This window comes from Kitasatospora sp. NPDC057738 (genome assembly GCF_042798815.1).
GTDB classification, from domain to species: Bacteria; Actinomycetota; Actinomycetes; order Streptomycetales; family Streptomycetaceae; genus Kitasatospora; species Kitasatospora lactacystinica.
Window position 1 is genome coordinate 1 of sequence record NZ_JBHVJT010000013.1, and the last position, 43694, is coordinate 43694.

Annotated in this window: 39 protein-coding genes; 7 read left to right on the forward strand and 32 right to left on the reverse strand. The window is 73.9% G+C overall.

Going from position 1 to position 43694, the window contains the following annotated elements; genetic code table 11:
* Positions 1-179: 179 nt before the first annotated feature.
* Positions 180-1049: a hypothetical protein gene (locus ACFVGO_RS09380; protein ID WP_380631258.1), complete on the forward strand. Its 870-nt coding sequence runs from the start codon at positions 180-182 to the stop codon at positions 1047-1049.
* Between the two features lie 239 nt (positions 1050-1288).
* Here ACFVGO_RS09380 and ACFVGO_RS09385 read toward each other — a convergent pair whose 3' ends face one another.
* Positions 1289-2101 (reverse strand): RNA methyltransferase, encoded by an 813-nt coding sequence (locus ACFVGO_RS09385; protein ID WP_359906008.1) that lies wholly within the window; start codon positions 2099-2101, stop codon positions 1289-1291.
* Positions 2102-2190: 89 nt separating this feature from the next.
* Here ACFVGO_RS09385 and ACFVGO_RS09390 point away from each other — a divergent pair, with 89 nt between their 5' ends.
* Complete coding sequence (locus tag ACFVGO_RS09390) at positions 2191-4932, forward strand: SpoIIE family protein phosphatase (protein WP_359906005.1); 2742 nt, start codon at positions 2191-2193, stop codon at positions 4930-4932.
* 135 nt (positions 4933-5067) lie between these two features.
* On the opposite strand, the gene cobA is transcribed toward ACFVGO_RS09390, so the two are convergent.
* From cobA to ACFVGO_RS09470, 16 genes are all read right to left on the reverse strand, one after another.
* Positions 5068-6315 (reverse strand): uroporphyrinogen-III C-methyltransferase, encoded by a 1248-nt coding sequence (gene cobA, locus ACFVGO_RS09395; RefSeq protein ID WP_359906002.1) that lies wholly within the window; start codon positions 6313-6315, stop codon positions 5068-5070.
* Positions 6316-6416: 101 nt separating this feature from the next.
* Positions 6417-10373: a nicotinate-nucleotide--dimethylbenzimidazole phosphoribosyltransferase gene (gene cobT, locus ACFVGO_RS09400; protein ID WP_380631259.1), complete on the reverse strand. Its 3957-nt coding sequence runs from the start codon at positions 10371-10373 to the stop codon at positions 6417-6419.
* Positions 10374-10856: 483 nt separating this feature from the next.
* Positions 10857-12113: a precorrin-6y C5,15-methyltransferase (decarboxylating) subunit CbiE gene (gene cbiE / locus ACFVGO_RS09405; RefSeq protein WP_380631260.1), complete on the reverse strand. Its 1257-nt coding sequence runs from the start codon at positions 12111-12113 to the stop codon at positions 10857-10859.
* A gap of 136 nt (positions 12114-12249) precedes the next feature.
* Positions 12250-12915 carry a GNAT family N-acetyltransferase gene (locus ACFVGO_RS09410; protein ID WP_359905994.1) on the reverse strand — a complete coding sequence of 222 codons (666 nt, stop codon included), beginning with the start codon at positions 12913-12915 and terminating at the stop codon, positions 12250-12252.
* A gap of 198 nt (positions 12916-13113) precedes the next feature.
* A complete protein-coding gene (locus ACFVGO_RS09415) occupies positions 13114-13941 on the reverse strand; it encodes a MetQ/NlpA family ABC transporter substrate-binding protein (RefSeq protein WP_359905991.1) in 828 nt (275 codons plus the stop codon).
* 57 nt (positions 13942-13998) lie between these two features.
* Positions 13999-14727, reverse strand: a complete 729-nt coding sequence (locus ACFVGO_RS09420) for a methionine ABC transporter permease (protein WP_359905988.1) — start codon at positions 14725-14727, stop codon at positions 13999-14001.
* Positions 14724-15749, reverse strand: a complete 1026-nt coding sequence (locus tag ACFVGO_RS09425) for an ATP-binding cassette domain-containing protein (protein ID WP_359905985.1) — start codon at positions 15747-15749, stop codon at positions 14724-14726. The genes ACFVGO_RS09420 and ACFVGO_RS09425 overlap by 4 nt, the downstream gene beginning before the upstream one ends.
* A 553-nt stretch (positions 15750-16302) precedes the next feature.
* Positions 16303-16803: a GNAT family N-acetyltransferase gene (locus tag ACFVGO_RS09430; protein WP_359905982.1), complete on the reverse strand. Its 501-nt coding sequence runs from the start codon at positions 16801-16803 to the stop codon at positions 16303-16305.
* Between the two features lie 215 nt (positions 16804-17018).
* On the reverse strand, positions 17019-17276 hold the full coding sequence (locus ACFVGO_RS09435) for a hypothetical protein (protein ID WP_359905979.1): 258 nt from the start codon (positions 17274-17276) through the stop codon (positions 17019-17021).
* Between the two features lie 190 nt (positions 17277-17466).
* On the reverse strand, positions 17467-18891 hold the full coding sequence (argH, locus tag ACFVGO_RS09440) for an argininosuccinate lyase (protein ID WP_380631261.1): 1425 nt from the start codon (positions 18889-18891) through the stop codon (positions 17467-17469).
* A gap of 125 nt (positions 18892-19016) precedes the next feature.
* Positions 19017-19565: an arginine repressor gene (locus ACFVGO_RS09445; protein WP_359905973.1), complete on the reverse strand. Its 549-nt coding sequence runs from the start codon at positions 19563-19565 to the stop codon at positions 19017-19019.
* A gap of 23 nt (positions 19566-19588) precedes the next feature.
* Positions 19589-20821 (reverse strand): acetylornithine transaminase, encoded by a 1233-nt coding sequence (locus ACFVGO_RS09450; RefSeq protein ID WP_359905970.1) that lies wholly within the window; start codon positions 20819-20821, stop codon positions 19589-19591.
* Positions 20818-21693 (reverse strand): acetylglutamate kinase, encoded by an 876-nt coding sequence (argB, locus tag ACFVGO_RS09455; protein ID WP_359906023.1) that lies wholly within the window; start codon positions 21691-21693, stop codon positions 20818-20820. Before argB ends, ACFVGO_RS09450 begins: the two co-directional genes overlap by 4 nt.
* A gap of 173 nt (positions 21694-21866) precedes the next feature.
* Positions 21867-23039 (reverse strand): bifunctional glutamate N-acetyltransferase/amino-acid acetyltransferase ArgJ, encoded by a 1173-nt coding sequence (argJ, locus tag ACFVGO_RS09460; protein WP_359905967.1) that lies wholly within the window; start codon positions 23037-23039, stop codon positions 21867-21869.
* Positions 23036-24064 carry an N-acetyl-gamma-glutamyl-phosphate reductase gene (gene argC, locus ACFVGO_RS09465; protein ID WP_380631262.1) on the reverse strand — a complete coding sequence of 343 codons (1029 nt, stop codon included), beginning with the start codon at positions 24062-24064 and terminating at the stop codon, positions 23036-23038. The genes argJ and argC overlap by 4 nt, the downstream gene beginning before the upstream one ends.
* A gap of 93 nt (positions 24065-24157) precedes the next feature.
* A complete protein-coding gene (locus ACFVGO_RS09470; RefSeq protein WP_359906020.1) occupies positions 24158-25324 on the reverse strand; it encodes a methyltransferase in 1167 nt (388 codons plus the stop codon).
* A gap of 126 nt (positions 25325-25450) precedes the next feature.
* On the opposite strand from ACFVGO_RS09470, the gene ACFVGO_RS09475 reads away from it, so the two are divergent.
* Together ACFVGO_RS09475 and ACFVGO_RS09480 are read left to right on the forward strand one after the other, a co-directional pair.
* Complete coding sequence (locus ACFVGO_RS09475; RefSeq protein ID WP_380631263.1) at positions 25451-25861, forward strand: VOC family protein; 411 nt, start codon at positions 25451-25453, stop codon at positions 25859-25861.
* A 30-nt stretch (positions 25862-25891) separates the two neighbouring features.
* Positions 25892-26266 carry a S4 domain-containing protein gene (locus ACFVGO_RS09480; protein ID WP_359905959.1) on the forward strand — a complete coding sequence of 125 codons (375 nt, stop codon included), beginning with the start codon at positions 25892-25894 and terminating at the stop codon, positions 26264-26266.
* Between the two features lie 96 nt (positions 26267-26362).
* On the opposite strand, the gene ACFVGO_RS09485 is transcribed toward ACFVGO_RS09480, so the two are convergent.
* The 3 genes from ACFVGO_RS09485 to ACFVGO_RS09495 form a co-directional block, all read right to left on the reverse strand.
* Entirely contained in the window at positions 26363-26869 is a 507-nt protein-coding gene (locus ACFVGO_RS09485) for an FBP domain-containing protein (RefSeq protein WP_359905956.1), read from the reverse strand.
* A 45-nt stretch (positions 26870-26914) separates the two neighbouring features.
* The gene (locus ACFVGO_RS09490) at positions 26915-27469 is read right to left on the reverse strand and encodes an HD domain-containing protein (RefSeq protein ID WP_359905953.1); all 555 of its coding nucleotides are present in this window, start codon (positions 27467-27469) and stop codon (positions 26915-26917) included.
* A gap of 114 nt (positions 27470-27583) precedes the next feature.
* Entirely contained in the window at positions 27584-28468 is an 885-nt protein-coding gene (locus ACFVGO_RS09495) for an SAM-dependent methyltransferase (protein ID WP_380549376.1), read from the reverse strand.
* A 212-nt stretch (positions 28469-28680) separates the two neighbouring features.
* Between ACFVGO_RS09495 and ACFVGO_RS09500 the strand changes: the two genes are divergently transcribed.
* Positions 28681-29595, forward strand: a complete 915-nt coding sequence (locus ACFVGO_RS09500) for a polysaccharide deacetylase family protein (protein WP_359905947.1) — start codon at positions 28681-28683, stop codon at positions 29593-29595.
* 9 nt (positions 29596-29604) lie between these two features.
* On the opposite strand, the gene ACFVGO_RS09505 is transcribed toward ACFVGO_RS09500, so the two are convergent.
* Entirely contained in the window at positions 29605-30423 is an 819-nt protein-coding gene (locus ACFVGO_RS09505) for an SDR family NAD(P)-dependent oxidoreductase (protein ID WP_380352720.1), read from the reverse strand.
* Between the two features lie 306 nt (positions 30424-30729).
* Here ACFVGO_RS09505 and ACFVGO_RS09510 point away from each other — a divergent pair, with 306 nt between their 5' ends.
* The gene (locus ACFVGO_RS09510) at positions 30730-31599 is read left to right on the forward strand and encodes a 3-hydroxybutyryl-CoA dehydrogenase (RefSeq protein ID WP_359905942.1); all 870 of its coding nucleotides are present in this window, start codon (positions 30730-30732) and stop codon (positions 31597-31599) included.
* 73 nt (positions 31600-31672) lie between these two features.
* Here ACFVGO_RS09510 and ACFVGO_RS09515 read toward each other — a convergent pair whose 3' ends face one another.
* The 11 genes from ACFVGO_RS09515 to infC all read right to left on the reverse strand — a co-directional run bounded on the left by ACFVGO_RS09515 (position 31673) and on the right by infC (position 42702).
* Positions 31673-32515, reverse strand: a complete 843-nt coding sequence (locus tag ACFVGO_RS09515) for a chitosanase (protein ID WP_359905939.1) — start codon at positions 32513-32515, stop codon at positions 31673-31675.
* Between the two features lie 118 nt (positions 32516-32633).
* Entirely contained in the window at positions 32634-33599 is a 966-nt protein-coding gene (locus ACFVGO_RS09520; RefSeq protein ID WP_359905936.1) for a hypothetical protein, read from the reverse strand.
* Positions 33596-34522 (reverse strand): ATP-binding cassette domain-containing protein, encoded by a 927-nt coding sequence (locus ACFVGO_RS09525; RefSeq protein ID WP_380631264.1) that lies wholly within the window; start codon positions 34520-34522, stop codon positions 33596-33598. Before ACFVGO_RS09525 ends, ACFVGO_RS09520 begins: the two co-directional genes overlap by 4 nt.
* On the reverse strand, positions 34522-34962 hold the full coding sequence (locus ACFVGO_RS09530) for a GntR family transcriptional regulator (RefSeq protein WP_359905930.1): 441 nt from the start codon (positions 34960-34962) through the stop codon (positions 34522-34524). Before ACFVGO_RS09530 ends, ACFVGO_RS09525 begins: the two co-directional genes overlap by 1 nt.
* Before the next feature lie 125 nt (positions 34963-35087).
* Entirely contained in the window at positions 35088-37589 is a 2502-nt protein-coding gene (gene pheT, locus ACFVGO_RS09535; protein ID WP_380631265.1) for a phenylalanine--tRNA ligase subunit beta, read from the reverse strand.
* Positions 37589-38710: a phenylalanine--tRNA ligase subunit alpha gene (gene pheS / locus ACFVGO_RS09540; RefSeq protein ID WP_188299334.1), complete on the reverse strand. Its 1122-nt coding sequence runs from the start codon at positions 38708-38710 to the stop codon at positions 37589-37591. Before pheS ends, pheT begins: the two co-directional genes overlap by 1 nt.
* A gap of 204 nt (positions 38711-38914) precedes the next feature.
* A complete protein-coding gene (locus ACFVGO_RS09545; protein WP_359905924.1) occupies positions 38915-40018 on the reverse strand; it encodes an ATP-binding protein in 1104 nt (367 codons plus the stop codon).
* Positions 40019-40133: 115 nt separating this feature from the next.
* Positions 40134-41000 carry an RNA methyltransferase gene (locus ACFVGO_RS09550; RefSeq protein WP_359905921.1) on the reverse strand — a complete coding sequence of 289 codons (867 nt, stop codon included), beginning with the start codon at positions 40998-41000 and terminating at the stop codon, positions 40134-40136.
* Positions 41001-41098: 98 nt separating this feature from the next.
* Entirely contained in the window at positions 41099-41494 is a 396-nt protein-coding gene (gene rplT, locus ACFVGO_RS09555) for a 50S ribosomal protein L20 (protein WP_030055649.1), read from the reverse strand.
* A 109-nt stretch (positions 41495-41603) separates the two neighbouring features.
* Positions 41604-41798, reverse strand: a complete 195-nt coding sequence (gene rpmI / locus ACFVGO_RS09560) for a 50S ribosomal protein L35 (RefSeq protein WP_030055648.1) — start codon at positions 41796-41798, stop codon at positions 41604-41606.
* 142 nt (positions 41799-41940) lie between these two features.
* The gene (infC, locus tag ACFVGO_RS09565; protein WP_359906017.1) at positions 41941-42702 is read right to left on the reverse strand and encodes a translation initiation factor IF-3; all 762 of its coding nucleotides are present in this window, start codon (positions 42700-42702) and stop codon (positions 41941-41943) included.
* A gap of 475 nt (positions 42703-43177) precedes the next feature.
* On the opposite strand from infC, the gene ACFVGO_RS09570 reads away from it, so the two are divergent.
* A complete protein-coding gene (locus ACFVGO_RS09570) occupies positions 43178-43594 on the forward strand; it encodes a DUF1844 domain-containing protein (protein WP_380352725.1) in 417 nt (138 codons plus the stop codon).
* Positions 43595-43694: the final 100 nt, after the last annotated feature.

Here is a 43694-nt window from a genome sequence, read left to right on the forward strand (position 1 = left end):
CACCGGCCCAGCAGGAGAAGGGCCGGCAGAGCGTGCATGCCCCCGGACGCCCGCCCGAGCCACCCGCCGCGGCACGGGCCCGGGCTGCGGCGGGACGCCCCGGCGCGCAGGCCGCCGGGGCCGCCGGACGGCGACCCCAGGGACCGGCCGCGCCCGCACCGCGGCCCGAAGCCACACCGGTGACCCGCCCGCTGCGGGCGCGTCCGGACCGTCCGCAGACCCCGCCCCCGGGCCGCCCCGGCCCCCACGACCGGGCACGCCCCCGGGACCGCCAGCACACCCCCGCCCCCGGCGGGCGGCCCGGCACCGCCCGGCAGCGGCTGCTCCGGCAGCGGCTGGTGGTCTTCGTCACCGTGACCATCGGGGTGGCGCTGGCCATCGCGGCGGCGCAGGGCTGCGAGAACCGGGACAACCGGAGCGTGCGGCCACCGAGCGCGGTGGTGGTGAATACGGGCTCCGGCGGCGAACAGGCGGTGCCGGGGACCTCGGCCGACGTCGTGCCGCAGTCCTCGACCGCGCCACAGGCCTCGACCGCGCCGCTCCCGGCGGCGGCGCGCGGTGGCGCGGACAGCGGGCTGACAGCCCCGCAGGCGCCCGTGCCACCGGTGGACTGGCCCAACCGCGGCTACCCCGACGGGGCCGGCGGACCGGCCGTCGCCCTGCAGAACGGGCACTCGGTCGGGCCCGGGCCGCAGGTCACGCTGAGCGCGGTGCTACCGGCCCGGTACAAGGGCCTGCCGGCCGCGGTGGTCGTCCTGCGGCGGGCGGAGGGTTCGACCCAGGTCGACCTCGTCCAGCTCTACACCTTCACCGGGGAAACCCCGGTCGCCACCACCTCCCGCACCTCGGTGGCGGACCCGCAGGCGGCGGCCACCTGGCGACTGGACGGCAGCACGGTCGTCCGCGAGGAACGCTCGGCCGTCACCGGCGCCGTCGCCTCCACCCGCTACACCGTCCGCCCCGACGGCACCCTCGACGAATCCTGGCCCGGCGCCACCACCCCACCCCCCGCCGCCGCCCCGGCCCCACCCACCTCCCCCACCGGCTGAAGCCACCCGGGCCCCGTCCGCACCACGACGGCCGACGCGAGAAGTCGGGCGGGCCGACTTCTCATGCGGCTCGGCCCCGGAAGACGCTGCGGGCGAGCGCCTGGAATGCGGTCTCGGCAAAACCGGCACGCGCGAGAAGTCGATCCAGCCGACTTCTCGTGCAGGGCCCCCGGAGGCCGCTGCGGGCGGGGGGGCGGTGGGGGCTCCGGTGAACCGGGCGTGCGTGGGGAGTCGGGCGGTCAGGGGGTGGGGGTGGTGACGGCGTAGAAGGCCACGGCTGCGGCGGCGCCGACGTTGAGGGAGTCGATGCCGTGGGCCATGGGGATGCGGACGGGGTGGTGGGCGGCGGCGATGGCACGGGGGGTGAGGCCGTCGCCCTCGGCGCCGAGCATCAGGGCGGCCTTGGGGAGGCCGTGCGGGGTGAGGGTGTGGAGGTCGACCGCGGCCTCGGCGGGGGTGAGGGCGAGCAGGGTGAAGCCTGCCTCGCGGACGGTGTCGAGGGCGGCGGGCCAGGGGTCCAGGCGCGCGTACGGGACCGCGAAGACGGCGCCCATGGAGACCTTGACCGCGCGCCGGTAGAGCGGGTCGGCGCAGTCGGGCGAGAGCAGGACGGCGTCCATGCCGAGGGCGGCGGCGCTGCGGAAGATGGCGCCGAGGTTGGTGTGGTCGACGAGGCCCTCCAGCACGGCGACCCGGCGGGCCCCGGCGAGCACCTCGGCGGCGTCGGGGAGGGGCTTGCGCTCCATCGAGGCGAGGGCGCCGCGGTGCACGTGGTAGCCGGTGACGGCTTCGGCGAGCGCGGGCTCGACCACGTGGACGGGGGCGTCGGCCTCGGCGATGACGTCGCCCATCACCTCCAGCCACTTGGAGGTGAGCAGCATCGACCGCATCCGGTAGCCGGCGGCCAGGGCGCGGCGGATGACCTTCTCCCCCTCGGCGATGAAGAGGCCCTCGGCGGGTTCGCGGCGGCGGCGCAGTTCGACGTCGGTCAGGCCGGTGTAGTCGGCGAGGCGGGGGTCGGCCGGGTCGGTGATGGTGCGGGGTTCGGACACCCTGCGATCTTGCCAAGCCCGGGCGGGGAAGGCCAAACGGCGGAGGGAGCGGGGTGGTCCCCGGCTGGCCGTAGTGCAAATATGACCGTATGGCCCGAAATCCGGGCCGATCCTGGGCTCCGTCGGCCTCTGGCGCCACTGGCTCCGCCGGCTCCCCCGGTGGGCGCCCACACGGTCGGCCACAGCTGCCGCACGCGAAGCGGCGGTGGCCGGTCTGGCACCGGTCGGTGGCGGGGCAGGTCTTCGCACTCCAGGTGCTGGTCGTGCTGCTGCTCGTGGTGGCGGCCGCGGTGGCACTGGTGGTGCAGTCGCGCAACGACGCCACGCACGAGGCCCGCAACCGTTCGGTGGCGGTGGCGCAGACCTTCGCCAACTCCCCGGGCATCGTCGCCGCGCTGCGCTCCCCCGATCCGACGGCCCTCCTGCAGCCGAGCGCGGAAGCCGCACGGGTCGCCTCGGGCGTGGACTTCATCGTCGTGCTGAACGACCAGGGCATCCGCTACACCCACCCGAACCCGGCCCGGATCGGCCAGAAGTTCGTCGGCGTCTACGAGCCCGCCCTGCACGGGCAGGTGGTGACGCAGCAGGTCTCGGGCACGCTCGGCCGCCTGGTGCAGGCGGTGGTCCCGGTGTACGCGCCGGACGGCTCGGTGGTCGGGGCGGTCTCGGCGGGCGTCACGTTGAAGAACATCAGCAGCGCCAGCCAGCGGCAGCTGCCGGTGGTGCTGGGCGCGGCGGCGGCCGCGGTGGGGCTCGCCACGCTGGGGACGGCGCTGATCAGCCGGCGGCTGCGGCGCCAGACGCACGGGCTGGGCCCGGTCGAGATGACCAGGATGTACGAGCACCACGCGGCGGTGCTGCACGCGGTGCGCGAGGGCGTGATGATCATCGGCGGGGACGGGCGGCTGCTGCTCTGCAACGACGAGGCGCGCCGGCTGCTGGACCTGCCGCCGGACGCCGAGGGCCGCCCGGTGACCGGGCTGGGCCTGGAGCAGGCGCCGCTGGAGCTGCTGACCGCCGAGCGCCAGGTGACCGACGAGGTGGTGCTGGCCGGGGAGCGGCTGCTGGCGGTGAACGTCCGGCTGATCGACCGGCCGGGCGGCCTGCCCGGATGCGTCGCCACGCTGCGCGACTCCACCGAGCTGGCGGCGCTGTCCGGCCGGGCCGAGCGCGCGCAGCGGCGGCTGCGGCTGCTGTACGACGCCGGGGTGACGGTGGGCAGCACCCTGGACGTGACGCGGACGGCGGAGGAGCTGGCACAGGTCACGGTGCCGCGGTTCGCGGACTTCGTCACGGTGGACCTGGCGGACCAGGTGCTGACCGGCGAGGAGCCGCCGCCGGGCCCGTCGCTGGGGCGGATGCGCCGCGCCGCGGTGGCGGGCGTACGGGACGACGCGCCGTTCTACCCGGTCGGCACGGTGCTGGACGTGGTGCCCGAGACCCCGCTGGCCGGGGCGCTGCACAGTGGTGAGCCGGGCATCGAACCGCACCTGGCGGAGGTGGACGAGTGGCGGGACCAGGACCCGGAGCGGTCGGCGCAGGTACTGGCGTACGGGGTGCACTCGCTGGTGCGGGTGCCGCTGCGGGCGCGCGGGGTGCTGCTGGGGGTGGCCCGGTTCTGGCGGGCGCAGCGGGCCGAGCCGTTCGAGGCGGACGACCTGGCGCTGGCGGTGGAGCTGGTCGCGCACGCGGCGGTGTGCATCGACAACGCCCGCCGCTACACCCGGGAGCACACCATGGCGGTGACGCTCCAGCACAGCCTGCTGCCGCGCAACCTGCCGGAGCAGACGGCGCTGGACGTGGCGCACCGCTACCTGCCGGCGCAGGCCGGGGTGGGCGGGGACTGGTTCGACGTGATTCCGCTGCCGGGTGCGCGGGTGGCGCTGGTGGTCGGGGACGTGGTGGGGCACGGGCTGCACGCGGCGGCGACGATGGGCCGGCTGCGCACGGCGATCCACAACTTCTCGACCCTGGACCTGCCGCCGGACGAGCTGCTGGGGCACCTGGACGAGCTGGTGAACCGGATCGACCAGGACGAGGCGGCGGGCGGCGGGCGCGCGGAGCTGGCCGGGGCGACCTGTCTGTACGCGATCTACGACCCGGTGTCGCGGCGCTGCACGCTGGCCACCGCCGGTCATCCGCCGCCGGCCGTGGTGGACCCGCAGGGCCGGGTGGTGTTCCCGGAGCTGCCGACCGGGCCGCCGCTGGGGCTGGCGGTGCTGCCGTTCGAGACCGCCGAGCTGGAGCTCGCCGAGGGCAGTCGCCTGGTGCTGTACACGGACGGGCTGGTGGAGGACCGGGAGCGGGACATCGACGAGGGGCTGGAGCTGCTGCGGGCGGCGCTGACCGGGCCGCCGCGCACGCCCGAGCAGACCTGCGCGGACGTGCTCGGGGCGATGCTGCCGGCGCACCCGCAGGACGACATCGCCCTGCTGGTGGCCCGGACCAGGGTGCTGGCCCCGGACCACGTGGCGCAGTGGGAGGTGCCCTCCGACCCGGCGGCGGTGCGCGAGGTCCGGGCCGCGGTGGCGGAGCGGCTGACGGCGTGGGGGCTGGAGGAGGCCGCGTTCGTCACCGAGCTGATCCTGAGCGAGCTGGTGACCAACGCGATCCGGTACGGCTCCGGGCCGATCCGGGTGCGGCTGCTGCGGGACCGTTCGCTGATCTGCGAGGTGTCGGACGGCAGCAGCACCTCGCCGCACCTGCGGTACGCGGCGACCGAGGACGAGGGCGGGCGCGGGCTGTTCCTGGTCGCGCAGTTCGCGGACCGCTGGGGGACGCGCTACACGGCGACCGGGAAGGTCATCTGGACGGAGCAGCCGCTGGAGTAGCCGCGGAACGGCCGCGGAACGGGAGGTCGGACCGGCCGACTTCCCGCTCCGGCGCGTTGGCCGCAGCGCGTTCGCCCCCGCGGCCGCTGCGGCGCGTTCGCCCCGGCGGGTCGACGCCGGCGGGTCCGCGCCGGCCTACGGCTGGAAGGCCGCGGCCAGCACGTTGACGACGTCGCCGATGACGATGACCGCCGGGGGCTTGACGCCCTCGGCCTCGACCACCGCGGCGACGGTGCCGAGGGTGGCGTCCACCCGGCGCTGGGCCGCGGTGGTGCCCTCCTGGACGACGGCGACCGGGGTGTCCGCCGGCCGGCCGTACTCGACCAGCCGGGCGGCGATCGCGCCGATCTTGTCCACGGCCATCAGCAGCACCAGGGTGCCGCTCATCCTCGCGGCGGCCTCCCAGTTGGTGAGCGAGCGCTCGTCGTCCGGGCCGACGTGGCCGGAGATCACGGTGAACTCGTGGGTCATGCCGCGGTGGGTGACCGGGACGCCGGCCGCCGCGGGGACGCTGATCGAGCTGGAGATCCCGGGCACCACGGTGACCGGAAGCCCGGCCTCCGCGCAGGCCAGCAGTTCCTCGCCGCCGCGGCCGAAGACGTACGGGTCGCCGCCCTTGAGCCGGACCACGAACTTGCCGGCCTTGGCGTGCTCGACCAGCGTGCGGTTGATCGCCTCCTGGGCCATGAAGCGGCCGTACGGGATCTTGGAGGCGTCGATCACCTCGACGTGCTCGGGCAGTTCGGCGAGCAGCTCGCGCGGGGCGAGGCGGTCGGTGACGACCACGTCGGCGTCGGCGAGCAGCCGGCGGCCCCGCACGGTGATCAGGTCCGGGTCGCCGGGACCGCCGCCGACCAGGGCCACGCCGGCGCCGTGCGCGCGGTACTGGCGGGCGGCCAGCGAGCCGTCCCGCAGGCCGTCGACGATGGCGTCGCGCAGGGCGGCGGAGTGGCGCGGGTCGCCGGTGAGGACCGCGACGGTGGCGCCCGCGTCGCGGCCGCTGGCCGGGGTCCAGGCGGTGGCCGCGGCGGCGTCGTCGCTGCGGGAGCAGAACACCCGCTCGCGCTCGGCCTCGGCGCTGACCGCCGCGTTGACGGCCGGGTCGTCGGTGGCGACCAGGGCGTACCAGGTGCCGGCCAGATCGCCGTCCCGGTACGGGCGGGCGTGCCAGGTGAGCTCGCCGGCGTCGGCCATCGCCTGGACGGCCGGGGTGGTGGCCGGCGATATGAGGTGCAGGTCGGCACCGGAGGCGATCAGGGCCGGCAGCCGCCGCTGGGCGACCTGGCCGCCGCCGACCACGACGACGCGGCGGCCGGCCAGCAGCAGGCCCACCGGGTAGGGGGTACGGCCCTCGGTGCTCGGGTGCGGGGTGGGCGCGCTCATCGGCGGTGCTCCTGATCGGGGGTGAGGGTTGGGGAAGGTACGGCACCGCTCCGCGGTCCGGCGCGCCCTCGGGCCGGTCCGCGGAGCGGTGACGGGGTGCGTCAGGCCTTCTCGGTGACCCCGGCGGAGTCGAAGGTGGCTACATCGTGCATCGCCCGGGCCGCGCTCTGCACCAGCGGCAGGGCCAGCAGGGCACCGGTGCCCTCGCCGAGCCGCAGGTCCAGGTCGATCAGCGGGCGCAGGCCGAGCTTCGCCAGCGCGGCCTGGTGGCCGGGCTCGGCGGAGCGGTGCCCGGCGATGCAGGCGGCCAGCACCTCGGGGGCGATGGCCTTGGCGGCCAGCGCGGCCGAGCCGGCGATGACGCCGTCCAGGACCACCGGGGTGCGCAGCGAGGCGGCGCCCAGCAGGAAGCCGGCCAGGGCGGCGTGCTCCAGGCCGCCGACGGCGGCGAGGACGCCGACCGGGTCGCTCGGGTCGGGCCGGTGCAGGGCCAGCGCGGCGCGGATGACCTCGATCTTGCGGGCGTGGGTCTCGTCGTCGATGCCGGTGCCGCGGCCGGTGACCTCGGCCGGGTCGAGGCCGGTGAACACCGAGATCAGGGCCGCCGAGGCGGTGGTGTTGGCGATCCCCATGTCGCCGGTGACCAGTGCCTTGTTGCCCGCCGCGACCAGGTCGCGGGCGGTCTCGATGCCGACCTCGATGGCCTTGAGGGCCTCCTCGCGGGTCATCGCCGGGCCCTGGGTCATGTCGGCGGTGCCGGGGCGGACCTTGCGCGGCAGCAGGCCGGTGGCGCGGCCCTGCTGGACGGCGTCCGGCAGCTCGGCGGCGACGCCGACGTCGACCACGCAGACCTCGGTGCCGATCTGCTTGGCGAAGGAGTTGATCACCGCTCCCCCGGCCAGGAAGTTGGCGACCATCTGGGCGGTCACCTCCTGCGGCCAGGGGCTGACGCCCTGGGCGTGCACACCGTGGTCGCCAGCGAAGATCGCCACGCAGGCGGGCTCCGGGATCGGCGGCGGGCACTTGCGGGACAGCCCGCACAGCTGGGCGGAGATGATCTCCAGCATGCCGAGCGAACCGGCCGGCTTGGTCATCCGCTTCTGACGGTCCCAGGCCTCGCCGAGCGCCTTGGCGTCCAGCGGCCGGATGCCGCGCAGGGTCTCGGCGAGCAGGCTCTGCGGCTCCTCGCCGGGCAGCGCGCGGTTGCCGTACTGCTCCTCGTGGACGACCCAGGACAGCGGGCGCTTCTTGGCCCAGCCCTGCTGCTCCAGCTCGGGCTCGTCCGGGAACTCGTCGACGAAGCCGACGCACAGGTAGGCGACGACCTCCAGGTGCTCGGGCAGGCCGAGTTCGCGGACCAGCTGCTCGTCGTCGAAGAAGCTCACCCAGCCGACGCCCAGGCCCTCGGCGCGGGCGGCCAGCCAGAGGTTCTCGACGGCCAGGGCGGCCGAGTACGGGGCCATCTGCGGCTGGGTGTGCCGGCCCAGGGTGTGCCGGCCGCCGCGGGTGCGGTCGGAGGTCACCACGATGTTGACCGGGGTGTCGAGGATGGCCTCGATCTTGATTTCCTTGAACTGCTTGGCCCGGCCCTTGGGCAGCGAGTCCGCGTACGCCTCGCGCTGGCGCTCGGCCAGGGCGTGCATCCGCTTGCGGGTCTTCGCCGAGCGGATCACCACGAAGTCCCAGGGCTGCGAGTAGCCGACGCTGGGCGCGGTGTGGGCGGCCTCCAGGACGCGGATCAGCACCTCGTGCGGGATCGGGTCCGGGCGGAAGCCGTTGCGCACGTCGCGACGCTCGCGGATCACCTGGTGGACGGCCTCGCGGCCGGCCTCGTCGTATCCGGGGGCGGCCGGGCCGCGCGGCTCGGCCGGCTCCTCGGGCTGCTGCTCCGGCTGCTCCTGCGCCTCCTCGGCGGCGGTGCCCTCAGGGGCCTCAGGGGCCTCAGGGGCCTCGGTGACCTCAGCGGCGTCAACGGCCTCAGCGGCGTCAACGGCCTCGGCGGCGGGCTCCTCGACGGCGGGCTCCTCGACGGCTCCGGCGGTCGCCTCGCCGGCCTGCTCCTGGGCGGGCTCCGCCTCCGGAGCGACGGCGGCGGCCTGCGCGACGGCGGCGGGTTCGGCCTCGGCCGGGACCTGCGCCGGCTCGGCGGCCGGCTCCGCGGGGGCCTCGGCCTCCGCGACGGCGGCGACGGGCTGCTCGACGGCGCCCTCGGCGGGGGCGGTCTCCTCGGCCTCTCCGGCCGGCTCGACGGCCTCGACGGGCGCGACGGCCTCGGCCACGGGCTGCTCCACGGCTTCGGCGGGCTGCGCCGCCGGAGCCTCGGGGGCGGCCTCGGCCGGAGCCTCGGCGGGCGACTCGGGGGCCGGCTCGACGGCTTCGGCGGCCTCGGCCTCCGCGGGCGCCTCCACGGCCTGCTCCACGGCCTGTCCGGCGGGTGCCTCGGCCTGGACCTCGGCCTGCTGCTGCGGCTGCTCGGCCTCCGCGGCGGGCTCGACGACGGCCTGGCCGGAGGGCATCTCACCGGTGCCCGCGGCGGTCTCCGCGACCGGCTCGGCGACGGCCTCCGACGCGGTCTCCGCCGGGTGGGCCTGCTCGGCGGCCTCGGCCACCACGGCGACCGGGCCGGACTCGGCGCCCGCGACGGCCTCGGCGGGCTGCGCGGAATCAACGGCCTCGACGGCCTCGACGGCTTCGACGGCCGCGACGGCCTCGGCCGCGGGCTGCGGCGCGTCGGCGGCCGCTATGGGCGCGGGCTGCTGCGGAGCCGTCTCCTCGACGACCTGGGCCTGCCCGGCCTTCTCGACCTTGGGCAGGCCGTGCGGGGTGGGAGCGGCCAGGAAGGCGGAGATCCGGCGCGGCTGGCCGGCCGGGGCCGCGGCCTCGGTCTGCTCGACGGGCACGGCGGCGCCGTCGGCGGCCACGGCCTCGGCGGCAACGCCCTCGGCGACGGGCTCGACGACGACGGGCGCGTCGGCCGTCCCGGCCACCGGCTGGGCGGACTCGGCCGGGGCGGCCTGCGCCGCCACGGCGACGGCCTCCACGGCCTCCACGGCGGGCGCGGTGGCCTGGGCGGCCTGGGCCGTCACGTCCTGCGCGGGCTGGACCGGGTCGGCGTGGAAGGCCTCCGGCGTCTCGACGACCTCGATCACCTCGATCGCCCCGACCGTCTCCACGGCCAGCACGACCTCGACCGGCGGCCCGGCCAGCGGCACCTGCTGGGCGTGCTGGACCTGCTGGAAGTCCTGCGCCTGCGGCAGCTGCTGCCCGTCCACGACCGGAACCCCGGCAACCGCCGGGGCGACCGGCGCCGTCGGGACGGCCTGCGGGGCGGCGGCGTGCGCCGGGGCGACGGCCTCGGCCATCGGCGGGCGGCCGACCACCGGGATGCCGTGCGCGGGCGTGCCGCCCTGCGAGGGGCCGCGGTCGGCCAGCGAGCGGACCGGCACCTGGCCGGTCATCAGCGACGGGTCCGGGATCGGCGGGCCGGCGTGCAGCGGCCGGCGCGGCTGCTGAGCCTGCGTCATCGGCTGCTGCGGCTGCGTCTGGACGGGCTGCTGCGGAACGGCGTGCTCGGCGCCGAGCACCGGCGGGTCCACCGGCGGCCAGGACGGCTCGACCGGCGTGCCGTCCTGCTGCGGCGCGAGCGGCATCTGCTCGGCCGGCACGGCCGGCTCGCCCCAGGAGCCCTGCGGGCCGGGCATCAGCAGCACGTCGTCATCGTCGTCCAGGCCGTCCGGCGTGTCGGGCTGGTCGAGGAAGTGGAAGGCCGGGCGCGGGGCGCCCTGGTCGACGGCCCAGCCGTCGCCGGGGTGGCCGGGCTGGGGCACGCCGGGAACGCCGTAGCCGTGCTGGCCCTGCGGCGGGATGACGCCCGCACCCGGGGGCATCGCGCCGGGGACGCCGCCGACCGGAGCCGGGTTCGGGATCGCACCGCCGTCCGTCGCGACGCCCTGGAGGGGTGCAACGCCCGCGACGCCCTCCGGTCCGCCGAGCGGGTCATGCCCGGCGTGCAGGTGCTCCGGCAGTCCCTCGCCCGGGACGTGGCCGCCATCGGTCATTGTCAAAGCTCCTTCCAGGCCGCTGCCGCGCCCTCGGCGACACGATCACCGATCGCAGCGCCCATCCGCACGGGCCGCACCAGCACCGGCCCGCCCCTAACCACACGCGGCCGCCGCGCCGTGGCGCTGCGGCCCAAGTCCATCCGGCGCACTGCGGCACCCCGGCCCGGCGCGCCGCCCGTACGGGGCGGCACATCGTCTGAAACAACGACAACCCGGAGCAACCGGCACGACCGCACCGGACCCTACGGCATTCTCCAGGTCCGGCACGCGGCCCGTCGAATTGCCCACACTCCGAGCGGAATCGGATTGCACCGCGTCAAAAAGGTGACAAACCGACCGAATCGGGTGGGTCGCCGACCGATACGGCCGTCCAGGACGTCACACTACCGGCACAGCGCGGTCACCTCTCGAATCGGTGTCCGGATGCGACCTGGATCACCGTCGGCGCCACCGGACGGCCCCGGCACGCGCCCACGGCCTTCACACGATCTGCTCACCCCAGAGCACCAGCGCGCCGGTTCCGCCGGTCCCCAGCGCCAGACCGTCGCCCTCCCCCGCCGGCCGCAACGGGGTCGCCTGGAGCAGCGCGCCGTCCGCCCGGTAACCGGCCCCGGCGATCGCCCGGTGGACCTCCTGCGCCTCGGCGAGGGTCCGGGGCAGCGCGACGAACCGCTCGGGACGGCGGGCCAGGACGGCGCGCACCACGTCGAGGCCGCCGGACTCCACCACCGCCGCGTCCGGCTCCGGCAGGCCGCCCAGCACCTCGGGGCCGCTCCCGTACACCGTCTCCACCTCGACGCCGTAGCGGCGGGCGTTGACGGTCAGCCGGGCGCAGGCCGAGCGGGAGTCCTCGACCGCGACGACGGCGGCGCCGAACCGGGCCGCCTCCACCGCGAGGGCGCCGCTGCCGGCGCCGACCGACCAGACCAGGTCCCCGGGGCGTGCGCCCAGACGGGCCAGTACCAGGGCGCGCACATGGGCGGGGAGCGCCTCCGGTGCGCCCGGCTCACCCTCCGTGCGCCCGGCGCCCGCATAGGCGTCACCGGGGAGCGCCCAGCCGCGTTCCGAGCCGGGGTAGCCGACCGGGCGCCCCGCGAGCCAGCCGGCCGCCTCGTCCACGGCGGAGGCCTGGGCGCCGCCGCCGATCACCAGCACCACGTTCGGGTCGCGCCACACGTGGTCGGCGATCCGGTCGGAGGTGAGGACGGTGACGTCCTCGTCCGGGGTCCCGAGGGCCTCGCAGACCACGAAGGTCCGGTGCACCCCGCGCAGCATCAGGGCGAGTTCGGCGGGCCCGGCGCCGGGCGCGGTGAGCACCGCGACCTTGGGGTGGGCCCGGCAGATGTTGGCCGCGCGGCGCAGCCGTCCGCCGTGGACGCTGACCACCCGGGCGTCCTCCCAGGGCATGCCGGCCCGGGCGAAGGCGGCGGCCACCGAGGAGACGGCGGGCAGCACCTCCAGTTCGAGGCCGTACTCGGGGCGGCGCAGGGTGCGCACCACCCCGAAGAAGCCCGGGTCGCCCTCGGCGACCACGACGGCGGCGCCGCGGTGCTCGGCGATCCGGCGGGCGGCCTGCCGGACGTTGCCGAGGGTGATCCGCTCGGCGGCCTCCGGCACCGGGAGGGCGTTCAGTTGGTAGGGGGCTCCCGCCACCAGGGTCGCCGCGGCCAGGGCCGCGCCGGCGGCCTCGGTCAGCGGTGTGCCGTCCCACCCGATGACCGTGATCCGGTCAGCCATCTGCGGCCGTTCTCCCTCGCCTCGGTGCGCCAAGCGATCCGCCGTCGTGCGGTGCCGGTCCAGAGGCTACCGGGTGCGGTACCCCGGACCCCGACATCTCGCACACATGTCCACGCCGGGTCAGGGGCTTCGGGGCTCAGTCGCGGAGCACGTAGCGCTGGTCGCCGTGCCAGCCCCCGCGGAGCGGCTCGGGCGACTCCAGGTCCTCCGGGAGCAGGCTCCACAGGATGAGGTCGCTGCGGCTCTCTCCCCCGGTCCGGCCGCCGGGAGATGCCTCCGGCACCGCCTCGCCGGACTCTCCCCGGACTATCCAGGCGCTGCGCAGCACGCCCTCGCTGATGCCGCCGATCTTCTGGGCGACCTGCTGGGCGGCGGTGTTGCCGGCGGCGGTGCGCAGCTCCAGGCGCAGGAAGCCGCGGTCCTCGAACAGCCACTGGGCGACGCCGAGGACGGCCTCCGGGGCGTAGCCCTCGCCGCGCGCCCAGACGGCGGTGACGTAGGAGATCTCGGTGCTGCGCAGCCGCCAGTCGGTGTTGCGCAGCTCGACCAGGCCGACCAGGCGCTGGGTCAGGTTCTCGGTGACGGCGAAGACGATGCCGCGCCCGGCGGCCCGGTGGGCGGGGGCGAGGGTGCGGGCGAGCTCGGCCGCGTACTCCTCGGTGAAGGGGTGCGGCAGGTCCGTCCAGGCGAGGACGAGGTCGTCGGCCATCATGGTGGCCAGCCCGGGGGCGTCGTCCTCCGCCAGGGGCCGGAGCAGCAGCCGTTCGGTGCTGATGGCGGTCTCGGGGAAGCTCGCTGCCATGCCGTCTCTCCTCGCCGGGTCGTGAACACAACACCGTACGCCTCCGTCGTGCCCCGGGTGCCACGCGGTGCGCTGCCCGCACGACGGTACGTCAGAACGCGGTCGGCCGGAGTGTCCCTGCCGCATACTGCCCGACCGGGCCCCCGCCGAGGTGCGGCGGGGGCCCGGTCGGGATCGGGGTGTCGAGCGGACCGCGGCTCAGAAGGCCGGGATGACCGAACCCTGGAAGGTGTCGTTGATGTACTTCTTGACCTCGTCGGAGTGCAGCAGCTCGGCCAGCTTCTTGACCCGCGGGTCGTTCTCCTTGCCCTTCTTGACGGCCAGGATGTTGGCGTACGGGTTGCCCTCGGCCTTCTCCAGCACCAGGGCGTCGGTGGCCGGCTTCAGGCCGGAGTCGATCGCGTAGTTGCCGTTGATGACGGCGGCGTCGAGGTCGGCGACGGAGCGGGGCAGCTGGGCGGCCTCCAGCTCCTTCCACTTGAAGTTCTTCGGGTTGCCGGTCACGTCCGCCGGGGTGGCGGCGGTGGTGACGCCGTCCTTGAGGGTGATCAGCTTGTTGTCGGCGAGCAGCTTGAGCGCGCGGCCCTCGTTGGTGGCGTCGTTCGGCAGACCGATGGTGGCGCCGTCCGGCAGGTCGGCGATCGCCTTGACCTTCTTGGAGTAGACGCCCAGCGGCTCCAGGTGCACGGGCTCGACCGACACGATGTCGGTGCCGCGCTTCTTGTTGAAGTCCTCCAGGTACGGGACGTGCTGGAAGTAGTTGGCGTCGGCCGAACCGTCCTGCACCGCCGTGTTGGGGGTCACGTAGTCGGTGACCTCCTTGATGTCGAGCTTGAGGCCCGCCTTCTCCGCGAGGTTGTCCTTGACGAACTTCAGGATCTGACCGTGCGGGGTGGGGCTGGCCACGACCTTGAGCGGCGCGTTCGCGTCCGACGAGGAGGAGGACCCGGAGCTGCCGCAGGCGGCGAGCGAGAGGGCGACGCCGGCGGTGGCGAGGATGCTGGTGAACTTCAGAACGTTGCGCACGAAAAGTGCCTTTCTGCGTGGAACGGGGAGCCGCGCCCGGGGTCGGACGGGGGAGGTCTAGGAGGCGACGAGGTCCTCGTCGGGCGTCGTCCGGGAGCGGCCGAGCAGCCGGGTCCGGCCGCCGGTGCGCCCGCGGTGGGAGAGCCGCTGGACGACGAAGTCGCCGATCAGCTGGACGGCGGTGACGATGATCACCAGCTCGGCCACGATGACCCACATGAAGGTGGTCTCGAAGCGCTGGTAGCCGTAGTTGACGGCGAGGGTGCCGAGGCCGCCGCCGCCGACCGTGCCGGCCATCGCGGAGTAGCTGATCAGGGTGATGACCGTGGTGGTGACCGAGGCCACGATGCCGGGCAGGGCCTCGGGCAGCAGGGTCTTGCGGACGATCGTCCAGGTGCTGCCGCCCATCGACTGGACCGCCTCGACCAGGCCCCGGTCGACCTCGCGGACGGAGGTCTCGACCAGGCGGGCGAAGAACGGGATGGCGCCGATGGTCAGCGGCACGGTCGCCGCCTGCCAGCCGATGGAGGTGCCGACCAGCCAGCGGGTGAAGGAGATCAGCGCGATCATCAGGATGATGAACGGCACCGACCGGGCGAGGTTCACGACGAAGCCGATGCTCTTGTTGACGGCCCGGTTGGCCAGCAGGCCGCCCTTGTCGGTGAGCACCAGCAGCACGCCCAGCGGCAGGCCGAGCAGGACGGTGACGACCGCGGACACCCCGACCATCTGGAAGGTCTCCTGCGTGGCGGGCCCCATCAGGGCCCACATCTCGTCCCAGGTCATGCCACCGCTCCGTCCGTCGCACCGATCACGTCCACCTGCAGGCCCTGCTCGCGCAGGTAGCCGATCGGCACCACGTTGTCCTGGTGGCCGCCGGACAGCTCGACCCGCATCCGGCCGACCATCCGGCCGGCGATGGTCTCCACCGCGGCGCCGAGGATGTTGATGTCGATCTGGTAGGTGCGGGCGAGCTGGGAGACGAAGGGCTGGGCGGAGCTGTCGCCCTGGAAGGTGATCTCCAGCACGGTGGAGCCGGGGTGGCCGGTGCCGAACTCGCTGAGCGGGAACAGTTCGCGGGCCAGCTCGGAGCCGGGCCTGGCGAGCAGGTCGGTGAGCTCGCCGGACTCGACCACCCTGCCGCCGCGCATCAGGGCGGCGGAGTCGCAGACGGACTTGATGACGTCCATCTCGTGGGTGATCAGCAGGACGGTGAGGCCCAGCTGCTGGTTGAGCTCGCGCAGCAGCTTGAGGATCGAGCGGGTGGTCTCCGGGTCGAGCGCCGAGGTGGCCTCGTCGGAGAGCAGCACCTTGGGGTCGCCGGCCAGCGCCCGGGCGATGCCGACGCGCTGCTTCTGGCCGCCGGAGAGCTGGTTGGGGTAGCTGCGGGCCTTGTCGCCCAGGCCGACCAGGTCGAGCAGCTCGGCGGCCTTGCGGCGGCGCTCGGTGCGGTCCAGGCCGATGATCTCCAGCGGGAGCTCGACGTTCTGCTGCACCGTCCGCGAGGAGAGCAGGTTGAAGTGCTGGAAGACCATGCCGATCCGGCGGCGGGCCTCGCGCAGCTCCTTGCCGGCCCGGTTCTCGCCGCCGGCCAGCGCGGTCAGCTCGACCCCGTCCACGGTGACCGTGCCGGAGGACGGGCGCTCCAGCATGTTCACGCAGCGGATGAGGGTGGACTTGCCGGCACCGCTGGTGCCGACGACTCCGTAGACCTCGCCCGGGCGGACGTGCAGGTCGACACCGGCGAGGGCGGTCACCTCGCGGCCTCGGGAACGGTAGACCTTCGTCAGGTCCGTGGTGGTGATCACAGCGGCTTTCCGTGGGTCGGGGGCGGGCGGCGCGGGTCGACCGCCCGACCTGCTTGCGGTCGGCGGGGCGACCTCACGGCGCTGCGCCAGGAGGGTCCGGACCTGGCGTCCCTCGATCGTGGCCGTTGGACGCCGGGGCCGCGCGACGGCGTGGCCCCAACGGGTCAACGGCACCCGCGCGGATGCGGGCACGACGGGGGAAGGGGTCCGGGAGGAGGGGCGCGCTCGCACGGGCGGGAGCACTGCCGGAGTCTCGCTTCGGGGCGCGAGGGGGAGGCGCCCTCAGCGGGGCGCCGGGGGCGGTGGCCCTCAGCAGTGACACATTCGACGACACATGGCACGCTCACCTGCCGGCAGGGTGCCGGTGGGGGTCCAGTTCGTCGTCGCAGTCATGTGAGCCAGTAAAACAGATGGGTCGAATTCCGCCCAATTGTTTGGCGGAGCTGTCCGCAATGCGGACAGATACCCCTGTGACCTGCATGGATACGGCTCGGCGCCGCCACCGGTGGTCCGGATGGTGGCGGCGCCGGGAAACGTGCGCGGGGCGGCGGGCTCAGGCCGTCGCCGCGAGCGGCGTCGCGGCGGGCTTCTCCAGGTGGACGTAGCTCAGCCGGCTGGTGATCTGCTCGACCCCGGTCTGGCGGTACCCCTGTCGAGCGTACAGCCGCAGGTTGCCGAGGCTGCGGTGGCCGGTGGACAGCCGGTAGGCGCTCACCGGGCCCTCCTGGGCCATGCGGCGCTCCAGCGCGTCCAGCAGGCGGCCGCCGAGGCCGTGGCGCTGCATCCGCGGGTGGACGACCAGGCGCCCTATCCGGGCGACGCCGTCGTCGCCGACGCGGCCGCGGACGGTGCCGACCACCTCGTCGCCCAGCCGGGCGACCAGGAAGTGGTCCTCGGACAGTTCGGCGCGCAGGCTCTCCAGGCTCTGCGTCAGGGGCTCGATCGCCCAGTCGCCGTACAGCTCGGCCTCGGGCTGGTAGCCGAGGTACTGGAGCTTGAGGATCTGCTCCGCGTCCTCGGCCTCCGCAGCCGAGATGATCACGCTCATGCCCATGTGGAGGGGCCTCCCCAGTCGTCGTGCCCGGCGCGCAGAGGGTGGCGCGCTCACGCTCAGTATCCGAGTGATCGCACCACCGTCAAGAGCTGCGTTCGCCAGCGCTCTACCCGGGTGTCAGCTCCGCTCAACCTTCGCGGGGGCGGACGTGAGCAGGGTCACCTCCCGTGCCGCACGGGTTCCGCCCGGCCGCACGGGCTGCTCAGGGGTGGCGCTCAGGGGTAGCGCTCCGCGTGGAGCAGCATCCGCAGGCAGGCCAGGCAGCGCGAGCGGGTGGGGCCGATCGAGCCGCGCGGCATGCCGAGCCGCTCGGAGAGCTCACGGTACGTGGGCGGCGGGTCCTCGGCGAGCGCGGCGATCAGCTGCGGACAGCGGCCGGGCAGGGCGGCGACGGTCTCGCGGACCGCGCGGCGGCGGGCTTCGGCGAGGTAGACGTCCTCGGCGGAGGGGGCGGGTGGGAGGGGGGTGCACACACCGTGCATGACGGCCCGGGGCGGGGCCGGTTACGCCCGGGCCGGGGCGCGGACACGGGAGGGGCGCGCCGGTCGGACCGCCGCGCCCCTCGCCCGCCGCACCGGGGGTCGATCCCGTCGCGCCCGGGCGTCGATCCCGACCGTGCCGGGGGTCGACCCCTCCGTCGGCGGGCCGGCCGCCCGCGAGGGGTCAGCCCCGGACCCACTCCTGCTGCCGCGCCAGGTCCGCCTTCACCTCGGCGAGCTGGACCGCGACCGCCGAGGGGGCCGTTCCGCCGCGCCCGTTGCGGGCGGCGATGGCGCCGTGGACGCTGAGCACCGAGCGCACCTCGGGCGTCAGGTGCTCCGAGATCGCGGCGAACTGCCCGTCCGTCAGGTCGGACAGTTCGATGCCCTCGGCCTCGCAGACCTTGACGCAGGCGCCGGCCACCTCGTGCGCGACCCGGAACGGCACGCCCTGCTTGACCAGCCACTCGGCGATGTCGGTGGCGAGCGAGAAGCCGGCCGGGGCCAGCTCCTCCAGCCGCTCCCGGTGCACGGTGAGGGTGGCCATCATCCCGGTGAACGCGGGCAGCAGCACCTCCAGCGAGTCGCAGGAGTCGAAGACCGGCTCCTTGTCCTCCTGGAGGTCCCGGTTGTAGGCGAGCGGCAGCGCCTTGAGGGTGGCCAGCAGGCCGGTCAGGTTGCCGATCAGCCGGCCGGACTTGCCGCGGGCGAGCTCGGCGATGTCCGGGTTCTTCTTCTGCGGCATGATCGAGGAGCCGGTGGAGAAGGCGTCGTGCAGCGTGATGAAGCCGAACTCCTTGGTGTTCCAGATGATCACCTCCTCCGCGATCCGGGAGAGGTTGACGCCGACCATCGCGGTCACGAAGGCGAACTCGGCGACGAAGTCGCGCGAGGCGGTGCCGTCGATGGAGTTGCCGACCGAGCCGCCCTCGAAGCCGAGCTCGGCGGCGACGGCCTCCGGGTCGAGGCCGAGCGAGGAGCCGGCCAGCGCGCCGGAGCCGTACGGCGAGACGGCGGTGCGGGCGTCCCACTGGCGCAGCCGCTCGGCGTCCCGGCCGAGGGCCTGCACGTGCGCGAGGACGTGGTGGGCGAAGAGCACCGGCTGGGCGTGCTGGAGGTGGGTGCGGCCCGGCATCGCGGTGTCCGGGTGCGCCTCGGCGAGGCCGACGAGGGCCTGCTGGAGGTCGAGCAGCAGGCTGCCGATGGTCTTCGCGTGGTCCCGCAGGTACATCCGGAACAGGGTGGCGATCTGGTCGTTGCGGGAGCGTCCGGCCCGCAGCTTGCCGCCGAGGTCGGGGCCGAGGCGCTCCAGCAGGCCGCGCTCCAGGGCGGTGTGCACGTCCTCGTCGGCGACGGTGCCGGTGAAGGTGCCCGCCCGGACGTCGGCCAGCAGCCGGTCCAGGCCGCCCAGCATGCCGGTCAGCTCCTCGTCGGAGAGCAGGCCGGCCTTGTGCAGGACCCGGGCGTGGGCCTTGGAGCCGGCGATGTCGTACGGCGCGAGGCGCCAGTCGAAGTGGACCGAGGCCGAGAGCCGGGCGAGCGCCTCGGACGGGCCGTCGGCGAAGCGCGCGCCCCAGAGGCGGACGTCGGAGGGCTGCTCGGCGGTCATCGCGTGACTCCTTCATGCATGTGCAGTGGACGGCATAAGTATGCACGACGCCGTATGAAACACAAAACCCCGGCCGGAGGGTTCTCCGTCGGCCGGGGTTCGTCGAGGTCAGGCGCTGCGCGGCGCTACTGGGCCTTCGCCTGGGCGAGTTGCATGAGGTGGTCGGCGAGCGCCTGGCCGCCGGCCGGGTCGCGGCTGATCAGCAGCACGGTGTCGTCGCCGGCGATGGTGCCGATGATCTCGAAGACCTCGGCCTGGTCGATCGCCGAGGCCAGGAACTGGGCGGCGCCCGGCGGGGTGCGCAGCACCACCAGGTTGCCGGAGGCCGTCGCGGAGACCATGAGTTCGCCGGCCAGCCGGGCCATCCGGCCCTCGCTGGCCGACTCCCCCATCGGCGCGCGCGGCGTGCGGTCGCCGCCCTCGGCCGGGACGGCGTAGATCAGCGCGCCGTCCCGGTTGCGGATCTTGACCGCGCCCAGCTCGTCCAGGTCCCGGGAGAGGGTGGCCTGGGTCACCACGAGTCCATCGTCGGCGAGCAGCTTGGCGAGCTGGCTCTGCGAACGCACGGGCTGGCGGGTGAGCAGGTCCACGATCCGCCGGTGGCGCGCGGTGCGGGTCTGCGGGACCTGCGGCGTCGGGCCGGCGGCGGACGAGCCGGAGCGGGAAGCGGTCATGTGATTATTCTCCCGGACGACGGTCAACTCGCATCGGCCGGGGCACTCTCGCGCACCGTCCGGAGGATGCCCGGCAGCGCGGCCAGGAAGGCGTCCGCCTCCTGCTCGGTCAGCACCAGCGGCGGGGCCAGCCGGACGGCGTCCGGGACGGCCGCGTTGACCAGGTAACCCGCCTCCTGGGCGGCCGCCTGGACCCGCGCCGAGACCGGCTCGGTGAGCACGATGCCGAGCAGCAGGCCCGCCCCGCGCACGTGCGAGACCAGCGGGTCGCCGAGCGCCTCGATTCCGTGCCGCAGCCGCTCGCCCAGCTTGCGGGTGTGCTCCAGCAGGCCCTCGGACTCGATGGTGTCCAGCACCGCGAGCCCGGCCGCGGCGGCCACCGGGTTGCCGCCGAAGGTGGTGCCGTGCTGGCCCGGGGTGAGCAGTTCGGCGGCCGGCCCGAAGGCGAGCACCGCGCCCATCGGCAGACCGCCGCCGAGCGCCTTGGCCAGGGTGACCACGTCCGGCTCGACGCCCTCGTACGCCTGGTGGGCGAACCAGTGGCCGGTGCGGCCGACACCGGTCTGGATCTCGTCCAGGACCAGCAGGGTGCCGGTGGCCCGGGTGATCTCGCGCGCCGCCCGCAGGTAGCCCTCGGGCAGCGGGACGGCGCCGTTCTCGCCCTGGATCGGCTCCAGGAAGACGGCGGCGGTCCCGGTGGTGACGGCCGCGCGCAGCGCCTCGACGTCGCCGAACGGGACGTGGGTGACGTCGCCGGGCAGCGGCCGGAACGGCTCCTGCTTGGCGGGCTGGCCGGTGAGCGCGAGGGCGCCCATGGTGCGGCCGTGGAACGCGCCCTGGAGGGCGACCAGGTGGGTGCGGCCGGTCCGCCGGCTGATCTTGAAGGCGGCCTCGTTGGCCTCGGCGCCGGAGTTGCAGAAGAACACCCGCCCGCCCGGGCGGCCGTCCAGCTCCAGCAGCCGCTCGGCGAGGGCGATGGTGGGCTCGGCCATGAAGAGGTTGGAGACGTGGCCGAGGGTGGCGATCTGCCGGCTCACGGCCTCGACGACGGCCGGGTGGGCGGTGCCGAGTGCGTTGACGGCGATGCCGCCGAGCAGGTCGGTGTACTCCTTGCCGTCGGCGTCCCAGAGCTTGCTGCCTTCGCCGCGCACCAGCGGGATGCGGGGGGTGCCGTAGTTGTCGGTGAAGGAGTGCTGCCACCGCTGGGCGAGCTGCTCGTTGTGCGTCACGTCGGTCATGTCGGTCCCGCCGGTCATGCCAGTCCCCCGGTCACGGTCGCTTCGTCGTCCGGCACGACCATCGTGCCGATGCCCTCGTCGGTGAAGATCTCCAGCAGCAGGCTGTGCTGGACCCGGCCGTCCAGCACGCGGGCGGTGCCCACGCCGGAGCGGACGGCGCGCAGGCAGCCCTCCATCTTGGGGAGCATGCCGCTGGCCAGGTCGGGCAGCAGCTCCTCCAGCTCGCTCGCGGTGAGCTGGCTGATCACGTCGTCCGAGTTCGGCCAGTCCTTGTAGAGGCCCTCGACGTCGGTGAGGACGACGAGCATCTCGGCGCCGAGCGCGACCGCGAGGGCGGAGGCGGCGGTGTCGGCGTTGATGTTGTAGACGTGGCCGTCGGTACCGCGGGCGATCGAGGAGATGACCGGGATGCGGCCGTCGGCGATCATCGCCTTCACCGCGCCGGACTCGATGTTGACGATGTCGCCGACCAGGCCGATGTCGACCTGCTCGCCGTCCACCACCGCGTAGCGCTTGACCGCCGTCATGGTGTGGGCGTCCTCGCCGGTCATGCCGACCGCGAACGGGCCGTGCCCGTTGAGCAGGCCGACCAGCTCGCGCTGCACCTGGCCGGCGAGCACCATCCGGACCACGTCCATGGTCTCCGGGGTGGTGACCCGCAGGCCGTTGGTGAAGCTCGACTCCAGGCCCAGCCGGTCGAGTTGGGCGCTGATCTGGGGGCCGCCGCCGTGCACCACGACCGGGTGCAGACCGGCGTAGCGCAGGAAGACGACGTCCTGGGCGAAGGCGGCCTTGAGGCTCTCGTCCACCATCGCGTTGCCACCGAACTTGATCACGACGGTCTTGCCGTGGAAGCGCTCCAGCCACGGCAGCGCCTCGATCAGCGTCATGGCCTTGGGCAACGCGGTGTTGTTGCGGGCCTGTTCGCCCTTGGGTGCGATCTGCACGGGATTCCCTCGTCGATGGGGGTCCCCCCGGCCGCAGGCTGGGGGAGGATGTCGCGGATCAGGTGCCGCGGCTCGGGGTGTCGCGGCTCAGGGTGTCGCGGACGAAGTGACGCGGATCAGGTCGAGTAGGCGCTGTTCTCGTGAACGTAGTCGGCCGTCAGGTCGTTGGTCCACAGCGTGGCGCCCGCCGTACCGGCGTTGAGGTTCGCGGTGACGACGACCTCGCGGCCCTTCATGTCCACCAGGTCGCGGTCCTCGCCCACGCCGCCGGCCCTGCAGACCCAGACGCCGTTGATGGCGACGTCCAGCTCGTTCGGGTCGAAGGCGGCGGAGGTGGTGCCGATCGCGGCCAGCACCCGGCCCCAGTTGGGGTCCTCGCCGTGGATGGCGCACTTGAGCAGGTTGTTGCGGCTGATCGTCCGGGCGACCTCGACCGCCTCGTCCTCGGTGGCGGCGCCGGTGACGTCGATCCGGATCTCCTTGCTCGCGCCCTCCGCGTCGCCGATCAGCTGGCGGGCCAGGTCGGCGCTGACCGTGCGGACGGCCTCGGCGAACTCGGCCTGCTCCGGGGTGGTGCCGGAGGCGGCGGAGGCCAGCAGCAGCACGGTGTCGTTGGTCGACATGCAGCCGTCGGAGTCGATCCGGTCGAAGGTGGTGCGGGTGGCGCCGCGCAGCGCGGCGTCCAGGGCGGCGCTGTCCAGGTCGGCGTCGGTGGTGAGGACGACCAGCATGGTGGCGAGGCTCGGGGCGAGCATGCCCGCGCCCTTGGCCATGCCGCCGACCGTCCAGCCGGCCGGGCTGGTGTACTGGGCGGTCTTGTGCACCGTGTCGGTGGTCTTGATGGCGATCGCGGCGGCCTCGCCGCCGTCCTCGCCGAGCTCGCCGGCGGCCAGGGCGACCCCGGGGAGCAGGATGTCCATCGGCAGCCGTACCCCGATCAGGCCGGTGGAGGCGACGGCGACCTCGCCCGCGCCGAGGCCCAGCTCCGCGGCGACCTTCTCCGCGGTGGCGTGGGTGTCCTGGAAGCCGAGCGGGCCGGTGCAGGCGTTGGCGCCACCGGAGTTGAGGACGACCGCGGAGACCCGGCCGCCCTTGAGGACCTGCTCGGACCAGAGCACCGGCGCGGCCTTGACCCGGTTGGCGGTGAAGACGCCGGCGGCCGCGAGCGAGGGGCCGTCGTTGACCACCAGGGCGAGGTCGGGAGTGCCGGAAGCCTTGATGCCGGCGGTCACACCGGCGGCGCGGAAGCCCTTGGCTGCGGTCACTCCGACGTTGGTGGTCGTGCTCACGGTGCGACTCCGTTCACGGGAAGGCCGAGCTCCTCGGGCAGGCCGAGGGCGATGTTCATGCTCTGCACCGCGCCGCCGGCGGTGCCCTTGACCAGGTTGTCGATCGCGCTGATCGCGATGATCCGCCCGGCGGCGGCGTCCAGGGCGACCTGGACCAGGGCGGTGTTGGCGCCGTAGACGCTGCTGGTCTGCGGCCACTGCCCCTCGGGCAGCAGGTGGACGAAGGGCTCGTCCGCGAACGCCTCGGTGTAGGCGGCGCGCAGGCTCTGCGCCGTCACCCCCGGCCGGGCCTTGGCCGAGCAGGTGGCGAGGATGCCGCGCGGCATCGGGACGAGGGTGGGGGTGAAGGAGACGGAGACCGGCTCGCCCGCGAGCGGGGTGAGGTTCTGCGCCATCTCCGGGGTGTGCCGGTGGACGCCGCCGACGCCGTACGGGCTGACGCTGCCCATCACCTCACTGCCCAGCAGGTGCGGCTTGGCGGCCTTGCCGGCGCCGGAGGTGCCGGAGGCGGCGACCACCACGGCCTCCGGCTCGGCGAGCTGCGCGGCGTAGGCGGGGAACAGCGCCAGGGAGACGGCCGTCGGGTAGCAGCCGGGCACGGCGATCCGGTTGCTGCCCTTCAGCGCGGCGCGGTGGCCGGGGAGTTCGGGCAGGCCGTAGGGCCAGGTGCCGGCGTGCGCGGAGCCGTAGAACTGCTCCCAGTCGGCGGCGGCCCTGAGCCGGAAGTCGGCGCCGCAGTCGATCACCAGGACGTTCGGGCCGAGCTCCTCGGCGACCGCGGCGGACTGGCCGTGCGGCAGCGCCAGGAACACCACGTCGTGGTCGGCCAACGCCTCGGGGGTGGTGGCCTCCAGGACGCGGTCGGCGAGCGGGAGGAGGTGCGGCTGGAGCGCACCCAGTCTGGTGCCCGCGTTCGAGCCGCCGGTCAGCGCCCCGATCTCGATCTCCGGGTGGCCGAGCAGCAGGCGCAGCACCTCGCCGCCCGCGTAACCGCTCGCGCCGGCGACGGCGACTCGCAATGCCATGGCGTTCCTCCTTAGTCGTGGCATGAATATACGCGTGACGGAAAATTCATGCAAGGAGTGCGTGCCGGACCCCGCCGGGGCGGGGCGGCCCGGTCAGCGCTTGACGGCCCGCAGCACCACGAACTTGGGGTTACCGGCGACGAGTTGGCAGTTGCCGAAGAGGCGGCGCAGCTTGACGTGGTAGCCGAGGTGGCGATTGCCGACCACCCAGAGTTCCCCGCCGGGCCGCAGCGCCCGCTTGGCGCCGGTGAACATCCGCCAGGCGGTGGCGTCGGTGGTGGCCTGGTGGGAGTGGAACGGCGGGTTGTTGAGCACCAGGTCCACCGAGCCGGCGGCGACCACGTCCGGGGCCAGGGCGTCGGCGGTCAGGAACCCGGCCGGGGCGTCCGGGCCCAGGTTGGTGCGGAAGGTCTCCTCGGCGGAGGCCACCGCCTGGTGCGACTCGTCCACGAAGACCAGCTCCGCGCCGGGCCCGGCCAGCGCGGCGGCCGTACCGACCACCCCGTTGCCGCAGCCGAGGTCCACCACCCGGGCGCCGGGGGCGGGGACGGGCAGGTGGGCCAGGAAGAAGCGGGTGCCGATGTCCAGCCGGTCCGCGCAGAAGGTGCCCGCGTGGTTGACGACCGTACGGCCGGAGGCGGCACCGATGTCCGACGGCAGCGCGTAGCGGTGCGGCCACGGGTTGGGACCGGCGTCGAGCGCCCGGTCCGGGGTGCAGAGGATCAGCCGGGCCTTGCGCACGGCCAGTGAGGTGCGGGTCGGCCCGAGGATCCGCTCGAAGAGCTGGAGCGTGGAGGTGTGGATCTCGGTGACCATGCCGGAGCCGATCACCACGGTGCCCTCGTGGAGCGCGGGGGCGAGCCGGTGCAGCTGGTCCTCCAGCAGGGCCAGGCTCTTGGGGACGCGCACCAGCAGCACGTCGATCCGCTCCGGCGGGGCGTCCCGGGTGGTGAGCAGCCGGGTCTCGTCGACGGCGGCGCCGGCCCGGGCCAGATTGGCCAGGGTGGCCTGCCGGCCGAGGTGGGAGTCGGTGATCTGGACCGGCCGGTACTCGGCGAGCGCGGTGGTCAGCGCGCCCCAGCGGTCGCCGAGGACGGCGACCGTACGGCCGGCCAGCTCCGTCGCGGCGCCGGCCGCGCTGTCGGCCTCGCCCGCCAGGTGGCGCAGCAGGTACTCGTCGGCGGCGTCCCAGGCCCGCAGGCGCTCGCGCGGGTCCACGGGGAAACGGGTGAGCTCGAAGGCGCCCCACGGGGTGGCCAGGGCAGTGTCCGGCGGGGTCGCGGCGGGCGTGGTCTGGGGATTCATCGTGTTCTCAGGCTATCCGACGGCCCCCGGGAGCGATTACGGACGGATACTGGAAGAGCCCGACCGAGAGGGGTGAGGGCGATGGAGTGGAAACTCGAAGTCGTGGTGGTCCCGGTGTCGGACGTGGACCGCTCGAAGCTCTTCTACGAGGAGCAGGCCGGGTTCACCGTCGACCACGACACCCTGCTGCGGGACGGGATCCGGGTGGTCCAGCTGACGCCCCCCGGCTCGCCCTGCTCCATCGTGGTGGGCAAGGGGGTGATCGACTCTCCGCCCGGATCGGTCAAGGGGCTCCAGCTGGTGGTGCCGGACATCGAGAAGGCGCACGCCGAACTGGCGGCGCGGGGCGTGGCGGTCAGCCCGGTCCAGCACTTCGTGGCGGGGGGCCGGGCGAACGGGCACGGCGAGGCGTGGAACAACTTCGTGTTCTTCAACGACCCGGACGGGAACGGCTGGGCGGTCCAGGAGGCGCCGCGCGCCGCCCGGGGCTGACCGGCGGCCGGCCTTGGATAGGCTCCGGGGATGGCTGAACACGAGGGAAGCGTGCGGGTGGACAGCTGGATCTGGTCGGTCCGGCTGGTCAAGACGCGGGCGCTGGCGGCGGCGGCCTGCCGGGCCGGACACGTCAAGGTGAACGGCGAGCGGGCCAAGCCGGCCCAGGCGCTGAAGCCCGGGGACGAGGTGCGGGTCCGTGAGGAGGGCCACGAACGGGTCGTGGTGGTGCAGAAGCTGATCCGCAAGCGGGTCGGCGCCGAGGTCGCGGCGCAGTGCCTGGTCGACAACAGCCCGCCGCGGCCGCCGCGCGAGTTCGTCGCGGCGGCCGGGACGCGGGACCGGGGGGCCGGGCGGCCGACCAAGCGGGAGCGCCGCGAGCTGGACCAGCTGCGCCGGACCTGAGCCGCGCGGGCGCCGAACCGTGCCCGGACAGGGAGAGGCCCGGGCACGGAGAGGTACGGGCAGGGACAGGCCCGGGCACGGACAGGCCCGGAGCCGTTACACGGCAGCGGTGGCGAGCACCTTGGCGAGGAAGCCGCCGAGGTTGCCCACCGTCCGGTCGATCTGCAGCTCCAGCGGCAGCGACTCGTCGGGCCGGGTGACCAGGGTGGACTTCTTCAGCCCGCGCACGTAGAGGGAGCAGGCGAGGTCGGCGCAGATGTAGGTGCCGACCGTGTTGCCCTCGCGCCCGGCCGCCCCGGCCCGGCGGGCGGCGAGCAGCGCGACCCCGGACCCGGCGTGCGCGGTGATGCACAGCGAGCACACGTTGGTCTTGGTCAGGCTGCGCCGGATCACCGGCGAGCGCAGCGTCAGGCCGACCGTCTCGCCCTGGTACGGCGCCACCAGGTACGCCCGGTCGGGCGCGCCCTGGTCCCGCCAGCCGAGGAAGTCGAGGTGCTCCCAGGGCAGCTCCGCCAGGCCCCGGGGCAGGTTGAGCCGGCGGGCCTCGCCCTTGGAGCAGTTGACGAAGGACGCGCGGATCTCGTTCTCGCTCAGGGGTTCCATGTCGCGGAAGCTAACACCGGCCCGCCCGTCGTGTCGCGCCGATTTTCACCCGGTCCGCACCGGGTGGGCGGCCTGGACGGCGAGCCGCCGCGGGGCGTCCTCGCCGATCCGGGCGAGCAGGTCGTCCAGGGCGAGGAAGGCCTCCCAGCGTTCCTGCCCGCCGGCGGCGGCGAGGCGCTCGACCACCAGGTCCTCCAGGTCCGGGACCCGCTTGTTCTTCCAGGCCTTGTCGGCCAGGCTGACCAGCAGTGACTCGACGGTGACGCCGGGACCGTCCCAGCTCGCGTGGCCGCGGGCGAAGCGGGCGAGGTGCTCGGGGACGCCGCGGGCGAGCAGCAGGGCGTACCCGGCGGGCTCGTGCAGGGAGCCGGGGGCGGAGAGCTCCTCGGGGTGGACGGTCTTGCCGATGTCGTGGGTGGCGGCGCCGTACAGGACGGCCTCGTGGTCGAAGGCCAGGCCCGCGCGGGCGCAGAAGCCGACGATCTCCCCGGCCACTTCGTGCACCAGGGCGAGGTGGGCGACCAGGCGGGGCGGGGCGTCGACGGCCCGCAGCAGTTCGGCGACGCCGGGGGGCAGCGGGGGCAGGTCGGTGGTGGTCACGCCGCAGGGTACCCGCGGCGGTGAGGGACTGTCAGTGGCGGTCCATAGGCTTCGACGGTCCGGTCCCGGCGCAGGAGGGGGGCACCGGGACCGGACCCCGAGGGATGCTCGGGGCTACTTCTTGAAGGCGACACCGGCGTACGCCGAGACGTCCTGCCAGCCCTCGGGGAGTTCGGAGGTGGGCACGTGGCCCGCGACGGGGCGCCAGAGCGGGAGCTGGACGAGCCCGGGGCCGGCGAACTCGAAGTCGCCGAAGAAGGGTTCGACGCCGGACCGCGGGCGCAGCACGAGCGGGGCGCTGGCGCTGCGGTAGATGCGGGTGCCCTCGGAGGCGCTCTCGCGGGAGGCGAAGTCGGGGCTGCCGTGGGAGAGGATCAGCGCGCTGCCCGGGGCGAGCGCGTCGCGCAGGGTGCGGACGATCTGCTGCGCACCCTCCTCGTCGCGGATGAAGTGCAGCACGGCGACCAGCATCAGCGCGACCGGCCGGGAGAGGTCGACGGCGCCGGCCAGCGCGGGGTGGCCGAGGATCGCGGCCGGGTCGCGCAGGTCGGCCTCGATCACCGAGGTGTGCCCGGCGGGGTGGCCGGCCAGCAGGGCGCGGGCGTGGGTGGCGACGATCGGGTCGTTGTCCACGTACACCACCCGGGCGTCCGGGGCGACCCGCTGGGCGACCTCGTTGGTGGAGCCGACCGCCGGGATGCCGGTGCCGATGTCGACGAACTGGCGCACGCCCCGGCTCGCGACGAACTCCACGGCGCGGCCGAGGAACTGCCGGTTGGTGCGGGCCAGCAGCGGCAGCGCGGGGTAGGCGGAGATCGCGGCCTGGGCGGCCTTGCGGTCGGCCTCGAAGTTGTCCTTGCCGCCGAGGTAGTAGTCGTACATCCGGGCGGTGTGCGGGACGCCGGTGTCCAGCTCGCTCGGGGGCTGCCAGTCCTCGGCTCTGGCCCAGTCCCACTCGGTGTCCGTGCTCCGGCCGGTCGCCGCGCCGTCCTCGTACATCCTGTCCGCCCCCAATGCGCAATGCCGGAAGAGTTTGGCCACCGCCGGTCAACTCACGGTGCGCGGTGATCGTATCCAAGGACACACCGCGGAAACAGCGGGAGTTCAGGTTTACGCAACACCCGGTCACAGAGTGTGTGCACGTCAAAGCCGGTGCCGGCCCGGTCGGGTCGGATCGCCCGCCGGAGCCGTCCTCTCTATGCTGGCTGCCGATGACTGCCGACCGCCGCACCGTACTGCGCGCCACCGCCCGGATCGCCGCCCTCGCCGCCACCGGCGGCCTGCTCGCCGCGTGCGGCACCGGAACGCTCCGCCGGGCCGACCCGGGGGCACTCGCCGCGCACCCCGGGACCGTGGACCCGCAGCACACCACCGACCCGGCCTGGAACGGCGCGGAGGGCCCTGCCTCCCCCGCGCCCACCGCCCCGGCGGAGCCCGGGCCCGACGGTGGGCCGACCGCCGCCGCGGCCGCCGCCCAGCCCTCCGCCCCGCCGGCCCCGCCCGTGCTGCCGCCGCTCGCGCCCGGCACCCCGGCCGAGGTCGCGTACGGGCCGCGCACCGGGAGGAACGTGGCGCTCACCTTCCACGGCAGCGGCGACCCGAAGCTGGCCACCGCCCTGCTGGAGGCCGCCGAGCAGCGCGGCGCCAAGGTGACCGTGATGGTCGTCGGCAGCTGGCTCGACCAGCAGCCGCAGATGGCCCGGCGGATCCTGGACGGCGGCCACGAGCTGGGCAACCACACCCAGAACCACCTCAACATCTCGGCCATGGCGCCCGACCAGGCTCGCGCCGAGATCGCCCAGTGCGCCGAGCGCCTGCAGCGGCTCACCGGCTCGATCGGCCGCTGGTTCCGCCCCTCCGCCGCGCAGTACGCCACCCCGATGGTGCGCGAGCAGGCCAGGGCGGTCGGGTACGAGCACGTGCTGTCCTTCGACGTCGACCCGCGCGACTACAACGACCCCTCGGCCGCCGAGCTGCAGCGCCGGGTGCTGAACTCGGTGCGCGGCGGCTCGGTGGTGGCGCTGCACATGGGGCACCAGTGCACGGTGGACGCGCTGCCCGGCATCCTGGACGGCCTGGCCAAGGCGGGGCTCAAGCCGGTGACCGCCAGCCAGCTCTGCGCCTGAACGCCCTGGTCAGAGCATCGGGTCGTCGTCCTTGTACGGGCGCAGCCGCAGCGTGCGGGCGTCCGCGGCGCGGATCGCGTCGGCCCGGTTGACCAGTTCCTCCAGGTCGTCCCGGCCGGCGTGGATGAAGCGCCCGTGCAGCCCGTCGAAGCGGCCGCGGGCCGCGTCCACGGTGACCGCGACCATGTACGGGATGGAGCCCCAGTCCGTGGTGCCCTTGAACATCGGCATCCCGGCGGTCATGTCGGTGGCCACCGCGCCCGGGCTGATGTCGAGGACGACGACGCCGTTGCGGGCCAGCGAGTCCGCCATGTTGTCGGAGAGCTGGAGCAGCGCGCCCTTGGAGGTGGCGTACGCGGTGTAGTCGCCGTCCGGGCGCAGCGCGAAGCCGGAATTGAGGTTGATCACCCGGCCGCGCCGGCGGGCGACCATGCCGGGGAGCACGCAGCGCAGCAGGTTGTAGGGGCCGCGCAGGTTGGTCTCGATCACCTGCCACCACTGGTTGGCGTCGGTCTCCCAGAGCGGCACCTCGGCGCGGTCGACCAGGCCGGCGTTGTTGACCAGCAGGTCGATCGGCCCGAGGTCGCGCTCGACCAGCCGGACCGCCTCGCGCACCGAGCCGGGGCGGGTGACGTCGGCGGTCACGGCGACGCCCCGGGCGCCGCGCCTGACGCACTCCTTGAGGGTGTCGGTCAGTGTCTCGTGGGTCCGGCCGACCAGGCCGACGGACATCCCCTCGGCGGCCAGGCCGATGGCGAGTTCCCGGCCGATGCCCCGGCCGGCCCCGGTGATCAGGGCGACCTGTCCTGCGAGCGATCCCGTCGACACCCCGTACTCCCTTCGCGTGCCCGGCCCTGTCCTCTTCCGCCCCCGGCCCCCGTCTGCGGCATTCTGTCGGGCGCCGGGCGGAGCCGGGCCCGGGCACACGGGTCCGGGGTCGCCGCCTCACTCGTTCGGGGGACTCCCGGCCGTGGCACCCTGCCGGGGAGGGGGTGACCTACTGGCCGGTACGGAGTAGTAACGTCGTCGGGGCGGTGACCGGTGCACCCATTCCGGCACACCGGCCCGTTGTCCAGCAGCTCGCTGGGCCACCCGCTGGCTGGGCGACCCCCAGCACCGTCGAAGGGCAACTGAGTGAGTGACATCGCGCGCGTCGGAGTGATCGGCTGCGGCCTGATGGGGTCGGGAATCGCCGAGGTCTTCGCCCGGGCCGGGCTGGACGTCCTGGTGTCGGAGGCCAGCGGTGAGGCGCTGGAGTTCGGCCGCACCCGGCTGACCAACTCCCTGGAGACGGCCGTCAAGCGGGGCAAGCTGACGCCCGAGGAGCGGGACGAGGCGCTGGCCCGGCTGTCCTTCACCGTCGAGCTGTCCGACTTCGCCGACCGCGACCTGGTGGTCGAGGCCGTCGCCGAGCGCGAGGACATCAAGGTCCGGATCTTCGAGACCCTGGACCGGGTGGTCGAGCGCCGCGACGCGATCCTCGCCTCCAACACCTCCTCGATCCCGATCGTGAAGCTGGCCGCCGCCACCAGCCGCCCGGAGCAGGTGATCGGCCTGCACTTCTTCAACCCGGCGCCGGTGCAGAAGCTGGTCGAGGTCATCCCGACCCTGACCACCTCGGCGACCACCACCGAGCGGGTCGAGGCCTTCGCCTCCCAGGTGCTCGGCAAGGAGCCGATCCGCGCCCGTGACCGGGCCGGCTTCGTGGTCAACGCGCTGCTGGTGCCGTACCTGCTGTCCGCGGTGCGGATGTTCGAGACGGGCGTGGCCACCGCCTCGGACATCGACAAGGGCATGGAGGCCGGCTGCGCCCACCCGATGGGCCCGCTGCGGCTGTGCGACCTGATCGGCCTGGACACCATCGTCTCGATCGCCGAGTCGATGTACGACGAGTACAAGGAGCCGCTGTACGCCGCTCCCCCGCTGCTCTCCCGGATGGTCGACGCCGGCCTGCTGGGCCGCAAGTCCGGCCGGGGCTTCTACGACTACACCGCGAGCGCCTGACACCCGCGGCGGGACGGACGGCGGGGCCCGGCGGCCGGTTCACGGCCGCCGGGCCCTTTCGCCTGTCGGGGCGTCAGCTGTTGATGGCGTAGCTGTCGCCGTAGACCTTCCACTTCAGCGGCGGGTTGAGGTCGAAGTTCTTGGCGTTGAGGAAGACCAGCTGCTCGGTGTCGACCCGGCTGGTGTCCGAGTGCGCCTCCTCCTTCTTCATGACCACCTTGCGGGCGTCCAGGAAGGCCTTGAGGTAGGTGGCCTCGTCGCCGCCCTGGGCGGGCGTCCTGGCCTTCTTCATGGCGGCGGCGCGGATGCCGCCGAAGCTGTCCGAGCTGTTGCCCGGGCCGTGCATGACGATGGCGTCGTAGTAGGCGAACTGGCCGAGCGCGCGCAGGCCGTCGCTCTTCGCCTGGTTGACGGCGGGGTTGAAGTACACCCGGTCGCGCTCGTCGTTCTGGGCCTGCTGGAAGACGGTGTCCTTGGCGGCGGTGGCCCAGTCCTTCTCGAAGGCGGAGCCGAGGCCGGCGTGCGATTCGCTGCCGTTGACCTTCTTCAGGGCCGGCAGGTACTTGGCCAGGATGTTGCCGGGCTTGAGGTCGGTGTAGTGCTGGACCAGGTCCAGCATGTCACCGGTGCCGGAGCAGAAGCCGATGATGCCGGCGGTGTAGCCGCGGCCGTCCTTGATGTCCTCGATGTACTTGTACTGGGCCTTCCAGTCCAGCGACGAGTTCTCCGCGCTGGACACCAGCTGCATGGCGATGTCCTTCTTGTGCGGGTCGTCCAGCCCGACCCCCTTGAACTGGACGGCGGCGGCCGGCGACGGGGCGGCCTGGGCCGCCGAGGTGGCCGCGACGGTCAGCGGCGCGGCCACCAGGGCGGCGGCGAGGGCGATGCGGAGGGCACGACGGGGCTGAGGGCGCATGGGACGCTCCGATTCCTCGTGGGTTAGGAAACTTTCCTAACGAGAAGGAAAAGCCCTGACGCCGCACTCCCGCAAGGGTTTTGACGGAACCTCTTCAAGAGATCTTGGCGGCCGGGGCTCAGAACGCCCGGCGCCGCACCCACCAGACCGCCGCCGCGCACAGCGCCACCGCGAGCAGGAGCGTCCAGCCGAACTCGATGAACTGGAACGGCCAGAACCTGCTCGCCGGTTGGTACACCTCGTGCGCGGTGTAGCCGCCGTCGCGCACCAGCTCCTGGAGGTGGGCGAAGTCCCCGCCGATGTCGTAGAAGGCGCCGGTCGAGATCCGCTTCCCGGCCGGGTCGGAGAACCAGACGTTCAGCACCCAGCGGTCGTCCAGCGCCATGGGCTTCATGGAGTGCACCGCGTCCTCCAGCGGAGGCAGGTAGTGCGCGCGCACGGAGTGGGCGAGGAACGGCAGCGCCACCGAGGCCAGCAGGCCGGCCCCCACCGCGACCACCGTACGGCGGAGCACCGCACCGGCCAGCACCGCGACCCCGAAGGCCACCAGCACCCGTCCGACCAGCACCGGCGGAGTCTGCACGAAGACCTCCGGGCTGAACCCCCCGACCCGGAGCGTCAGCGGTCCGCTCCACCAGCGCAGCAGCAGTCCGAACAGCACCGCCACGACGGCCAGCACCGCACCGCCCATGACCAGGCCGCCCACCGTCCAGCGGGTCCGCCCGGCGCCCTGGGTCCAGGCGAAACGCACCGTGCCGTACTCGAACTCCCGTGCCAGCAGCGGGCCCCCGAGGAAGGCCCCGAAGGCCCCGCCGAGGACGTAGAACACGGAGTCGAGCGCCAGCAGACCGTCGCCGTACTCGTGCAGGAACTGCTTGTACATGGCCATGCAGGCGTCGGTGGCCGGGTCGCAGGAGGCCGCGCCGGTGCGGGCCAGGCCGTCGTGCAGGTACCAGCCGTGGACCAGCAGCGCGAGGGAGATCGCGGCCATCACCGTCAGCAGGGTCAGCAGCGCGGGCCGGTGCCGCAGCCCGGCCGCCCGCAGGACGGCGGAGCGGGGCGGGGCGAGGGACAGGGAGCTCACGGCAGCAGCACCTTCTCGTTCGGGTGGACGGCCCCGCGCGGGCCGGGGAGGGCGGAGGCGGCCGGCTCGCGCAGGTAGGCGAGCACCAACTCCGTCAGCCCGACGCGCTGTTGGTGCCAGGAGCCGGAGACCGGGGCGTCCACGCCGCCGGTGCGGACCAGCAGGTGGGACTGGGCGCCGGCCCGGCGGTCGCGGACCACCGGCAGCTGCCCGGCCACCCGGTCGGCCTCGGCGGTCGGGCCGGTGAGCATCCGGTGGCCGGCCAGCAGGTCGTCCACCTCCCCCGCGACCTGGACCCGGCCGGCGCCGAGCACCACCAGGTAGTCGCAGCTCTGCTCCAGTTCGTTGACGGCGTGCGAGGAGAACACCACCGACATCCCGTCCTCGGCCACCGCGGTCAGCAGCACGGCCATGAAGTCGTGCCGCGCGAGCGGGTCGAGAGCGGCCAGGGGCTCGTCCAGCAGCAGGAGTTCGGGGCGCTTGGCGAGTGCCAGCGCGAGCGAGACCTGGGCCTGCTGACCGCCGGAGAGGCGGCCGTACTTGCGGTCCTGCGGGATGCCCAGGCCGTCCAGGTGGGTACGGGCCCGGGCGTCGTCCCAGCGGCGGTTGAGGTGACGGCCCATCGCCAGCAGGTCGCGCACGGGCACGCCGGGGTAGAGCGCGGCGTTCTGGGCGACGAAGCCGATCCGGTCCAACGCATGCGGGGAGCCGGGCAGCTGGTCGCCGAGGACGGTCAGCGCGCCCTCGCTCGGCAGGGTCAGTCCGGCGGCCAGGCTGAGCAGCGTGGTCTTGCCGGCGCCGTTGGGGCCGACCAGGGCCACCACGTGCCCGGCGGGGACGGCGAGCCGGCAGTCCCGCAGCGCCCAGGAGCGCCGGTAGCGCTTGCCGAGCCCGGCGCAGTCGATCACCGTGTCCACGGCCATCAGGCCACCACCCCGTCCCGGTCCTCGCGCAGGTCGCGCAGCGCGTCCTCGAACACCGCGGCCATCCCCTCCTCGTCCAGCCCGGCGGTCCGCGCCGAGCGCATCCAGTCCAGCAGCCCGCGGCGCAGCGCGGCCCGCTCGCGCAGCGGCACCACCCCGGCGGGCAGGCCCCGCACGAAGGTGCCCTGGCCCCGGCGGCCGGCCGCGAGGCCGCGGTGCTCCAGTTCGCGGTACGCCTTGAGCACGGTGTTCGGGTTGATCGCCAGCCCGGCCACCACCTCGCGCACCCGGGGCAGCCGGTCCCCCTCGGTCAACCAGCCCATCCGCAGCGCCTGTTCGACCTGCTGCACGAGCTGCAGGTAGGTCGGGACGCCGGAGGCCGGGTCCAGGCGGAACTCGATCGGGGAGGGCTGGTCGGCATCGTCTTTATCTACTTCCATAGGTAAAGAGATAAACGATGAACCGACGCACCGTCAACCCGGGCAGTGTCAACCCGAGGAAACGGAAAGGGCCCCGCCCCGGACTCGTGGTCCGGGGCGGGGCCCTCCTGGGTACTACGGCCGCGTCAGACGCCGCGCAGCACCGCGCCGGTGCGGGCGACGGCCTCGGCGACGGCCGCCTCGCGGGCGGCGGTCGCCTCGTCGGCGGTCAGGGTGCGGTCGGTCGCGCGGAAGCGCAGCGCGTACGCCAGCGACTTCTTGCCCTCGCCGACCTGCTCACCGGTGAACACGTCGAACAGCCGGATGGCCTCCAGCAGTTCGCCCGCGCCGGAGCGCAGCGCGGCCTCGACCTCGGCGGCCGGGACAGCGGTGTCGACGATCAGCGCGACGTCCTGGGTCGCCACCGGGAAACCGGAGACGGTCGGACCGCCGACCCGCTCGGCGCCGTCGGCGGTGAGCAGGTCGATGTCGATCTCCATCGCGGCGGTGCGGGCCGGCAGCCCGAGCGCCTTGACCACCCGCGGGTGCAGCTCACCGGCGTGGCCGACCACCCGGTCGGTGCCGGCCACCAGCAGCTCGGCGCAACGGCCCGGGTGCCACGGGGCCAGCTGGCCCTGCCGGACGGTCAGCTCGATGCCGGCCGCCCGGGCCACCGTGCGGGCCGCCTCGACGGCGTCCGCCCAGGAGGCCTGGGCACCCTTGCCCCACCAGCCCGACGGCAGCCGCTCGCCCGCGAGGGCGACGGCGATCCGGCGCGGCTGGTCCGGCAGCGCGGCGTCCAGCGCGGCCAGCTCCTCGTCGCTGGGCCGGTGGTCGACCGCCGGACGCGGGGCCACGCTCAGCTCGTCCTTGGGCAGGAAGACGGTGCCGGTCTCGAAGATCGCCAGGTCGGTGTTGCCCCGGCCGACGTTGCGGCGCAGCGCGCCGAGCAGGCCCGGCAGCAGCGTGGTGCGCAGCGCCGGCTCCTCGTCGTTCAGCGGGTTGACCAGCTTCACCGTGCGGCGGCGCCGGTCGTCCGCCTCCAGGCCGAGCGCCTCGAAGGCGGTCTCGCCGAGGAACGGGTAGTTGTTGACCTCGACGTAGCCGGCCCCGGCCAGCGCGACGCCGATCCGGCGGTGCACCCGCTGGGCCTCGGTCAGGCCCTTGCCCGGGGGAACGTCGGGCATCCGGACGGGGACGTTGTCGTAGCCCTCCAGCCGGATGACCTCCTCCGCGAGGTCGTACGGGTCGGTGAGGTCCGGGCGCCAGGTCGGCGGGGTGACCTCCAGGACGTCGGCGCCGGAGACCGAGCAGCCGATCTCCTGCAGGCGCCGGGTGACGGTCTCGCGGCCGTACCCGGTGCCGGCCACCCGGTCGGGCAGGTCGGCGGCGATGGTGATGGTGCGCACCGGGTGCGGGGCCGCGATGTCGGTGACCCCGGCCTCGGCGGTGCCGCCGGCGATCAGGACCAGCAGGTCGACGGCGCGCTGCGCGGCTGCACGGGCGGCCTCCGGGTCGACGCCGCGCTCGAAGCGCTTGGACGCCTCGGAGGGCAGCTTGTGCCGCTTGGCGCTGCGGGCGATGGCGACCGCGTCGAAGTGCGCCGCCTCGATGATCACCTCGGTGGTGCCCGGCCCCGCGGCCGGGTCGAGGATCTCGGTGGAGGCGCCGCCCATCACACCGGCCAGGCCGATCGGGCCGCTGTTGTCGCAGATCAGCAGGTCCTCGGCGGAGAGCTTGCGCTCGACCCCGTCGAGGGTGGTGAGGCTCTCGCCCTGCTCCGCCCGGCGGACCGTGATCGGGCCCGACACGCGCTGCTTGTCGTAGGCGTGCAGCGGCTGGCCGACCTCCAGCATCACGTAGTTGGTGATGTCGACGGTCAGCGAGATCGGGCGGATGCCCGACTTCTGGAGCCGGCGCTGCAGCCAGATCGGGGACTTGGCGTTCGGGTCGACGCCGACGACCGTACGGGCCACGAAGCGGTCGCAGCCGGCCTGGTCGTTGACCTTCACCAGGTAGCCGAAGGAGTTCGCCGGCGGCACGTCGAGCAGCGCCGGGTCGGCCAGCGGCAGCCCGTACGCGGCGGCGGCCTCACGGGCCACGCCGCGCATGGACAGGCAGTAGCCGCGGTCCGGGGTGACGGCGATGTCGAGCACCTCGTCGACGAGCTGGAGCAGCTCGATGGCGTCGGTGCCGGGCTCGAACTCCGGCGGGAGCACGATGATGCCGTCGTGGTCGTCGCCCATGCCCAGCTCGCGGGCGGAGCAGATCATGCCGGCCGAGGTGTGGCCGTAGGTCTTGCGGGCCGCGATCGGGAACGGGCCGGGCAGCACGGCGCCCGGGAGCACGACCACGACCTTGTCGCCGACGGCGAAGTTGGTCGCACCGCAGACGATCTCCTGCGGCTCGCCGGTGCCGTTGGCGTCGCCGACGTTCACGAAGCAGTGCCGGATCGGCTTCTTGAAGCCGGACAGCTCCTCGATGGAGAGCACCTCGCCGACCACCAGCGGACCCTTGAGGTCCGTGCCGATCTGCTCGACGGTCTCGACCTCCAGGCCGGCCCGGACCAGGCGCTCCGCGACGTCACGGCCGGTCTCGCCGGCCGGCAGGTCGACGTACTCGCGCAGCCAGGAAAGCGGGACGCGCATCAGATCTCCATCCCGAACGGGAGGGTGAAGCGGACGTCACCCTCGACCATGTCGCGCATGTCGGCGACGTTGTGACGATTCATCAGGATCCGCTCCAGGCCCAGGCCGAAGGCGAAGCCGCTGTAGCGGTTGGGGTCGACGCCGCAGGCGACCAGCACCCGCGGGTTGACCACGCCGCAGCCGCCGAGCTCGATCCAGCCCTCGGAGGAACAGGTCCGGCACGGCCGGTCCGGGTTGCCGACGCTCGCACCCCGGCACACGAAGCACTGGAGGTCGATCTCCGCGCTCGGCTCGGTGAACGGGAAGTAGGACGGGCGCCAGCGCAGCTCCAGGCCGCCACCGATCAGCTTCTCGACCAGCACCTCGATGGTGCCCTTGAGGTCGGCGAAGGTGATGCCCTCGTCCACCGCGAGGCCCTCGACCTGCCGGAAGACCGGGGTGTGGGTGGCGTCCAGCTCGTCGGTCCGGTAGACCCGGCCCGGGCAGACCACGTAGACCGGGGGCTCGCGGTCGAGCATGGTGCGGGCCTGGACCGGGGAGGTCTGGGTGCGCAGCACCACGCCGGAGTCGGCGGAGCCGTCCGGGGCCTGGACGAAGAAGGTGTCCTGCATCGAGCGGGCCGGGTGGTCCGGGCCCAGGTTGAGGGCGTCGAAGTTGAGCCACTCCGCCTCGACCTCGGGGCCCTCCGCGACCTGGTAGCCCATCGCGACGAAGGTGTCCTCGATGCGCTCGGCCATGGTGGTCAGCGGGTGCCGGGCGCCGCGCGGGGCGCGGTCGTACGGCAGCGTGACGTCCACCGCCTCCTCGACCAGCACGCGGGCGTCGCGCTCCGCCTCCAGCTCGGCCTGCCGCTTGGCGAGGGCCTGGTTGACCGCCCCGCGGGCCTGGCCGATCAGCTTTCCGGCCGCCGCCTTCGCGTGCGGGGGCAGAGCGCCGATCTCGCGATTGGCGAGCGAGAGCGCGGAGCGGTCGCCGGTGTGGGCGACCTTGGCCTGCTTCAGTTCGTCCAGGGAGCCGGCGGCGGCGAACGCGGCGATCGCCTCGTCCCGCGCCTGCTCCACCACCTCGGGCTTGAGGGCCTCGACCTCGACCGGGTCGTACGACTTGTTGGGTGCCGACATCTCTATCTTTCCCGTGCTCCTGCTCGTCCGTGCTCAAGGTCTTTGGGCCAACGCCAAAGGTCGAGTGTAGTCGCAGCGGGTATCACCGCTGCCGCGAAGCCCGTCCGGGGAGACGACGTCCGACCTGCTCGGGAACTCCGAGCATGCGGTGCGCCTGCCGCGCATGCTCTGTCAGAGCATGCCGTGCTCGTCGTTCATGCTCTTTCAGAGCATGAAGTCGGGCACCCCGGCGGGCAGGATGAATCGGAACCGGGCGCCGCCGCCGGGCGCGCGGTCGACGCGGATCGAGCCGCCGTGGGCCTCCACGATGCCCTTGACGATGTAGAGTCCCAGGCCCGTGCCGCCGCGCTTGGAGCCGCGCCAGAAGCGGGTGAAGACGCGGGGCATCGATTCCTCGGGGATGCCGCTGCCTTCGTCGCTCACGGTGACCGCTGTGCCTTCCACGATGCGGGGCGGGGTGCCGCTGCGCTCCCAGACGGGCGCCTCGACGACCTCCTTGGCCGGTGCCACCTCGATGGTGACAGTTCCCTCGCCGTGCCGCACCGCGTTTTCCAGCAGGTTGGCCAGCACCTGGTCGACCTTGTCCGGGTCGGCCCACAGGACGGTCAGCGGTTCGCCGATCCGGATGTCGAAGCGGTCCTCGGGGATGCCGGTGGCGACCTTGCGCTCGACGTGCCGGCGCACCGCCGCGGCCAGGTCGACCACCTGCTTGCGCAGCTCCAGCCGGCCGGAGTCGATCCGGGAGATGTCCAGCAGCTCGGCGATCAGCCGGGTGACCCGGTCGGCGTCCGCGTCCACGGTCTCCAGCATCAGCCGCTTCTGCCCGTCGGTGAACCGCTCCCACTTGGCCAGCAGCGTCGCCGTGAAGCCCTTGACGCTGGTCAGCGGGGAGCGCAGCTCGTGCGCCACGGTGGCGATCAGCTCGGCGTGGCTGCGCTCGGTGCGGCGCCGGGCCTCGGTGCCGCGCAGGGCGATCACCAGGCGCTCCAGCGGCCCGCCCGGCGCGCTGCGCACGTACCGGGCGGAGACCAGCACCTCGCGCCCCCCGGGCAGCAGCAGGTTGCGCTCCGGCTGGCGGGTGCGGGTGGCCAGACCGCCGTACGGGTCGGTCAGCGGCCACCAGCGGCGGCCGTCCAGGTCCTCCAGCGGGAGGACGTCCTCCAGTCCGCTGCCGAGCGCGGCCTGCGGGAGCACGCCGGTGAGCCGGGCCGCGGCCCGGTTGAAGCAGACCACCCGGCCCAGCGCGTCGGCGACCACCAGGCCGTCCGGCAGGTCGTCCGGGTCGAGCTCGGGTCCGCTGCCGACCATGGGTTGCCTCCCCGATTACCCACCGTGCCGTTCCCCCCACCGAGGCAGACCCTAGCGCCTCCCAGGCCCGTGCAGTAGGGCTTGCCGCGTGGATCCTGACGCGCCCCCGGGTGCGTCAGGCGTTCGAGCGGCAGCCGCCGGGCGAGCGCTGGGCGCGCGCGGAGGCGTACAGGCAGACCGCCGCCGCGGTGGCCAGGTTGAGGCTCTCGGCGTGGCCGTGGATCGGGACGCGCACGACCTCGTCGGTGAGCGCGCGGGTCTCCTCCGGAAGCCCCCAGGCCTCGTTGCCGAACACCCATGCGCCGGGCGCCCCCAGGGTGCCCTCGTCGAGCTCCTGGTCCAGGTCGCGCTCCCCCGCGCCGTCCGCGGCGAGCACCCGGACGCCGGCCTCGCGCAGCCTGCCGACGGCCTCCTCGACCGGTACCCCGACCGCCACCGGCAGGTGGAACAGGCTGCCCACGGAGGCCCGGACGGCCTTCGGGTTGTAGAGGTCCACGGAGGCGTCGGTGAGCACCACGGCGTCCGCCCCGGCCGCGTCGGCGGTGCGCAGCACCGTGCCGGCGTTCCCGGGGTCGCGCACGTGGGCGAGGATCGCGACCAGCTTCGGACGGGCCTTGAGCACCTCGGCGAACGGGGTGTCGATGAAGCGGCAGAGCGCCACGATGCCCTGCGGCGTCACCGTGTCGCAGATCTCGGCGATCACCTCGTCGGTGGCGGTCAGCACCGGCAGCCCCTCGACCAGGGCGGCCTCGACGATGCCGGCGTGCCGCTCGGCGGCCTCCGGGGTCGCGTAGACCTCGACCACGGCGTGCTCGCCGCTGCCCGGCAGCCTGCCGAAGGCGATGGCCTCCCGGACGGCCTGCGGGCCCTCGGCCAGGAAGCGGCGCTCCTTGGTGCGCTGGTTGCGCTTGGCCAGCCGGCGGGCGGCCACGACGCGCGGCGAGCGCAGGGAGGTCAGCAGGGGGGTGTCGGTGCTCGGCATGGTCTCGTTCTCCGGAGGCGCTGAAGGAGGGGGAAAAGCAGGACCGGACCCGCAGGCGAGCCTGCGGGTCCGGTCAGAGCTCAACCGATCTCGGAAGATCAGGCGGCGTCGGCGGCGGCCTTCGGGGCGTTCACGTCGGCCGGCAGCGCCTTCTGGGCGACCTCGACCAGGGAGGCGAACGCACCCGGGTCGTTGACGGCCAGGTCGGCCAGCATCTTGCGGTCGATCTCGACGCTGGCGGCCTTCAGGCCCTGCACGAAGCGGTTGTAGGTGATGCCGTTGGCACGGGCCGCAGCGTTGATGCGCTGGATCCACAGCTGACGGAAGTCGCCCTTGCGCTTCTTGCGGTCGTTGAAGTTGTAGACCAGCGAGTGGGTGACCTGCTCCTTGGCCTTGCGGTACAGGCGCGAACGCTGGCCACGGTAGCCGCTGGCGCGCTCCAGGATGACCCGGCGCTTCTTGTGGGCGTTGACTGCCCGCTTGACGCGTGCCACTTGATTACTCCTTGGGTTGGACCACGGACTACTTCACGTGGTCCGTCATTCGAATGGGTCGGGAAGGATCAGCTGCCCCGCTCGCGGCTCGCGCCGGGCGGGAGGGCGATCACTTGCCGAGAAGCTTCTTGATCTTCTTGGCGTCAGCGGGGGCCAGCTCGACGGTCCCGGCCAGCTTGCGGGTCAGCGTCGAGGGCTTGTGCTCCAGGAGGTGGCGGCGGCCGGCGCGCTCGCGCAGCACCTTGCCAGAGCCACTGATCTTGAAGCGCTTGCTGGCGCCACTGTGCGTCTTCTGCTTCGGCATTTCGCCGTATCTCCTCGTCAGTCCCGTCCGCGCCCGCGCGACGTGCGCCGCGCGGGCGTGAACTGGATGGATCTGCGGTGACCGGGCGGGCCGCCCCGTCACCCTGGGGGCCGGTCTCCCGGGCCTCCTGGCCGGTGAGGGCTCAGGCGCCCTGGGAGGCGGCCGGCTGCTCGACCGGAGCGTCGGCCTCGACGGCCGGCGCCTCGGCCGGGGCGTCCTGCGCCTCGGTCGTGACGTCCTCGTCCTCGGTCACGACGTCCTCGACGTCCTCGACCTCGGTCACGACGTCCTCGTCCTCGATGTCCGCAGCGGCGTCGGAGCCGGCGGTGCGGCCCTGACGCTCGGCCTTGCGGGCGTCCGCGAGGGCGCGGGCCTCGGCCATCGCCTCGGTCTTCTTCTTGTGCGGGCCAAGGACCATGATCATGTTACGGCCGTCCTGCTTGGGCGAGGACTCCACGAAGCCCAGGTCCTGGACGTCGTCGGCGAGCCGCTGAAGCAGACGGAAGCCCAGCTCGGGGCGGGACTGCTCACGACCGCGGAACATGATCGTGATCTTGACCTTGTCGCCCTGCTTGAGGAACCGGACGACGTGACCCTTCTTGGTGTCATAGTCGTGCGGGTCGATCTTCGGCCGGAGCTTCATCTCCTTGATGACCGTGTGCGCCTGGTTCTTGCGCGCCTCACGGGCCTTCATGGCCGACTCGTACTTGAACTTGCCGTAGTCCATGAGCTTGCACACCGGCGGCCGGGCGGTCGCCGCGACCTCGACCAGGTCGAGGTCGTACTCCTGCGCGAGCTCCAGCGCCTTGGCAAGCGGCACGATGCCGACCTGCTCGCCGCTGGGACCGACGAGTCGCACCTCGGGGACGCGAATCCGGTCGTTGATGCGGGGCTCGGTGCTGATGGGGCCTCCTCGGTTGCACCTTCTGCGATGCGGCCGTCGGACGGCGGTCGCACGTAGTGGACTCGACCACTGGGCGGGGCTTCATTCGTGCTGCGCTGTCCGGTACGTACACCGCCACACGAAAAAAGCCCCGCTCGGTACAAGCGGGGCTCCACACAACCGGGGGCGACGCCCGGTGAGGGGCGCTGCGGCGACTCGGCGCCAGTGGCGCCCGTCGCGGACCGGGACCCGTCGACCCTGAGGCCGACCAGGTGGGAGACTTTCGCGGTTGCCCTCTCGGGCCTCCTCAGTGGAGCCTCCACTTGCTGGCCGAGTGCCCATACGGGATCCCGGCCGGTCAGTCTCGAAGCTTACAGCGTCGGGGGGGCGAACGCTATTCCGCCCCTCCGCGCGGCCGCCTCCCGGCGCGGGGAACAGCCGCCTCCCGGCGCGGATACGGCCGCGTCCTGGTACCGAAGGGGCCCTTGTACGCTCCATGGGTACGGACAGACCGACACGATGGAACGAGCCCACCTTGAGCAGCGAGCCCACCCAGAACCCCGGCGCGGACGACGACGCGATCGGCTTCGACGACCTCACCCGCGACATCGCCGAGGTCCCGGCCGTCGAGGTGATCACCACCGTCGCGGTGCACCTGATGAGCGCCGCCGCCGTCAAGTGCGGTCTCGCCGAGGGCGGCGACAAGGACAAGGACCTGGACGAGGCCCGCAAGCTGATCACCGCACTGGCCGGGCTGGTCACCGCCGGCGCCCCGGAGATCAGCAACTTCCACGCCGCGCCGCTGCGCGACGGGCTGCGCTCGCTCCAGCTCGCCTTCCGCGAGGCCTCGATCGTCCCGGACGCCCCGGGCGCGGGCCCGGGCGAGAAGTTCACCGGGCCGGTCTACTCCTGAGACCGCTCGCGGGAGGTCCGGCAAGCGCCGGCCCGACCTCCCACCCCCTCAACACCCTGAGAGCGGCCCCCCCCGCAACTCCCCCCCCACCAGCCAGACC

Coding starts and splice junctions, on each gene's coding strand:
- ACFVGO_RS09390 (WP_359906005.1), top strand. CDS start 2,191: ATGGCCCGAAATCCGGGCCGATCCTGGGCTCCGTCGGCCTCTGGCGCC.
- cobA (WP_359906002.1), bottom strand. CDS start 6,315: ATGAGCGCGCCCACCCCGCACCCGAGCACCGAGGGCCGTACCCCCTAC.
- cobT (WP_380631259.1), bottom strand. CDS start 10,373: ATGACCGATGGCGGCCACGTCCCGGGCGAGGGACTGCCGGAGCACCTG.
- cbiE (WP_380631260.1), bottom strand. CDS start 12,113: ATGGCTGACCGGATCACGGTCATCGGGTGGGACGGCACACCGCTGACC.
- ACFVGO_RS09410 (WP_359905994.1), bottom strand. CDS start 12,915: ATGGCAGCGAGCTTCCCCGAGACCGCCATCAGCACCGAACGGCTGCTG.
- ACFVGO_RS09420 (WP_359905988.1), bottom strand. CDS start 14,727: ATGACCTGGGACGAGATGTGGGCCCTGATGGGGCCCGCCACGCAGGAG.
- ACFVGO_RS09430 (WP_359905982.1), bottom strand. CDS start 16,803: ATGGGCATGAGCGTGATCATCTCGGCTGCGGAGGCCGAGGACGCGGAG.
- argH (WP_380631261.1), bottom strand. CDS start 18,891: ATGACCGCCGAGCAGCCCTCCGACGTCCGCCTCTGGGGCGCGCGCTTC.
- ACFVGO_RS09445 (WP_359905973.1), bottom strand. CDS start 19,565: ATGACCGCTTCCCGCTCCGGCTCGTCCGCCGCCGGCCCGACGCCGCAG.
- ACFVGO_RS09450 (WP_359905970.1), bottom strand. CDS start 20,821: ATGACCGGCGGGACCGACATGACCGACGTGACGCACAACGAGCAGCTC.
- argB (WP_359906023.1), bottom strand. CDS start 21,693: ATGACGCTGATCGAGGCGCTGCCGTGGCTGGAGCGCTTCCACGGCAAG.
- argC (WP_380631262.1), bottom strand. CDS start 24,064: ATGGCATTGCGAGTCGCCGTCGCCGGCGCGAGCGGTTACGCGGGCGGC.
- ACFVGO_RS09475 (WP_380631263.1), top strand. CDS start 25,451: ATGGAGTGGAAACTCGAAGTCGTGGTGGTCCCGGTGTCGGACGTGGAC.
- ACFVGO_RS09480 (WP_359905959.1), top strand. CDS start 25,892: ATGGCTGAACACGAGGGAAGCGTGCGGGTGGACAGCTGGATCTGGTCG.
- ACFVGO_RS09485 (WP_359905956.1), bottom strand. CDS start 26,869: ATGGAACCCCTGAGCGAGAACGAGATCCGCGCGTCCTTCGTCAACTGC.
- ACFVGO_RS09495 (WP_380549376.1), bottom strand. CDS start 28,468: ATGTACGAGGACGGCGCGGCGACCGGCCGGAGCACGGACACCGAGTGG.
- ACFVGO_RS09500 (WP_359905947.1), top strand. CDS start 28,681: ATGACTGCCGACCGCCGCACCGTACTGCGCGCCACCGCCCGGATCGCC.
- ACFVGO_RS09515 (WP_359905939.1), bottom strand. CDS start 32,515: ATGCGCCCTCAGCCCCGTCGTGCCCTCCGCATCGCCCTCGCCGCCGCC.
- ACFVGO_RS09525 (WP_380631264.1), bottom strand. CDS start 34,522: ATGGCCGTGGACACGGTGATCGACTGCGCCGGGCTCGGCAAGCGCTAC.
- ACFVGO_RS09530 (WP_359905930.1), bottom strand. CDS start 34,962: ATGGAAGTAGATAAAGACGATGCCGACCAGCCCTCCCCGATCGAGTTC.
- pheT (WP_380631265.1), bottom strand. CDS start 37,589: ATGCGCGTCCCGCTTTCCTGGCTGCGCGAGTACGTCGACCTGCCGGCC.
- pheS (WP_188299334.1), bottom strand. CDS start 38,710: ATGTCGGCACCCAACAAGTCGTACGACCCGGTCGAGGTCGAGGCCCTC.
- ACFVGO_RS09545 (WP_359905924.1), bottom strand. CDS start 40,018: ATGGTCGGCAGCGGACCCGAGCTCGACCCGGACGACCTGCCGGACGGC.
- ACFVGO_RS09550 (WP_359905921.1), bottom strand. CDS start 41,000: ATGCCGAGCACCGACACCCCCCTGCTGACCTCCCTGCGCTCGCCGCGC.
- rpmI (WP_030055648.1), bottom strand. CDS start 41,798: ATGCCGAAGCAGAAGACGCACAGTGGCGCCAGCAAGCGCTTCAAGATC.
- ACFVGO_RS09570 (WP_380352725.1), top strand. CDS start 43,178: ATGGGTACGGACAGACCGACACGATGGAACGAGCCCACCTTGAGCAGC.